Annotated in this window: 52 protein-coding genes (2 of these 52 cut by a window edge); 33 read left to right on the top strand and 19 right to left on the bottom strand. The window is 69.0% G+C overall.

What is annotated here, in order from left to right; genetic code table 11:
* A protein-coding gene (locus tag CBM2586_RS24275; RefSeq protein WP_240988022.1) for a LysR substrate-binding domain-containing protein crosses the window boundary here: on the bottom strand, positions 1–120 show its start. It extends 765 nt beyond the left edge of the window; 120 of the gene's 885 nt are visible here — the first part of the coding sequence; the start codon lies at positions 118–120; the stop codon falls past the left edge of the window.
* Between the two features lie 143 nt (positions 121–263).
* On the opposite strand from CBM2586_RS24275, the gene CBM2586_RS24270 reads away from it, so the two are divergent.
* From CBM2586_RS24270 to CBM2586_RS24260, 3 genes are all read left to right on the top strand, one after another.
* A complete protein-coding gene (locus CBM2586_RS24270) occupies positions 264–749 on the top strand; it encodes a (2Fe-2S)-binding protein (protein WP_115666420.1) in 486 nt (161 codons plus the stop codon).
* Complete coding sequence (locus CBM2586_RS24265) at positions 746–2,890, top strand: xanthine dehydrogenase family protein molybdopterin-binding subunit (RefSeq protein ID WP_115690318.1); 2,145 nt, start codon at positions 746–748, stop codon at positions 2,888–2,890. The genes CBM2586_RS24270 and CBM2586_RS24265 overlap by 4 nt, the downstream gene beginning before the upstream one ends.
* Before the next feature lie 169 nt (positions 2,891–3,059).
* Entirely contained in the window at positions 3,060–4,091 is a 1,032-nt protein-coding gene (locus CBM2586_RS24260; RefSeq protein WP_115690316.1) for a patatin-like phospholipase family protein, read from the top strand.
* Here the strand turns inward: CBM2586_RS24260 and CBM2586_RS24255 are convergent.
* The 3 genes from CBM2586_RS24255 to CBM2586_RS24245 form a co-directional block, all read right to left on the bottom strand.
* Positions 4,072–4,713, bottom strand: coding sequence for an HD domain-containing protein (locus CBM2586_RS24255; protein WP_115664198.1), 642 nt, complete (start codon positions 4,711–4,713; stop codon positions 4,072–4,074). The two genes, CBM2586_RS24260 and CBM2586_RS24255, sit on opposite strands and share 20 nt — an antisense overlap.
* A complete protein-coding gene (locus CBM2586_RS24250; protein ID WP_115690314.1) occupies positions 4,710–8,180 on the bottom strand; it encodes an adenylate/guanylate cyclase domain-containing protein in 3,471 nt (1,156 codons plus the stop codon). The genes CBM2586_RS24255 and CBM2586_RS24250 overlap by 4 nt, the downstream gene beginning before the upstream one ends.
* Before the next feature lie 164 nt (positions 8,181–8,344).
* The gene (locus CBM2586_RS24245; RefSeq protein ID WP_115664200.1) at positions 8,345–9,268 is read right to left on the bottom strand and encodes a LysR family transcriptional regulator; all 924 of its coding nucleotides are present in this window, start codon (positions 9,266–9,268) and stop codon (positions 8,345–8,347) included.
* 171 nt (positions 9,269–9,439) lie between these two features.
* Between CBM2586_RS24245 and dkgB the strand changes: the two genes are divergently transcribed.
* From dkgB to CBM2586_RS24230, 3 genes are all read left to right on the top strand, one after another.
* Positions 9,440–10,246: a 2,5-didehydrogluconate reductase DkgB gene (gene dkgB, locus CBM2586_RS24240; RefSeq protein ID WP_115690312.1), complete on the top strand. Its 807-nt coding sequence runs from the start codon at positions 9,440–9,442 to the stop codon at positions 10,244–10,246.
* A 90-nt stretch (positions 10,247–10,336) separates the two neighbouring features.
* Complete coding sequence (locus tag CBM2586_RS24235) at positions 10,337–11,452, top strand: alkene reductase (RefSeq protein WP_115690310.1); 1,116 nt, start codon at positions 10,337–10,339, stop codon at positions 11,450–11,452.
* A 321-nt stretch (positions 11,453–11,773) separates the two neighbouring features.
* Positions 11,774–12,163 carry a hypothetical protein gene (locus CBM2586_RS24230; RefSeq protein ID WP_145987446.1) on the top strand — a complete coding sequence of 130 codons (390 nt, stop codon included), beginning with the start codon at positions 11,774–11,776 and terminating at the stop codon, positions 12,161–12,163.
* A gap of 38 nt (positions 12,164–12,201) precedes the next feature.
* Here CBM2586_RS24230 and CBM2586_RS24225 read toward each other — a convergent pair whose 3' ends face one another.
* Positions 12,202–12,438, bottom strand: a complete 237-nt coding sequence (locus CBM2586_RS24225; protein ID WP_115664204.1) for a DUF2795 domain-containing protein — start codon at positions 12,436–12,438, stop codon at positions 12,202–12,204.
* A gap of 326 nt (positions 12,439–12,764) precedes the next feature.
* Here CBM2586_RS24225 and CBM2586_RS24220 point away from each other — a divergent pair, with 326 nt between their 5' ends.
* Positions 12,765–13,736: a Bug family tripartite tricarboxylate transporter substrate binding protein gene (locus CBM2586_RS24220; RefSeq protein WP_115690308.1), complete on the top strand. Its 972-nt coding sequence runs from the start codon at positions 12,765–12,767 to the stop codon at positions 13,734–13,736.
* A gap of 4 nt (positions 13,737–13,740) precedes the next feature.
* Here CBM2586_RS24220 and CBM2586_RS24215 read toward each other — a convergent pair whose 3' ends face one another.
* The 3 genes from CBM2586_RS24215 to CBM2586_RS24205 form a co-directional block, all read right to left on the bottom strand.
* A complete protein-coding gene (locus CBM2586_RS24215) occupies positions 13,741–14,637 on the bottom strand; it encodes a LysR substrate-binding domain-containing protein (protein WP_115691456.1) in 897 nt (298 codons plus the stop codon).
* A 115-nt stretch (positions 14,638–14,752) separates the two neighbouring features.
* Positions 14,753–15,991, bottom strand: a complete 1,239-nt coding sequence (locus tag CBM2586_RS24210; protein WP_115690306.1) for a metal-dependent hydrolase family protein — start codon at positions 15,989–15,991, stop codon at positions 14,753–14,755.
* Between the two features lies 1 nt (position 15,992).
* Complete coding sequence (locus tag CBM2586_RS24205; RefSeq protein ID WP_115664207.1) at positions 15,993–17,318, bottom strand: MFS transporter; 1,326 nt, start codon at positions 17,316–17,318, stop codon at positions 15,993–15,995.
* 450 nt (positions 17,319–17,768) lie between these two features.
* Between CBM2586_RS24205 and CBM2586_RS24200 the strand changes: the two genes are divergently transcribed.
* Complete coding sequence (locus CBM2586_RS24200) at positions 17,769–18,482, top strand: hypothetical protein (RefSeq protein WP_115664208.1); 714 nt, start codon at positions 17,769–17,771, stop codon at positions 18,480–18,482.
* A 72-nt stretch (positions 18,483–18,554) separates the two neighbouring features.
* On the opposite strand, the gene CBM2586_RS32450 is transcribed toward CBM2586_RS24200, so the two are convergent.
* Complete coding sequence (locus CBM2586_RS32450) at positions 18,555–19,484, bottom strand: hypothetical protein (RefSeq protein ID WP_277349552.1); 930 nt, start codon at positions 19,482–19,484, stop codon at positions 18,555–18,557.
* Between CBM2586_RS32450 and CBM2586_RS32690 the strand changes: the two genes are divergently transcribed.
* Positions 19,484–19,924: an HNH endonuclease gene (locus CBM2586_RS32690; protein ID WP_306418353.1), complete on the top strand. Its 441-nt coding sequence runs from the start codon at positions 19,484–19,486 to the stop codon at positions 19,922–19,924. The two genes, CBM2586_RS32450 and CBM2586_RS32690, sit on opposite strands and share 1 nt — an antisense overlap.
* A 151-nt stretch (positions 19,925–20,075) precedes the next feature.
* Here CBM2586_RS32690 and blaOXA read toward each other — a convergent pair whose 3' ends face one another.
* Positions 20,076–20,915 carry an OXA-1206 family carbapenem-hydrolyzing class D beta-lactamase gene (blaOXA, locus tag CBM2586_RS24185; protein WP_115664209.1) on the bottom strand — a complete coding sequence of 280 codons (840 nt, stop codon included), beginning with the start codon at positions 20,913–20,915 and terminating at the stop codon, positions 20,076–20,078.
* Between the two features lie 145 nt (positions 20,916–21,060).
* Between blaOXA and CBM2586_RS24180 the strand changes: the two genes are divergently transcribed.
* Entirely contained in the window at positions 21,061–22,701 is a 1,641-nt protein-coding gene (locus CBM2586_RS24180; RefSeq protein ID WP_115690302.1) for a hypothetical protein, read from the top strand.
* Between the two features lie 9 nt (positions 22,702–22,710).
* Here the strand turns inward: CBM2586_RS24180 and CBM2586_RS24175 are convergent, their stop codons facing one another.
* A complete protein-coding gene (locus CBM2586_RS24175; protein WP_115690300.1) occupies positions 22,711–23,508 on the bottom strand; it encodes an AraC family transcriptional regulator in 798 nt (265 codons plus the stop codon).
* 223 nt (positions 23,509–23,731) lie between these two features.
* Between CBM2586_RS24175 and ggt the strand changes: the two genes are divergently transcribed.
* On the top strand, positions 23,732–25,483 hold the full coding sequence (gene ggt / locus CBM2586_RS24170) for a gamma-glutamyltransferase (protein ID WP_431194956.1): 1,752 nt from the start codon (positions 23,732–23,734) through the stop codon (positions 25,481–25,483).
* Positions 25,484–25,543: 60 nt separating this feature from the next.
* On the opposite strand, the gene CBM2586_RS24165 is transcribed toward ggt, so the two are convergent.
* A complete protein-coding gene (locus tag CBM2586_RS24165; protein ID WP_115664212.1) occupies positions 25,544–25,858 on the bottom strand; it encodes a zf-TFIIB domain-containing protein in 315 nt (104 codons plus the stop codon).
* Positions 25,859–26,005: 147 nt separating this feature from the next.
* Between CBM2586_RS24165 and CBM2586_RS24160 the strand changes: the two genes are divergently transcribed.
* The gene (locus CBM2586_RS24160; RefSeq protein WP_115690298.1) at positions 26,006–26,581 is read left to right on the top strand and encodes a M23 family metallopeptidase; all 576 of its coding nucleotides are present in this window, start codon (positions 26,006–26,008) and stop codon (positions 26,579–26,581) included.
* 28 nt (positions 26,582–26,609) lie between these two features.
* On the opposite strand, the gene CBM2586_RS24155 is transcribed toward CBM2586_RS24160, so the two are convergent.
* The 3 genes from CBM2586_RS24155 to CBM2586_RS24145 form a co-directional block, all read right to left on the bottom strand.
* Complete coding sequence (locus tag CBM2586_RS24155) at positions 26,610–27,941, bottom strand: nucleobase:cation symporter-2 family protein (protein WP_115690296.1); 1,332 nt, start codon at positions 27,939–27,941, stop codon at positions 26,610–26,612.
* A gap of 272 nt (positions 27,942–28,213) precedes the next feature.
* Positions 28,214–28,744: a thioredoxin family protein gene (locus CBM2586_RS24150; RefSeq protein ID WP_115664215.1), complete on the bottom strand. Its 531-nt coding sequence runs from the start codon at positions 28,742–28,744 to the stop codon at positions 28,214–28,216.
* A gap of 3 nt (positions 28,745–28,747) precedes the next feature.
* The gene (locus CBM2586_RS24145) at positions 28,748–29,461 is read right to left on the bottom strand and encodes a cytochrome c biogenesis CcdA family protein (RefSeq protein ID WP_115664216.1); all 714 of its coding nucleotides are present in this window, start codon (positions 29,459–29,461) and stop codon (positions 28,748–28,750) included.
* Positions 29,462–29,697: 236 nt separating this feature from the next.
* On the opposite strand from CBM2586_RS24145, the gene CBM2586_RS24140 reads away from it, so the two are divergent.
* From CBM2586_RS24140 to CBM2586_RS24105, 8 genes are all read left to right on the top strand, one after another.
* Entirely contained in the window at positions 29,698–30,438 is a 741-nt protein-coding gene (locus CBM2586_RS24140) for a response regulator (protein ID WP_115664217.1), read from the top strand.
* Positions 30,435–31,745 (top strand): sensor histidine kinase, encoded by a 1,311-nt coding sequence (locus CBM2586_RS24135; RefSeq protein WP_115664218.1) that lies wholly within the window; start codon positions 30,435–30,437, stop codon positions 31,743–31,745. The genes CBM2586_RS24140 and CBM2586_RS24135 overlap by 4 nt, the downstream gene beginning before the upstream one ends.
* Positions 31,746–31,986: 241 nt before the next feature.
* Complete coding sequence (locus CBM2586_RS24130; protein WP_115690294.1) at positions 31,987–32,340, top strand: hypothetical protein; 354 nt, start codon at positions 31,987–31,989, stop codon at positions 32,338–32,340.
* Between the two features lie 108 nt (positions 32,341–32,448).
* Positions 32,449–33,666 carry a TolC family protein gene (locus CBM2586_RS24125; protein WP_172587116.1) on the top strand — a complete coding sequence of 406 codons (1,218 nt, stop codon included), beginning with the start codon at positions 32,449–32,451 and terminating at the stop codon, positions 33,664–33,666.
* The gene (locus CBM2586_RS24120) at positions 33,663–34,220 is read left to right on the top strand and encodes a hypothetical protein (RefSeq protein WP_115690290.1); all 558 of its coding nucleotides are present in this window, start codon (positions 33,663–33,665) and stop codon (positions 34,218–34,220) included. Before CBM2586_RS24125 ends, CBM2586_RS24120 begins: the two co-directional genes overlap by 4 nt.
* A gap of 8 nt (positions 34,221–34,228) precedes the next feature.
* Positions 34,229–35,353: an efflux RND transporter periplasmic adaptor subunit gene (locus CBM2586_RS24115; protein WP_115664222.1), complete on the top strand. Its 1,125-nt coding sequence runs from the start codon at positions 34,229–34,231 to the stop codon at positions 35,351–35,353.
* Positions 35,354–35,362: 9 nt separating this feature from the next.
* Complete coding sequence (locus CBM2586_RS24110; RefSeq protein ID WP_115690288.1) at positions 35,363–38,467, top strand: efflux RND transporter permease subunit; 3,105 nt, start codon at positions 35,363–35,365, stop codon at positions 38,465–38,467.
* Between the two features lie 52 nt (positions 38,468–38,519).
* The gene (locus tag CBM2586_RS24105) at positions 38,520–38,906 is read left to right on the top strand and encodes a hypothetical protein (RefSeq protein ID WP_115690286.1); all 387 of its coding nucleotides are present in this window, start codon (positions 38,520–38,522) and stop codon (positions 38,904–38,906) included.
* 123 nt (positions 38,907–39,029) lie between these two features.
* Here CBM2586_RS24105 and CBM2586_RS24100 read toward each other — a convergent pair whose 3' ends face one another.
* Positions 39,030–40,292 carry an MFS transporter gene (locus tag CBM2586_RS24100; protein ID WP_115664225.1) on the bottom strand — a complete coding sequence of 421 codons (1,263 nt, stop codon included), beginning with the start codon at positions 40,290–40,292 and terminating at the stop codon, positions 39,030–39,032.
* A 560-nt stretch (positions 40,293–40,852) separates the two neighbouring features.
* On the opposite strand from CBM2586_RS24100, the gene CBM2586_RS24095 reads away from it, so the two are divergent.
* Positions 40,853–41,119, top strand: a complete 267-nt coding sequence (locus CBM2586_RS24095) for a hypothetical protein (RefSeq protein WP_172583332.1) — start codon at positions 40,853–40,855, stop codon at positions 41,117–41,119.
* A gap of 108 nt (positions 41,120–41,227) precedes the next feature.
* Here CBM2586_RS24095 and CBM2586_RS24090 read toward each other — a convergent pair whose 3' ends face one another.
* Entirely contained in the window at positions 41,228–41,590 is a 363-nt protein-coding gene (locus CBM2586_RS24090) for an EF-hand domain-containing protein (protein ID WP_115690282.1), read from the bottom strand.
* Positions 41,591–41,896: 306 nt separating this feature from the next.
* Between CBM2586_RS24090 and CBM2586_RS24085 the strand changes: the two genes are divergently transcribed.
* The gene (locus tag CBM2586_RS24085; RefSeq protein WP_012354452.1) at positions 41,897–43,060 is read left to right on the top strand and encodes a porin; all 1,164 of its coding nucleotides are present in this window, start codon (positions 41,897–41,899) and stop codon (positions 43,058–43,060) included.
* A gap of 750 nt (positions 43,061–43,810) precedes the next feature.
* Positions 43,811–44,617, top strand: a complete 807-nt coding sequence (locus CBM2586_RS24080) for a lysozyme inhibitor LprI family protein (protein WP_240988021.1) — start codon at positions 43,811–43,813, stop codon at positions 44,615–44,617.
* A gap of 90 nt (positions 44,618–44,707) precedes the next feature.
* Here CBM2586_RS24080 and sctR read toward each other — a convergent pair whose 3' ends face one another.
* Positions 44,708–45,367: a type III secretion system export apparatus subunit SctR gene (sctR, locus tag CBM2586_RS24075; RefSeq protein ID WP_115664230.1), complete on the bottom strand. Its 660-nt coding sequence runs from the start codon at positions 45,365–45,367 to the stop codon at positions 44,708–44,710.
* Positions 45,368–45,410: 43 nt separating this feature from the next.
* Entirely contained in the window at positions 45,411–46,610 is a 1,200-nt protein-coding gene (gene sctQ / locus CBM2586_RS24070) for a type III secretion system cytoplasmic ring protein SctQ (RefSeq protein ID WP_115690276.1), read from the bottom strand.
* A gap of 203 nt (positions 46,611–46,813) precedes the next feature.
* Between sctQ and sctV the strand changes: the two genes are divergently transcribed.
* The 10 genes from sctV to CBM2586_RS24020 form a co-directional block, all read left to right on the top strand.
* Complete coding sequence (sctV, locus tag CBM2586_RS24065; RefSeq protein ID WP_115690274.1) at positions 46,814–48,985, top strand: type III secretion system export apparatus subunit SctV; 2,172 nt, start codon at positions 46,814–46,816, stop codon at positions 48,983–48,985.
* Position 48,986: 1 nt separating this feature from the next.
* A complete protein-coding gene (locus CBM2586_RS24060) occupies positions 48,987–49,253 on the top strand; it encodes an EscS/YscS/HrcS family type III secretion system export apparatus protein (protein WP_018007333.1) in 267 nt (88 codons plus the stop codon).
* A gap of 56 nt (positions 49,254–49,309) precedes the next feature.
* On the top strand, positions 49,310–51,076 hold the full coding sequence (sctC, locus tag CBM2586_RS24055; RefSeq protein WP_115690272.1) for a type III secretion system outer membrane ring subunit SctC: 1,767 nt from the start codon (positions 49,310–49,312) through the stop codon (positions 51,074–51,076).
* Positions 51,076–52,212, top strand: a complete 1,137-nt coding sequence (locus CBM2586_RS24050) for a type III secretion system protein SctD (RefSeq protein WP_115690270.1) — start codon at positions 51,076–51,078, stop codon at positions 52,210–52,212. Before sctC ends, CBM2586_RS24050 begins: the two co-directional genes overlap by 1 nt.
* A gap of 105 nt (positions 52,213–52,317) precedes the next feature.
* Positions 52,318–52,518 carry a hypothetical protein gene (locus tag CBM2586_RS24045; RefSeq protein ID WP_018007336.1) on the top strand — a complete coding sequence of 67 codons (201 nt, stop codon included), beginning with the start codon at positions 52,318–52,320 and terminating at the stop codon, positions 52,516–52,518.
* Positions 52,519–52,580: 62 nt separating this feature from the next.
* Complete coding sequence (locus tag CBM2586_RS24040) at positions 52,581–53,048, top strand: hypothetical protein (protein WP_115664235.1); 468 nt, start codon at positions 52,581–52,583, stop codon at positions 53,046–53,048.
* Positions 53,045–53,842, top strand: a complete 798-nt coding sequence (gene sctJ / locus CBM2586_RS24035; protein WP_115690268.1) for a type III secretion system inner membrane ring lipoprotein SctJ — start codon at positions 53,045–53,047, stop codon at positions 53,840–53,842. Before CBM2586_RS24040 ends, sctJ begins: the two co-directional genes overlap by 4 nt.
* Complete coding sequence (locus tag CBM2586_RS24030) at positions 53,839–54,693, top strand: type III secretion system protein SctK (protein ID WP_115691450.1); 855 nt, start codon at positions 53,839–53,841, stop codon at positions 54,691–54,693. The genes sctJ and CBM2586_RS24030 overlap by 4 nt, the downstream gene beginning before the upstream one ends.
* On the top strand, positions 54,675–55,283 hold the full coding sequence (sctL, locus tag CBM2586_RS24025) for a type III secretion system stator protein SctL (RefSeq protein WP_115664237.1): 609 nt from the start codon (positions 54,675–54,677) through the stop codon (positions 55,281–55,283). The genes CBM2586_RS24030 and sctL overlap by 19 nt, the downstream gene beginning before the upstream one ends.
* A gap of 17 nt (positions 55,284–55,300) precedes the next feature.
* A protein-coding gene (locus CBM2586_RS24020; protein ID WP_115690266.1) for a FliI/YscN family ATPase crosses the window boundary here: on the top strand, positions 55,301–55,708 show its start. It continues 975 nt past the right edge of the window; only the first 408 of its 1,383 coding nucleotides appear in the window; it begins with the start codon at positions 55,301–55,303; the stop codon falls past the right edge of the window.

The following is a 55,708-nucleotide window of genomic DNA, read 5'->3' as shown; positions in this document are numbered from 1 at the left end:
CTGAGACTCCAGCGCACGGATATGCCGGCTGATGGCGCCATGCGTCACGCACAGCGCATCGGCGGCGCGCGTCATGCTGCCCGTTCGCGCGGTGGCGGCAAAGGCCTGGAGCACTTGCATCGAGGGGAGCCTGCGGATCATGGCTGTGATCTTGCCTCACAGGTGATGGCAAAACAAGTCGATTGTCCCGCCATGCCGCCCGGCGGATACTGGGCCGCACCGAACCGGCCGCTGCGAAGCCGGTGCGCAACGAGGAGACCCCCATGAAGCTGAAATTAAAGATCAACGGCAAGCGCCACGCCGTCGAGGCCGAACGCGATATGCCCCTGCTGTGGGTGCTGCGCGATTACCTGGGCTATACCGGCACCAAGTTCGGCTGCGGTGCCGGCCTGTGCGGCGCCTGCACGGTGCATGTCGACGGCAAGGCGGCGCGCGCCTGCATCACGCCTGTCGGCAGCGTGGCGCGTGCCGACATCACTACCATCGAAGGATTGTCGGCCGACAATTCGCACCCGGTCCAGCGCGCGTGGATTGCCGAGCAAGTGCCGCAGTGCGGCTATTGCCAGTCGGGCATGATCATGGCCGCCTGCGCCTGGCTGAAGGACAACCCGTCGCCACGGCCGGAGGATATCCGCGCCGGCATCACCAACCTGTGCCGCTGCGGCACCTACCCGCGCGTCGAACGCGCCATCCTGCGCGCGGCCACCGCGCAGAACGCGGGCGACCCCAAGGGGAGGGCGTCATCGTGAGCCGTCTCCGCACAAGCCGCCGCCGTTTCCTGCAAGCCGCCGGCGCGATGCCCGCGGCGCTGGTGCTGGGCTTCCACCTGCCGCTGGCGAAGGCCGCCGAGGCCGGCGCCCCCGCGCGCGACCCGGACGACGTCAACGCCTGGCTGCGCATCGATGCCGATGGCAGCGTGACCATCATGGTCCCGTCGGCCGAGCTGGGGCAAGGCGTGACGACCTCCGCCCCCATGCTGGTCGCCGAAGAGCTCGAGTGCGACTGGCGCCAGGTGCACGCCGAGCTGGCGCCGACCGATCCGGTCTACAACAACCGCATGTTCAAGGTCCAGGCGACCGCCAGCAGCACCTCGGCACGCTGGTCGTTCGAGCCGCTGCGCCGCATCGGCGCCACCGCGCGCGAGATGCTGCGCGAGGCCGCCGCGCAAGGCTGGAGCGTGCCGGTGGGGCAGTGCCGCGCGGTGCAGGGCGTGGTGCGGCACGAGCCCAGCGGCCGCACGCTTGGGTATGGGGCGCTCGCCGCGCGCGCGGCCAGGCTGCCACGTCCGGCCAGCGTGGCGCTGAAGGATCCGCGCGACTGGAAGCTGCTGGGCCGCCCGACGGACCGGCTCGACATTCCGCTGAAGACGCGCGGCGCCGCGGTGTTCGGCGTCGACGTCAAGGTGCCGCGCATGCTGGTGGGCTCGGTGATGGCGTGCCCGGCCTTCGGCGGCACGCTGCGCCGGGTCGATGCGCGGCCGGCGCTGGCGCTGCGCGGCGTGCGGCGCGTGGTGCCCCTGGACGATGCCGTGGTGGTGCTGGCCGACAGCTACTGGACCGCGCGCAAGGGCCTGGCCGCGCTGCAGCCCGAGTGGCAGCTGCCGCGAGACAGCCTGGCTGGCGACGCGGCGCTGATGGCCGGCTACCGCGACGCCGCGCGCCGCGCCGCGGCGGTGGCGCTGCGTCACGGCGAGCCGGACGCGCACATGCAGGGCGCGCAGGCCTACACCGCCGAATACGAGGTGCCGTACCTGGCCCACGCCACCATGGAGCCGATGAACGCCAGCGCCGACGTGCGCGCCGACCGCGCCGAGATCTGGGGCCCGACCCAGGTCTGCGGCGAGATCGCGCAGCGGCTCTCGGGCGTGCTGGGGCTGCCTGCCGATCGCATCGCCGTGCACGGCACCTTCGTCGGCGGCGGCTTCGGCCGGCGCGAGGAGTTCGATGTCTTTGTCCAGGCCGCGCTGGCATCGAAGGCGGCGGGGCAGCCGGTCAAGCTGATCTGGTCGCGCGAGGAAGATATCCAGCACGATTTCTACCGTCCCGCGGCGGCGGCGCGCTTCAGCGCGGTGCTGGCCCCGGACGCGGCCGGCATCCGCGCGCTGGATGCGCGCCTGGCGTGCTCGTCGATCTATGTCCGCAATTTCCCGGACCGGGTCAAGGGCGGGGTCGACCCCAAATCGGTGGAAGGGGTGGTGGACCTGCCTTACGCGCTGCCCCACGTGGCGGTGCGCCATGCCATGGTCAATACCGCCGTGCCGGTGGGCTTCTGGCGCGGCGTGGGCTATACGCAGAACACCTTCTTCGCCGAGAGCTTCATCGACGAGCTGGCCCAGCACGTCAACACCGATCCGCTGCAGTTCCGGCTGCAGCTGCTGGCCGACCGTCCGCGTCCGGCGCGCTTGCTGCAGCGCCTGGCGCAGCACGTGGGCTGGGGCAGCGCGCCGGCGGGGCGCTGCCACGGCCTGGCGCTGTCGCAGGCGTGGGGCTCGCTGTGCGCGACGGTGGTGGAGCTGTCGGTGCAGGGCCAGCGCATCACGCTGCACCGCATCGTCAATGCCATCGACTGCGGCACCGTGATCAACCCCGCGACGGTCGAGCGCCAGCTGGAGGGCGCCAGCATCTGGGCCCTGAGCGCGGCCATGACGGGTGCCATCACCATCGCCGACGGGCGCGTGCAGCAATCCAATTTCCACGACTATGCGCTGTTGCGGCTGGCGCAGACGCCCCGCTTCGAGGCGGTGCTGGCGCCCAGCGGCGAGCGCATCGGCGGCGTGGGGGAATCGGCGGTGCCGACGCTGGCGCCGGCGCTGGCTAATGCGCTGTTCGCCGCGACCGGCCAGCGCCTGCGCTCTCTGCCGCTGGCGCGGCATGGGTTCGAACTGGCGTAGCGGGCACCGGACGCGTGCGCAAGTGATGCCGCTGCCACGAACGCGGAAGCCGCCATGACGCAGCCGCCGCGGCAGTGTGGGTCATGCCACGCACGCCGCCTTACGCTGCCGGCCCGGTTCTTCCTACACTGGAGCATGGCGCCTTGCCGCCGCCGAAGGGAAGACACCTATGCCGCCCGAGCCTGTCCAAGCCAAGCCCGTGGCGCTGGCCTTGCAAGGCGGCGGCATGCACGGCGCATTTACCTGGGGCGTGCTGGACCGCCTGCTGGAAGATGGCCGGCTGCTGATCGAGGGCGTCAGCGCCACCAGCGCCGGCGCCATGAACGGGACGGTGCTGGCCTATGGCCTGATGCAGGGCGGCAGCGAAGGCGCGCGCCAGGCGCTGCATGACTTCTGGCAGGCCATCGCGAACTCGGCGCAGCGCTTCAATCCGCTGCGCTGGCTGCCGTGGTTCAAGGGCAGCCATACGCTGGGGCTGAACCATTCTCCCTTGTATGCCATGGCCGACATCACGCTACGGCTGCTGTCGCCGTACCAGTTCAACCCGGGCAATGCCAACCCGCTGCGCGACGTGCTGCTCGGCCAGGTGGATTTCGCGGCGCTGCGCGCGTATTGCCCGATCCGGCTGTACCTGTGCGCGACCAATATCGAGACCAGCCGCATCCGCATCTTCGCGCAGGAAGAGCTGAGCGTCGACGCGGTGCTGGCCTCGGCCTGCGTGCCCACGCTGTTCCAGGCGGTCAGCATCGACGGGCAGCATTACTGGGACGGCGGCTATGTCGGCAACCCGGCGATCTTTCCGCTGATCTACCACTGCGAGACGCATGATGTGGTGATCGTCCACATCAACCCGATCGTGCGCCGCGGCGTGCCGACCACGGCGGCGGAGATCCTCAACCGGGTCAACGAGGTCAGCTTCAACTCCTCACTGATGCGCGAGATGCGCGCGATCGGCTTCGTCACCACGCTGATCCAGCAGGGCAAGATCGACCGCAACGAGATGAAGGAGATGTGGATCCATTCGATCCGTTCGGACGAGACCATGGCAGCGCTGGGGGTCTCGACCAAGTACAACGCCGACTGGACTTTCCTGTGCGCGCTGCGCGACCAGGGCCGGCAGGCCGCCACGCTCTGGCTCGAGCGCAACTATGACTGCGTGGGCCAGCGCTCCAGCATCGATATCACCGGCGAATTCCTGTAGGCGCCGGCTGGGCCAGCCGCCAGGCGAGATTGGCCCGCGCCTGTGCCTCGTAGCGCGACCGGAACAGGTCGGTGGCATAGATGCGGGGGCTGGCCAGCAGGCGCTGCAGGAAGGCGCGCTCGGCGGCGTCGTAGGCGGCATCGTCAAGGTCGGTGCGCTCGGCGCGCAGGCGCGCGCCGTTGTCCTGGAAGCGTGCACGGCTGTATCCCAGTGCGGCCAGGTCGATGTCGGCGGTGAAGCGCCCGGCCAGGCTGGCGGGCACGTCGGCGTGCGTGGTCTCCAGGATCAGGGTGGCGACGCGCGCGGCAGTGCCGACCGTGCCGGCCGACCAGTGCTGCAGCCACGCCGCACTACGCGCTTCGTTGTCGGCGGCACCCGGCACATAGATGACGTCATGGCACCACAGCGCCAGCTCCACGTCGGCGGGATCCGGTATCGCGCTGCGCGCCCAGTCGAGGTCCCGCAGGCAGCGGCGCACATGGTCCAGGGTGTGGTAATGCCGGGTCGGCTCGCCGTAGCAGCGCGCCAGGTCGGCATACGCGTCCGTCGCGCGGGTGCCGCCCGCCAGGGTCCAGAGCGCGACAAAGCGCTCTTGCAGCGGATTGGCCGGGGCGGTGGTCATGCGCGCGCCGGCCCCGGCTTGAGGGTCGCGTCGTTGGCAAGCTCGGCCAGCAGGGCGCGCGCCGCCTGCCAGTCGGCGCCGTCGGTGCCCTCGCTGAAGCTGCCGTGGACGCGCGCCAGCGCTTCGCGCGCGGCGTCGCCCTTGCCCTGGCGCTGCCATAGCCGGGCCAGGCTGAGCGCGGCCTGCAGTTCCAGCGGCCTGGCGCCCTGGTCGTGCGCGACCGCGAGCGCGCGCTGGAAGCAGGCCTCGGCTTCATGGCTGGCGGCGGCGCTGGCAGCGGGCGCGGCCAGCTGCAGCAGCAGGTCGCCGCGCAGCCGATAGACGGCGGCTTCATCGAGCCGTTCGCCGGTGTCTTCGATCATGGCCTGGGCGCGCGTCAGCACGTCCAGCCCGGCGGCGGGCTGGCCCGCCTGGCCGCAGGCCTCGGCCAGCATGGCCAGCAGGTTCGGCATGCCGAGTTCGCCGCCGGTGGCCTCATAGGCGGCCAGGCCGCGCCGCATCCGCGCCATGCCTTCTTCGTGGCTGCCCTGCGCGGACAGCGCCCAGCCCTGCAGCACGGTGCCCCAGGCCAGGTAGATCGGGAATCCCTGTTCGCACGAAATGGCAATGGCGGCTTCCGCATACTCCCTGGCCTGCGCGGGGTCGTGGCGCCAGCGGTACTGTTCCGCCGCGAACACCAGGCACAGCGCGAGGTTGTAGGCATCCGGGCGCGCGCGGGCCAGCGCCAGCGCCTCGCGGCTGCGCGCCAGGGCCTGGTCGGCAAAGCCCTGGTACCACAGGATCCAGGCCAGCGTGCTGGTGGCGTGGACCATCGGGTCGCGGCCGTAGCCGGTCAGGAAGTCGTAGGCGGAGGGCTCGGGGTGCGGCACGGCCAGCACGGCCTCCATATGCGCGTGCGCCTCTTCCAGCAGTCCCAGGCGGAACAGCGTGGCGCCCAGCGCGCGATGGCCTTCGGCCAGCTGCTTGGGCTTCTGCGACTCGGTGGCCAGCGCCAGCAGGCGCCGCGCCAGCGGCAGCGACACCTGGTATTGCGCGCGCAGCTGGTAGAACGCCCACATGCCAAGCTGTGCCGAGAACACATAGGGCGTCTGCCGGCCCTGCTCGCACAGCGACATCGCGCGCCGGTAATTGGCCTCCACCTCGGCCGAGGCCTGGCCGCGCGCCGCGATCAGCGCGGGCCCCAGCGTCAGCAGCAGCGTCAGCTCCTGGCGCGCGCGCTCGCTGCTGTCGGGCTGGCGCTTGAGCAGGGCAATGGCCTCGCTCAGGTGCCGGATCGCTTCCTCCTGCGCCGAGCGCTGCAGCGCCTGCTGGCCGGCGCAGTGCAGGTACTCGACCGCCTTCGGCACATTGCCGCTGTGGCTGTAGTGGTGGGCCAGCTCGCTGCAGTAGTCCTTGAGCCGGCCGTGGAACATCGCCTCGATCGCCTGCGCGGAGCTTTCGTGCAGCGCGCTGCGGCGCTCGGTCAGCAGCGAACTGCCGGCCACTTCCTGGGTCAGCGCGTGCTTGAAGGCGTACTCCACCTCGGGGAAGGCGGGGCGTTCGTAGATAAAGTCGGCGCTCTGCAGGTCCCGCAGCAGCGGATACAGCCGCGCTTGCGGCAGGCCGGTGACGCGCAGCACCAGCCCCAGCGGAAACTCCTTGCCGATCACGGCGAGAGTCTGCAGCAGCTCCTTCTGCGCCAGCGGCAGCCGGTCGATACGCGCGGCCAGCACGCCCTGCACGGTGGTCGGGATGTGCAGCAGCGCCGGCGCCTTCTCGATGCGGTAGCTGCCCGGCTGGCCCAGCAGCGCGCCTTCCTCGGCCAGGGTCTGGACCACTTCTTCCATGAAGAAGGGATTGCCTTCGGTCTTGTCGAGGATCAGCCGCTTCAGCGGCACCAGGCTGGGGTCGTCGCCGAGCAGGGCGGTCAGCAGTTCCTGCGCCTCGGCCTGTCCCAGCGGTTGCAGCCGCAGCTGCGAGTAATGCGCACCGGCGTCCCAGCGATGGCTGTACTCGGGCCGGTAATTCACCAGCAGCACGATGCGCGCGCCCGGCACGTGGTCGACCAGCATGTTGAGAAAGGCCTCGGTCTCGCCGTCCAGCCACTGCAGGTCCTCGAAAATGACTTCCAGCGGCTGGTTCTGGCTTTCGCGGACCAGCAGCCGAGCAATCGCGTCGAAGGTGCGCTGGCGCCGCAGCGCCGGGTCCATGGTCGGCAGCGGCGAGTCGGGCTCGACCACGCCGAGCAGGTAGAGCAGGTAGGGCAGGTGTTCTTCCAGCGAGCGGTCCAGCGTCAGCAGCCTTCCGGTCAGCTTTTCGCGACAGCTGCGGTCGCCATCGTGCGCCGTGATCTGGAAATAGTTCTTCAGCATCTCGATCAGCGGCAGGTAGGCAAAGGCCTTGCCGTGCGAGACCGAGAACGTCTCGAGCGCCAGGCAGCCTTGCTGCGACCTGACCTTGAATTCATGGAACAGCCGCGACTTGCCGACGCCGGCCTCGCCCACCACCGCGACGATGCGCCCGTGGCCGGCCTTGGCCTGCTCCAGCGCCGCGTTCAGGTGCGCGAGCTCGTCCTGGCGCCCGACAAAGCGCGCCAGGCCGCGGTGCGCCGCCACCTGCAGCCGCGTGCGCAATGCTCCCGGCCCGATTACCTCGTACACCGCCAGCGGTTCGCGCACGCCCTTGACACTGGTGGTGCCCAGTGCCGTGAACTCGAAATAGCCTTCGGTCAGCTTGTGGGTCGACTCGCTCACCAGGATCGACGCCGGCGTGGCGATGCCTTCCATGCGCGAGGCGATATGGATGGTGTGCCCGACCGGATCGTAGTCGGTGTGCAGGTCGTCCTTGCGGATCGAACGCACCACCACCTCGCCGGTATGGATGCCGATGCGGACCTGCAGCGGAATGCCTTGCTCCAGGCGCACACGGTCGCTGTGCCGGTGCATCGCATCCTGCATGCGCAGCGCGGCGTAGAGCGCGCGCAGGGCGTGGTCCTCGTGGGCGATGGGCGCGCCGAACAGCGCCAGGATGCCGTCGCCGAGGAACTTGGCGACGTAGCCCTCGTAGTGGTGCACCGCTTCCATCATCAGCGTCACCACGGGATCGATCAGCCGGCGCGCATCCTCCGGGTCCAGGTCCTGGGTCAGCGCGGTCGAGCCGGCCATGTCGGCAAACAGCGCGGTGATGGTCTTGCGCTCGCCGGCAGTCTCGCCGCGGGCCTCCATCGCCGCCTGCTCGGCCAGGATGCGCCCGGCAAGGTGCGGCGGGGTGTAGTGGACCGGCGCCGGACTGTCCGGGCGCGCCGCGGCGGGCGCGGGCGCAGCGGTGGCGGGCGGGTCGGGCAGGCCGACGCCGCAGACCCGGCAGAACCGCGCCGCCGCGGTGGCCTCGGCGCCGCATTGCGGGCACACGCGGGCCAGCCGCGCCCCGCACGCCTCACAGAAGTTGGCGCCCGCAATATTGCCGAAGCCGCATTGGCTGCAGCGCATTTCGCCTCCCGGCCGTCGTTGCCAGCTTGACGGTACCTGGATCTATTAGAGGCGGGATAAACCGAGGTGGCAAGGCGGCCGGCATGTGGCGGAGGCGGTGCCGGTCAGCGCCGAGCCGGCTCCGGGCGGGCCGGAGCCCAGGTTCGTGGTGCCCGGAACCATGGTCACGGCTGCGCCCACGCCGGCTGGCGCGAGCCACCCTTGCCGCCGATTGCCTCGACCAGATAGTCGACGAACGACGCGATGCGCGCGGAGATCGCGGTATTGCGGTAATAGACCGCATGGATCGGCTGGCGCACGTCCTGGGTCTGCCGGGCCAGCACCTGCACCAGCCGGCCGGCCTCGCGGTCGTGCGCGGTCATGAAGTCCGACAGGCACACGATCCCCGCGCCCTCCAGCGCAAGCTGCCTGAGCGTTTCGCCGCTCGACGACCACAGCGACGGCTCGACCCGGCAGGGCTCGCCGTCCGCACCCAGGATCGGCCACACGTTCAGCGATTCGGGCTGGTTGAAGCCCAGCAGCGCGTGCCTGCCGAGATCCTGTGCCTTGCGCGGCTGGCCGTGCGCGTCGAGGTAGGCCGGGCTGGCCAGCATGCGCACCCGGCTGTTGCCGACCAGCCGGCTGTGCAGCGTCGAATCCTTCAGGCGGCCGATGCGGATGGCCACGTCGGTGCGGCGCTCGAGCAGGTCGATGATGCCCTCGTTGCTGTTCAGTTCCAGCTCGACCTGCGGATAGCGCTCGCGGTAGCCGCGCACCAGCGGCACGATCACATGCAGCATGAACGGCGACGCGGCGTCGACGCGCAGGCGCCCGGACGGCTTCTCGCGCCGCGCCAGCATCTGTTCCTCGGCGCTCTCGACCGAGTCGATGATGGCGCGCGCGTCGTGCAGGAAGGCCTGGCCTTCCTCGGTCAGCTCGAGGCGGCGGGTGGTCCGGCGCAGCAGCGTGGTCTTGAGCTTCTCCTCGAGCCGGGCGAGGGTGCGGCTGGTCGCCGAGACGGTGAGGTCGAGCTGTTGCGCGGCGGCGGTGATCGAGCCGCTGTCGACCACGGTGGCGAAGGCCAGCAGTTCGTCGAGCGTGATTTTCATGGTTGCGCCGGAATCAACACAGCCTGGGTTATAGACGATGCGGCCGGGCCTGGCAATCCTTGATTTCAAATCAAATATTTTTGTCCAGTAAAGGCGTTTATCTCATCAGTATCCGCGTGCAGAATGCCGCATCGAACCAGCCTTCCCTGTCTTCTCCCAGGAGCAAAACCCATGAGCAAGATTCCCGCCTTCGGCCTCGGCACCTTCCGCCTGCAAGGCCAGGTTGTCATCGACTCGGTCCGCAACGGCCTGGAACTGGGCTACCGCGCCATCGACACCGCGCAGATCTACGGCAACGAAGCCGAGATCGGCGAGGCCGTCGCCGCTGCGGGCGTGCGCCGCGAAGACCTGTTCCTGACCACCAAGATCTGGGTCGACAACTACGCCCCGGACAAGCTCGTGCCGAGCCTCGAACAGAGCCTGGCCAGGCTGCGCACCGATTACGTCGACCTGACCCTGATCCACTGGCCGGCACCCGGCCATGGCGTGCCGCTGGAGACCTTCATGACCGCGCTGGCGCAGGCGCAGGAAAAGGGCCTGACGCGGCAGCTCGGCATCTCCAACTTCAATATCGCGCTGACCCGCCAGGCCATTGCCGCGATCGGGCAGGAGGCGATCGCGACCAACCAGATCGAGCTGAGCCCGTATCTGCAGAACCGCGAGCTGGTGGCGTTCCTGCAGCGGGAGGGCATCCACGTGACGTCGTACATGACGCTGGCTTACGGCAAGGTGCTCGGGGATCCGGTGATCGGCGCGATCGCGCAGCGGCACCAGGCTACGCCGGCCCAGGTCGTGCTGGCGTGGGCGCTGCAACTGGGGTACTCCGTCATTCCGTCGTCGACCCGGCGCGAGAACCTGGCCGGCAACCTGCTCGCGCAAACGCTGCGCCTGAGCGACGACGACATGGCGCGGATCGCCGCGCTGGAGCGCAATGGCCGCGAGGTCAGCCCGGACGGCCTGGCGCCGCAATGGGACTGAGCCGCCCGACGCGCCGACATTCGCGCCCCCCGACATTCCCGATGACCCGTGCGCGGCCCCGCCGGCCGCCGACCTGACAGGATCAGCACCATGAGCAAGGATCCGCTGTTTCAACCGCTGCAACTGGGTGGCCTGACGCTGCCGAACCGCATCGTCATGCCGCCGATGACGCGCTCGCGCGCCAGCCAGCCCGGCGACGAAGCCAACGACCTGATGGCCGCCTACTACGCGCAGCGCGCCGGCGCCGGCCTGATCGTCAGCGAGGGCACCTATATCGCCCCGCTCGGCAAGGGCTACGCCTGGACCCCGGGCATCCACACCCCGGCGCAGGTCGCCGGATGGCGCAAGGTGACCGGCGCGGTCCACGCCGCCGGGGGCCGCATCTTCGCCCAGCTCTGGCACGTCGGCCGGCTCAGCCACACCAGCCTGCTGGGCGGCCGGCAGCCGGTGTCTTCGTCGCCGCTCCAGGCGCAGGGCGTCAATGTCTTCATCGCGGGGGATGACGGCAGCACTCCGGGCTTCGTCCAGGCCTCGATCCCGCGCGCGCTGACGGTGGACGAAATCGGCGAGATCGTCGACCAGTACCGTGCCGCGGCCCGCAACGCGATCGCCGCGGGCTTCGACGGCGTCGAGCTGCACGGCGCCAACGGCTACCTGGTGAACCAGTTCATCGACTCGGGCGCCAACACGCGCACGGACCAATACGGCGGCTCGCTGGAAAACCGGCTGCGCTTCCTCGGCGAGGTCACGCAAGCCCTGATCGAAGGCAGCGGCGATGCCTCGCGCGTCGGCATCCGCCTGGCGCCGCTGACCACGCTCAACGGCTGCGTCGACGACAATCCCGAAACCACCTACCTTGGCGCGGCGGAACTGCTGGGCCGGCTCGGCGTCGGCTATCTCCATATCGCGGAAGCGGACTGGGACGACGCGCCGCTGATGCCGGTGGCATTCAAGCAACGGCTGCGCGAGGCATTCGCGGGGGTGCTGATCTATGCCGGCAAGTACACCGCGGCGCGTGCGCGCGAGGCCGTAGCCGCGGGCTGGGCCGACCTGGTCGCGTTCGGCCGTCCGTTCGTCGCCAATCCCGACCTGCCCGAGCGCCTGCGCGTCGGCGCGCCGCTGGCGCTGCACCAGCGCGATACGCTGTTCGGCGGCGGTGCGCAAGGCCTGACCGACTATCCGACCCTGGCGCAAGCCGCGGCCTGAGCGATTCACGAATGGACCGGATGGGACAGTGATGGGGGCGGCCGTGGTGGCCGTACTGCTTCAGAGGGATATGCTGCGTCCAGCATAGTTGGGCAATATCGACAACGTCCGGGTACATCGGCCCCGGACGTCCCGCCCGCCAGGCTTGCCCGGCGGGCGCTTTCATTTGACGGGCGGCAAAACGATATGAAGGCGCGAATCATTCGCGTTTGTTAGGGGGGCCGTGGGGCGCGCGAGGAGGAGGTAGCGCCAGTCCACGGCGGCGAGCTTTGCCCATGCGCTGCGGTGCGCGCACAGAACTATCAGAAGAGGAGTGAGACCGTGCCTGTCCATCAGTCGCCAGACCACAGCCTTGCGCCGGCATACCCGGATGTTCATCACCTGCCGCCTGGCTCCGGCCTTGGCGCGCCGCCACTCGACACTGAGCCGGGCCGCCCGCTGAGCGGACGGGAGAAGCTCGCGCTGGCGCTGTGCGCGCGCGCTTGCCGGCTCGTCGACGTGGGGCCGCCGTTCGGGGCCGAAACGATCGCGTGGCGGGGCAGCGCCTACGTCTATGTGTTCGGCTGGGACAGCGATGGCGGGCGCCGCCTGTTCGAGGTGTTCCGGGACAAGGACGAAACCCTGGAGCCGGTGCTGGCGTTCCAGTATCCCGTTCCGCTGCGAAAACTGTTCAAGCACGACCTGGATCCGCTGTACGGCGATCGACGCTGAAACGCGGGCGCGGGTGCTGGCATGCGCGGCGGTTGCGTCTACGTGGCGCGGTGCCGGGCAACGGCTTGCGCGACCTCGGCGGTATCCCGGTAGTTTTGTTCAGGTATGCCCAGCAGCGCGTCGACGATCGCGTCATCCGCATTGTTGTCGCGCGCGGTAGAGACCAGCGCGCCGCGCGTCGCGGGATAGTCCAGCCCGCGCAGTGCCTGCTCGAGAGCGGCCGGATCCCATCGATCCGTGCGCGGCTTTGCTTGCGGGTGCTTGTCATTGGCCATGGCTGATCTCCGGTAGATGACGCGGGGTGCGCGAGGCTCCCAATTCCGGAATCACCTGCGCGTTCCAGACCCCGGCGCCGGGCTCCGCGGTCTGATTCCCGACGTCGAAGCCTGATGGAAATGCAAGGCACATGCCATGGCCGACCCCGCCGCAACGGGTGGGCGGGGTCTTGCGCACATCACGCCACCATAAGCCCTGTCCGCACATACCCTGAATTGACGGTAAATTTTATGTGCGTAAAATTAAATTCATAAATATGAATAACGGCAGGTGCGGCCCCATGCCGTCACCGCTTCCGACCACCGCCATCCAGGAGACACCCCCGATGCAACCCAACCTCCGCCGCCGCCTGATGCTGTGCGCTGCCGTGCTGAGCGCGATGCCCGCGCTGGCCTGGAGCGACACCTATCCCAGCAAGCCGATCCGCATGGTGGTGCCGTTCGCCCCCGGCGGCGCTACTGACGTGGTGGCGCGGCTGATTGCGCAGAAGCTGGGCGAGGCGCTGAAGCAGTCGGTGGTGGTGGAGAACCGTCCCGGCGCCAACGGCATCATCGGCACCGACGTGGCGGCACGGGCCGCGCCTGACGGCTATACGCTGCTGCTCAATTCCGCCGGCGCGCAGACGCTCAGCCCGGTGTTGTACAAGGCCGGCTATGAGCCGCTGAAAAGCTTCGCGCCGATCTCGCAGATAAGCAATATCGGTTTCGTGATGGTGGTGCACCCCTCGGTGCCGGCCACGACCGTGCAGGAGTTCGTCGCGCTGGCCAAGGCCAAGTCCCGGCCGCTGAGCCTGTCGGCCGGCAGCAGCATGATCGAACTGATCGGCGCCACCTTCAAGAGTGCCGCGGGCACGCCCGACGTGGTCAGCGTGTCGTACCGCGGCACCGGCCCGCAGATGCAGGCGGTGGTGGCGGGCGAGGTCGACATGACCATCGACCCGTTCAACGGCATGGCGATGATCAAGGCCGGCAAGCTGCGCCCGCTGGCGGTGTTCGCCTCCAAACGCTCGCCCGCGCTGCCGGACGTGCCGACCATGCACGAAGCGGGTTTCGACGGCATGGCGTTCAATTCCTGGGCCGGCCTGCTGGCGCCGGCCGGAACGCCAAAGGAGATCGTCACGCGGCTGAACCAGGAGATGAACCGCATCCTGGCGCAGCCCGACATCCGGCAACGGCTGGCCGCGATCGACTACGAAGTGGTGGGCGGCACCCCCGAGCAGTTCGCCGCCACCATTGCCGAGGACGCGGCCAGGTGGGCGAAGATCGTCAAGGATACGAATTACAAGGCGGGTTCCTGAGCCTTCACGCCGCCGCCTGGCGCACCAGCCAGTTGCGGAACGCGCGCGCCGCGGCCGGTTCCATGCGGTCGCGCGGCCATACCGCGTAGTATCCGCCGCCGAGGCTGGCGCTGGCGTCGCAGGCGCGCACCAGCAGCCCGTCGCGCAGGCAGGCGTCGATCATGTGGCGCCAGCCCAGCGCGATGCCCTGGCCTTCCATGGCCAGCTGCAGCAGGATCGGATACTGGTTCGAGGTCAGCACGTGGCGCGGCGTGGCGTCGGGCAGCCCCTGGTGCGCCAGCCAGGTCTGCCACGACATCCATTGGCGCTGGCCGTCGTCGAGCATCAGCAGGGTCTCGCCGGCGAGGTCAGACGGGGCCAGCGTGCGCCCGCCGAGATAGCCGGGCGTGCAGACCGGGAACACTTCCTCGCCGTACAGCCGGCGCGCGGCCAGTCCGGGCGGCGGACCTTCGCGCAGGTAGTACAGGCCGATGTCGAACTCCGCCGGCGACAGCGCCGACAGGCTGTCGCTGACGGTCAGGCGCAGGTGGATCTCGGGGTGGGCGGCGCGGAACGACGCCAGCCGCGGCGTCAGCCACAGCACCGCGACGCCGCTCGAGCAGGCCACTGTCAGCGCGGTGTGGCTGCGTACCTTCATCACGTCTTCGGTGGCCTCGGCGCAGCCGACCAGCAGGCGCTGCACCACCTCGGCATAGCGTTGCCCGCTTACCGTCAGGCGCAGCGCGCGCGGTTCGCGGATAAACAGCTTGCGCCCCAGGAAGCGTTCCAGCTGCGCCACCTGCCGGCTGATGGCACTCTGCGTCAGGTGCAGTTCGGCCGCGGCGCGGGTAAAGCTGCCGTGCCGCATCGCGGCTTCGAAGGCGACCAGGTTGGGCAGGGGTGGGAGCGGGGAAATGCGCATGGGGGCGTCCGGGCCGGAGATGCCGCCATGATAGACCGCCGGCATGTGCCCGCGGGTGGGGCGGAAGGGGCGGGAGGGGCTTGCCACCCGGGGCATCCGGGTGGCGGCAGCCGGCTCAGCCGGCGCGGTGGTGGATGCGGCCTGCCTGCATCACCACGCTCAGGCGTTGGCCTTGTCCGGCGATCAGGCTGATGTCGGCGAGCGGGTTGCCGTCGACCAGCAGCAGGTCGGCCAGCGCGCCCGCACGCGTGGTGCCGAGTTCGCCTTCGCGCTGCAGGATGGCCGCGGCGATCGAGGTGGCCGAGCGGATCGCTTCCAGGTTGCCCAGCAGTTCGGCGCGGATGCGGAACTCGTCGGCCTGGTAATCGTGCATTTCGCCGAGCAGGTCCGAACCATAGCCCATCGGCACGCCGGCATCGGCATAGAGGCGCAGCGAGTCGCGGCCGGCCTGGCGCACGGTCTCGATCTTGGCCACCGATTCGGGCGGCAGGCCCAGGCGGGCGCCGTCGCGGGCGAGGGCATCGTAGGTGACCAGCGTGGGCACGACAAAGGCACCATGCTTGCGCATTTCATCCGCGGCGGCGCGGTCGACCAGGTTGCCGTGCTCGATGGTACGCACGCCGCAGCGTACCGCGCGCGTGATCGCGCGGCCGGTGTAGGCGTGGGCCATTACGTAGGTCTGCGCGGCCTCGGCCTCGGCCACGATCGCGCGGATCTCGTCCTCGCTGTACTGCGTGTTGCCGATCGGGTCGGTTGGCGAGGCCACGCCGCCCGACGCCATGATCTTGATCTGGGTCGCGCCCTTCTGGATTTCCTCGCGCACCGCCAGCCGCACCGCGTCCACGCCATCGGCCACGCGCGCGATGGCGCCGGCGCGGAAGGCGCACGAGCACGGCTCGAGCACATCGGAGCGCGGACGGAAGTCGCCATGGCCGCCGGTCTGCGACAGCGCCTTGCCCGAGGCAAAGATGCGCGGGCCCGGCACCAGCCCGGTGGCGACCGCCTGCGACAGGCCCCAGTCGGCGCCGCCGGCATCGCGCACGGTGGTAAAGCCGCGTTCCAGCATGCGCTGCATGATCGGCAGGGCGCGGATCGCGACCAGCACATTGGGCTGGACCGCGTTCAGGCCGAGGTTGGCCAGCGACGCCAGCACGTGCACATGGCAGTCGATCAGGCCAGGCATCACGGTCTTGCCGCGTGCGTCGATACGCCGGGCGTTGGGTGCATCGATGGCGGGCCCGACCGCGGCGATGCGCTCGCCTTCGACCAGCACGTCGTGGCCGCGCAGCAGCTCGCCCGTGCCGGGTTCGAGCACGTCGCCGCCGTGGAACAGGATCTGGGTGTTGTGGGACATGTCAGCGTTGTTGCAGATAAGAAGGTTCGCGCACGAAGCGGGTGCCGACCAGGCTGATGGCGGCGGCGATCATCACGTAGATGGCCGGCGCCATGCTGCTGCCGGTGGTGGCGATCAGCCAGGTGATGATGAACGAGGCAAAGCCGCCGAAGATCGTCACCGCGAAGTTGTAGGCCACCGACAGGCCGGTCGACAGCACGCGCGCCGGGAACAGCTCGGAGAAGGCGGCGAGGATCGGGCCGGTATAGGTGGCGATCAGGACCCCGAACACCAGCTGGAACACCAGCAGCGACGCCAGCCCCGGCACATGGTTGATGTACGCGAACATGGGCCACGCCAGCACCAGGATCAGCAGCGCCGAGCCGCTCAGCAGCACGCGCCGGCCGATGCGGTCCGCCAGCAGCCCCACCAGCGGCGCGAATACCATGATGGCGCCGCCGCCCGCCATGCCGGCGACGAAGCCGTCGGCCTGCGGCACCTTCAGCACCTTGACCGCATAGGTCGGCATGTAGAACAGCAGCACATAGGTGCACACCGTCCACAGGATTACCATCGAGAAGCTGGCGGTGGTTTCGCGCGGATAGGCCTGGAAGATTTCCTTCAGCGGCGAATCGGCGCGCTCGGCGGTGTCGCGGAAGGCCGGGGTCTCGTCAAGATGGTGGCGGATGTAATAGCCCACCGGGCCGATCACGATGCCAAGCAGGAACGGCAGGCGCCAGCCCCAGCTGTTGAGTGCCGCCTCGCTCAGCGAGCTGGTGACAAAGGTGCCGACCGCGGCGCCCAGCAGCACGGCCACGCCGATGCTGGCCTGGATCCAGCTGGAATAGTAGGCGCGCTGGCGCGCCGGCGCGTATTCGGTCAGGAAGGCGGTGGCGCCACCCATTTCGCCGCCGGCGGAAAAGCCTTGCATCAGCCGCGCCACCACGATCAGCAGCGGGGCCAGGATGCCGATCTGGTCATAGGTGGGGGCGATCCCGATCAGCGTGGTGCCGAGCGCCATCAGCAGGATGGTCAGCGACAGCGCCGCCTTGCGCCCGACGCGGTCGGCGTAGACACCCAGCACGATGCCGCCCACCGGGCGCATGAAAAAGCCCACGCCGAAGGTGGCCACGGCCAGCAGCAGCGAGCTGAGGTCGTTGCCGGTGGGGAAGAACAGCCGGGCGATGATGACCGCGAAGAAGCTGTACACGGTGAAATCAAACCACTCCAGGCCGTTGCCGATCACCGTGGCGATGATGGCGCGGCGGCGCTGGCTGGGCTGGATGGCGGGCGCCGCCTGGGTCGGCGGCGTGTAGGGCGCGCTCGTTGGCGCGGCACTGTTTGGCATTTGGCTTCCTCCTCTGTGGCAGCTGCCTGGGGCGGGGACCGGGCGCTGGCTTTTCGCACCGGCCCTGGCAGATGGTGCCGATGATGTTAGGAGAGGGTGGCCGGCGAGCGGTAGCGATATCTCCGCATGCAGCCATGCGCGCGGCGCATGGATCGGGTTGACCACGCCATGGGCCGGGATTACACTGCGCCCCGTTCTTCCCAACGGAGCTATCCGTGGACAGTTGTCCCAGTCCTTCTTGCGCAACGGGAGTTTCCCCGGCCGCGCCGGCGCGCTGAGACACTGCGGTGATTCGCTGCAGTGCCGCCGTCCGGCGCTGCCTTGCCCCATGCGGCCAGGCCCACGCCTGCGACCGCCGGTGCCCGACCTCCCTTGCTGCCTTTCGATGTCTTGTCATGGCTGGCGTGTATCGTCGCCGGCCAGATGGCTGTATTTGCTCAGGAGGTTGCCATGGTGTGGCACCAGTTCTTCGTACGCCTGGCCGCGCTGGCCCTCGTGGCCGCCACCTGCCGCACGGCGCTGGCGGCGCGGCCGCTCATCACGGACGATGCCCGCATCGTCGATCCCAAGGCCTGCCAGCTGGAATCGTGGATGCAGTTCCAGTCCGGCGGCAACGAGCTGTGGGCGTTGCCCGGCTGCAATCCCACCGGCAACCTGGAGCTGACGCTGGGCGGTTCGCTGCAGCGGGTCGATGGCGCCTGGGACGGCACCAACGTGCAGTTCCAGGCCAAGACACTGCTCAAGCCGCTGGCAACCAACGGCTACGGCGTCGCGCTGTCGGGCGGGGTGATCCACCATCCCGATGCCGAGCCCGACAAGGTGCTGGGCAACCTGTATGTCAACGTGCCGGTATCGATCTCGTTCGCCGACGACCGCTTCATCGCGCACCTGAACCTGGGCGCCAACCGCGACACCGGCAATCGCCAGACCCGCATGACCTGGGGCGCTGGCACCGAGACCCAGCTCCACCCGCGCGTGTTCCTGATCGCCGAGGCCTTCGGCCAGAACCGCGGCAAGCCGTCGTTTCAGGGCGGTTTTCGCTTCTGGGTGGTGCAGGACCGGGTCCAGGTCGACACCACCTACGGCAACGTGTTCGGCGGCGGTAGCGGCGCGCGCTTCTTTACGGTGGGCCTGCGGCTGCTGTCACCGGCGTTCCTGCCGTAGCGGATGGCTATTGGCTTTTGCTGCATGAACGCGGGGCGGCGAATGCTGTCCGCCGCCCCGCGGGCGTACCGCTTACTGTGGATACTGCGGTTGCTTCGACATCTGCGTGGCGAAGAACCCGCCCGTGCCGGTGCTGGCGCTCATGACCAGCGTGCGCACATAGCGCGTGTTGCTGTTCACGACGATTTCGCCGTTGGCCGGCATCAGCCGGATGGCGGCAAGGCCGTCATGCGGAATGCCGGTCGACAGCGCGCACCCGGTGGTGCCCGGTTGCGTCGACGCCTGGGCGAAGATCCTGACCGCGTACAGGTTCTTGGCCGATCCGGGGGTGGCCAGCGTCGCCGTACCCTGCAGCTCGCATACGCGCGTCCCCGCGGTGTAGGTACCCGCGACATGGCCCGCCGGGTCGATATGCATGGCAAAGCCGCTCTGCTTCCAGTCGCCGGCGATGGCGGCCTGGTCGACGGCCAGCGCGTTGGACGAATCGTAGATGCCCGCCAGTCCGTTGGTATCGGTGCTCGGCGGAACGACGAAGTTGCCGTCAAGGCGCTGGCCAGGGGTAATGGTGCCGCTGCCCGTGACTGGCCTGGCCAGCCCGGTTTCATACAGGGTGTCGGGGCCGAGTGTCCAGCTCGATCCGGAGAACTGGAACGTGCCTCGCAGGACGGCCAACAATCTCGGCTGGATGAACCTGCCGCTGGAATCGACCAGCGTGGTGGTCGTAAAGCTGACCCAGATTCCTTCGCTGCCGTTGCCCACCGCGGCGGTCGAGCCTGCTTGTGGGGCGCCAAGGCTGGGCAGCAGTTCGCCCTTCGGTTCTGGCGCCGGTGCCGGTTCGGGTGCCGGTTCGGGTACCGGTGCCGGTGCCGGTGCCGGTGCCGGCTGGTTGTCGGATGGCGGGGTTGGTGGCGCCGTGGTGCTCGTGCCGTCATCGCCGCCGCCGCAGGCGGCCAGCAAAGCGATGGCCGACAGCAGGGCTGCCGGCATGACCAGTTGTCTCATTGGATTTCACCTCTGGAAGGGGGACGGTCTTGGCCGTCCCGTTGCTCGGGTGCGGGCGGATTCCGCGACGCGCAGGGTTGGGCGACGCGGGAACCGCCGGCCGAGTCAAACTAGAGATCCAATGCTCAGCGGTAAATCAGCGCAATCCTAAAATCGGCTTTCTTGCTGAATTTGGACTCTCACGAAAACAGGCACTGCAGCTTCAATGGACGGCGGAGCATCTGCATGCTCGTGTCGATGACGGCCGTGATTCGAGCCGCAATATCGTCGCGGCTTGCCACTATTGCAATGCGCTGCGGCACCGCAGAAAGCCGGCGCGCGATCCAATCAATCACAAAGAGCATGTGCAGCGACTCATGCGGCGGAGAAGGTGGCACGCCGTATGGGTGTTTGATAACGCTAAGCTGGTCGCATTGATAAAGTGCAAGCCGGGAAAGTAAAGAAATTGACGGTGCCATGGCACCGTCAAATCAGTGAGCCGTTACTGCATTTGAGGTCGTGTAGTCATGGGCCTTTCAAGCTGAGCCTTTACCCATGGCCATCAGGCCAAGCGCACCGGTCCTTGAAACAGCAAGGGTCCTTCGCAGCATTTCACTCCGGCAACGCCCCCGCCTTGCGCAGCGCCGCCCGTGCAATCTCCATCCGCGCCTTGGCATGCTCCGCCCGCAGCAGGTCCAGATTGAGGGCGAACAGGTAAGCATCGTTGCCGCGCTCGACCCAGCCCACCAGCCAGCCCACCGCCGGCCTGGCCGAATCGGCCCAGCCGGTCTTGGCGTGGAGGGTGTAGTCGGCGGTGCGCTCCAGCACGGTGATGTCGTCCACGGCACTGAAGGTGGCGGGCGAGAACGGCAGGGTGCGCCGCACCAGGCCCTTCAGGAAATCGATCTGCTGGTAGGCGGTGATCTGCAGCCTGCCGTTCAGCCAGAAGCGGTCCACCGGCCCGGAGCTATCGGCATTGCCATAGTGCGAGGCGGTCAGGTAGCGCTGGTAGGCCGCGCTGCCGACCCGGCGCGCCAGCGCCTGGTAGGCCGGCACGCAGGAGTTGGGCAGGGCCACGCGCAGCGGCACGTCGGCGTTGCAGGCCTCGGGCAGCACGGCCTTGCCGCCGACCAGCCAGACCTTGCCGTCCCACGGCAGCTTGTCGTGGTCGACGTCGGCGACCGCGCCGGTCTCGAGGCCGATCAGGGAGTTCATGATCTTGAAGGTCGATGCCGGAGAATAAGGCGTGGCGGCGCGGGCCGGGTTGTAGGTCAGCATGCGCTCGCGCCGCAGGTCGTAGATCACCATGGTGCCGGTGGTATCGGCCTGGCGGAACAGTGCCGCGGCGTCGAGCGGCGCTTCCTTGGGCGCGGCCAGCGCGGGCAGGTGCGCGGCAAGCAGGCCAAGGCCGAAGGCCAGCGGTGTCAGCAGACGGGCAAGACGAGGGTTCATGGTTGTGCGTGGGAAGTTAAGGGAATGACAATCCGGGCCCGGACCGTGATGCGCAGCATAGGAGAGGGCCAGCGCAGCGCCAACCGCATGCCCTGTAACTTGCGTAACATGGCGGGCGTCGCCCCTGATGCCTGGTTCCAGAACGATGCCCGCTTCACCTGCCACTATCCATGTCGACGTGTCGAGTCCCTACCGGGTCGCGGGCCGGCCCGCGCGCTACCAGTCGGTCTGGCTGCTCGCGCGCGCCTGGCATGCGCATCGCAGCGGCGACGGCGTGGTCCCCGCCGCCGCGGTACGCAGCGCGTTTCCCACGGCGGCCAACCTGCGCATGCTGGTGTCGCGCGCGTTTGCAGACTTCGCAAGCTGGGGCGTCGTGATGGGGTGGGGCGCGGACCGCGCGCGCGATCCGGCCGCGGCCAACCCGGCGCAGCGCAGCCGCGGGCCGTTCTGGCTGACGGCAGCCAGCGCGCGCCGGCTGCGCTTTATCGCCAACGGACGCACGCTGGGCCCAGTTGCGCTGGCGCGCCATTTCGGCTTTCCTGCCGGCGCGCAGCCGATGCCGCCGGGGCAAGCGGATGCCACCGGTTACGTGATGCGCGACATGGCCTACTGGAGCGAGCTGACGCAGGCCATGCGCAGCGCGCAGGACGGCCATGCCGGCGCCCACGGCTTCGCCGTGGCCGAGTCCTTCGGCGCGGCGCGCCGGCTGGCCGGCGATGGCTTCCAGCGGGCCTTGTCGCTGCTCAAGGAAAGCCAGGCCTGGCGCCGAAGCGGGCGCCTGGACCAGAGCCGCGCCGCGCTGCGGCGTTTCGACAAGCTGGCGCATGCAGCGGATGCCGGCGCGGCCACGCCGGCGTTCCAGGCCATGGCGCAGGTGGTGCGCGCCTGGGAGCGCTATACGCGCGGCGACGGCGACGGCGCGCGCGCCGGGCTGGAGCACCTGCACGCCGATGCCGTGCTGCGCCTGGTGGTGCGCTACAACCCGCGCGTGCGTTTCGAGGTGCTGAACCTCGACGCGCTGTTGCTCAAGGCCGATGCCATGCGCCCCGCGCATGCGGGCGCGGCGACGGCGGCGGAGCGCGCGCTGGACGCGTTCTCGGGCGCGCTGCAGGCCGCCTACGAGGCTGATTCGGTCGATGCCGTGCAGCATGCCGCGGCCAATATCGGGCTGAGCCTGTGGCTGTTCTGGCGCCATGGGCTGATCGATGCCGGGCGCAGCCTGTCCGCCAGCGCCGTGCAGCGCCAGGCGATGCGCTGGCTGGGGCTGTCGGAATGGATCTGCGACCGCTTCGGGGTCGGCGGCGGCACGGCTTGGAATGCGATCTTCCTGCTGCGCATCGCGCGCGGCAGCTGCGGCCCCGATGCGCCGCCGCTGGACCGCCCGGCCAGCGCCAGCGACAGCCTGGCCGTGTTCCGCCGCCAGCGGCCGCTTTCCGTGGCCGACGCGGTCGAGGCGCTGCGGCCGTTCCATGCGCCGTTTGCGCCGGCCAGGGGCTTCGTGCGCTGGTCGGCGGTGGCTGCGTTCGCGCTGGAGGACCACGACGCCGGCCACGTCAGGCTGGCGCCGCTGCAACTGGCCAACCTGCTGCTGGAATCGGCCTGGTACCTGACCCATGAGCAGGGCGCCACCGCCGCCGCGTGTGCCGCGGTGGAGCGGCTTGCCCGGCAGCTTCCCGCGCTGCGGCCCGCGGAGCGGGCCTTCTTCGCGGCCGAGTTGCGCGCGCTGCCGCCGGCGTTGCGCGATGCCGCGGCGGAGGCGGCGCGGCGCCACCGCACGCGGGCCTGACCGCGCTCGCTAACCGCTGGCGGGAATGACGCGGTTGGCGCGCGACAGCTCTCCCGGCGTCATGTTGTAGAGCCGGCGGAAGGCCGCGATAAACGCCGACAGCGATTCATAGCCGCAATCCAGCGCGACCTCGGTGACGGCTTCGCCGCGCTCCAGCCGGGGCACCGCGTCGAGCAGTCGCAGCCGCTGGCGCCAGGCGCGGAAGGTCAACCCGGTTTCGCGCTGGAACAGCCGCGTCAGGGTCTTGCCCGAGACCGCCAGCCGCGCGCTCCACGCGGTCAGGCTGGTATCGCGGTCGGCTTGGCGCTGCAGGCCATTGCAGACCAGGCGCACGCGCGGGTCGGCCGGCAGCGGCAGCATGAATTCCACTTCGGGCGCGGCACCAAGCTGGTCGATCAGCACGCGTGCCAGGCGCCCGTCGGCGCCATCCTCATCGTATTCGGCCGGCAGGTGGCTGAAGGTGCGAATCAGCTCGCGCAGCAGCGGGCTGACCGTCAGCACCCGGCAACGGGCCCGCGCCGCCGCGCACACGCTGTGATCGAGGTAGAGGCTGCGGATGCGCGTGCCCGGCGCGCAGCGCACGCGGTGCGCCACGCCGGCCGGAATCCATACCGCCCACTGCGGTGGCGCGACAAAGCGCCCGCGGTCGGTCCACACCTCGAGCACGCCCTGCAGGGCATAGGCGAACTGGCACCAGGGGTGGCGGTGGCGGTAGCCCAGCACGCGGTTGGGCAAGGCTTCGATATGGCCATACAGCGGGCGGGGCAGCCGCGCGAGCGCGCGCAGGCCGGGGTCGTGTGCAGGCATGCGGGTCCGGTGGTGGTGGGTCTGCGGTGGCTGGCGATACGGGCAACGCCGCGGCGCATGTCCGATTGGCGACAGCGGACGCGACTTTGCCGTTAGCCAGATTGTCTGGCGCAGGCTAACTTGCGCTCGCCCCGCAAGACAATCCGGGCAATCCGCTCTACCGCTCGTGCCGGTTGCCTCCGCTCCGGCATGCAACTTCGCTGTGTTACCCAGGGAGCCTGCGATGCATCGCACAAGATTCTTCACCGCTCTGCGCCTGGCCGGCATGTGCTCGGCACTGACGCTGGCCGCCGCGCCGGCGTCGGCCGTCGACGAAGCCGGCAAGTACTGCGACACGCCTTCGGCCTGTCTCAACCCGATGGCCACCGGCGGCATGGTGACCTCATCCAACCGCCTGGCGACGCAGGCCGGGCTGCGCGCGCTGGAGCACGGCGGCAATGCGGTCGATGCCGCGATCGCGGTGGCGTCGACCATCGCGGTGGTGTACCCGCACATGAATTCCATCGGCGGCGACGCCTTCTGGCTGATCTACAACGCCCGCACGCGCGAGGTGCGCGCGCTCAATGCCAGCGGGCGCGCCGGCGAACACGCGACCATCGCGCTTTACCGGAACCATGGACTCGACCGGGTTCCCGCGCGCGGCTACCTGTCGGCCATCACGGTGCCCGGTACCGTCGCCGGCTGGGAAGCGGCGTACCAGTACGCGCGCCAGGGCATGGGGCGCAGCCTGCCATGGCCGGAGCTGATGGCCGATGCCATCCGGCATGCCGAGGGCGGATTCCCGGTGTCGGCGTCGCTGGCGTCGTGGAGCCGCGTCAATCTCGATCCGGCCGACACGGAATTCCGCGCCTTGCAGCGCTTCGACGGCTTTCGCCAGACCTTCCTGAAGCCGGACGGGTCGGCCTACCGGATGGGCGAAACGCTGCGCCAGCCCGACCTGGCGGGCACGCTGCGGCAGATTGCGTCGGGCGGCGCGGCCGCGTTCTACCAGGGCGAGATCGCGCGCAAGATCGTGGCCGACCTGCAGGCGCACGGCGGCGTGCTGACCCAGGCGGACTTCGCCCGCCACCGCGCCGACTGGGTCAAGCCGATCACGGTGAACTACCGCGGCTACCAGGCCGTCAACGTCCCGCCCAATACGCAAGGGTTTGCCTCGCTGGAGATCCTGAACATCCTTGACAAGCGCGACGTGCGCGCGCTGGGCGAGGGCACGGCCGATTACTACCACGTGCTGGTGGAAGCGACCAAGCAGGCGTTTGCCGATCGCGACCGCTACCTCGCCGACCCGGAGTTCGTGCAGATCCCGCTGGAACGGCTGCTGTCGTCGCGGCACGGGCAGGCGCAGTCGGGTCGCATCAGCATGCTGCGCGCCGGCGCGGACGTGAAGCCGATGGATCCGCACGGCGATACGGTGTGGTTCGGCACCGCTGACCAGGACGGCAACGTGGTGTCGATGATCCAGAGCGTCTATCACGACTTCGGCTCGGGCATCGTGCCCAGGGGCACCGGCGTGCTGCTGCAGAACCGCGGTGCGTTCTTTTCCCTCGATCCCGCGCACGTGAACCATCTGGCGCCGGGCAAGCGCACCTTCCATACGCTGAACCCGGCCCTGCTGCTGAAGGACGGCAAGCCGTTCCTGGTCTACGGCACCATGGGCGGCGAGGGGCAGCCGCAGACGCAGGCGGCGCTGGTGACACGCATCGTCGATTTCGGCATGTCGCCGCAGGACGCGGTCAATGCGCCGCGCCTGCTCTATGGGCGCAACTGGGGCGTGTCGTCGAACGACCTCAAGATCGAGGGCCGCGTGCCGGAAGCGGTGACCGCCGAACTGGCGCGGCGCGGGCATCCGGTGAAGCGGGTGCAGGCCTTTACCGACGCCATGGGCCACGCCGGCGCGATCCTGATCGACCCGGTCACCGGCGTGATGTATGGCGCGGCCGATCCGCGCGGCGACGGCCTGGCGGCCGGGCTGTAGCGGGCCACAAACGAGAAAAAGGGCGACCCGTGTCGCCCTTTTTCTCAAACGCTGGCCGGCTTAGTCGAACAGCTCGTGCCAGATGCTCTTCTTGCGATAGTGCTTCTGCTCGCGCTCGTAATAGCGGTCGCGGTCATGGTCGCCGTAGCCGCGCTGGTAGCCCTGCTGCCGCGGTGCGCTGTGCATCGGGGCCTGCTGCTGCGGGGGCTGCAGCGGGGCCTGCTGCGCCGGGGCTGCCGCCGCCGAACGCTCCAGGATCTTGTCGAGTTCGCCCCGGTCCAGCCAGACCCCCCGGCACTTGGGGCAGTAATCGATCTCGATGCCCTGGCGTTCGGACATCACGAGTTGGGTTTGCGGGCACACCGGACAGTCCATGGATTCTCCTGTTGCAATCAAAACGGTCCAGTTATGACCGGCCGCGGCGCCGATGGTTCGGCCAGCACGGCGGCAAGAAGGCTTGTATGGGTCACATAATGGGGGCCGTGGGCGGGAATTCGCATGCCAGGCTGCCGTCGAAGGCATATGGCCGCCTCGCGTCTCGTTCCTCCTTTGCTTGCGCTGGTGCGCCGGCTGGCATGGCTGGCGCTGTGGATCGGGCTGAGCTGCCTGGCCTGGCCATGGCTGCAGCCGCCGCTGGAGCGCGCAATCTATGCGGCCCGGCTGTCGGCCCGGCCCGCGCCGGCGGCGCTGCCGGTGCCGGTCGCCGGGGTTGGCCCAAGGGCGCTGCGCGACACCTGGCACGGCGCGCGTGCCGGCGGGCGCAAGCACGAGGGCATCGACATTTTCGCGCCGCGCGGCCGGGAAGTAGTGTCGGCCACCGAGGGCATCGTCACGCGCGTCGGCACCAACCAGCTGGGAGGAAACGTGGTGTGGGTGATGGGGCCGGGGCGCCAGATGCACTACTACGCCCATCTGGACCGGTATGCCGGCGTGCGCGCCGGCGACATCATCGCCGCCGGCACCGTGCTGGGGTATGTGGGCACCACCGGCAACGCGCGCGGCACGCCGCCGCACTTGCACTATGGCATCTACACGGCGGGCGGAGCGATCAATCCCTACCCGTTACTGACGCCCACCGTGGCCGCCGGCGCGCACTAGCGCAGCCGGCGTGATGGCGTGATGGCGTTCAGGCGGCCTCGCCCACCGTGCCGTGGCCGGCTTCGTCGGCCGCGGCTTCCTTGCCGCCGGGCAGCAGCAGGTTCAGGAACACCGCGGACAGCGAGCCCACGGTGATGCCGGAGCCGAACACCTCATGCACGAAGGCGGGCAGCTTCGCCAGCAGTTCCGGGCGGAAGGTCACGGCCAGGCCGCAGCCGATCGACACCGCCACGATCAGCGTATTGCGCTGCGTGAACCGCACCGTGCTGAGCATCTGGATGCCACCCGAGACGATCATCGCGAACATCATCAGGCCAGCGCCGCCGAGCACCGGCTGCGGGATCGTCACCACCAGCGCGCCCAGCACCGGGAACAGCCCGGCCAGCAGCAGCATCACGCCGGTCAGCGCCACCACATGGCGGCTGGCCACGCCGGTCAGCGACACCACGCCGACGTTCTGCGCGAAGGTCGACAGCGGCGGGCTGCACACCAGCGCCGCAAAGGCCGAGCCGAAGCCGTCGCACAGGATGCCGCGCGACAGGCATTTGCCCGACACCGGCCGCTGCGTGGCCGAGCCCAGCGCCATGAAGGTGCCGGTCGATTCGACGATGGTGACCAGGAAGGCGATCGACATGGCGACGATGCCGGAGATCGGGAACGACATGCCGAAGTGCAGCGGCTGCGGCACCGCGAACACCGGCGCCTGGCGGAACTGGGTGAAGTCGACCAGCCCCAGCGCCAGGCACAGCAGGTAGCCGCCGGCAATGCCGACCACGATGGCCGAGGCCGACAGCATGCCCTTGCCCCACTGCACCACCGCCACCACCAGCGCCAGCACCGCGACCGCGATCGCCAGGTTGCCCGGGGCGCCGTAGCGGCTGCTGCCCTGGCCGCCGGCGGCCCAGTCGATCGCCACCGGGATCAGCGACAGGCCGATCATGGTCACGACCACGCTGGTGACGGTATGCGGGAACAGCTTGCGGATCGCCGGCATGAAGAAGCTGCCCAGGATCATCACCAGCGAACCGGCCAGCGCCGAACCCAGGATGCCGGCCACGCCGTGCTCGACGCCCACGCTGATGGCCGCGCCGACGAAGGCGAAGCTGGTCCCCATCACGCACGGCATGCGGATGCCGACCGGGCCCACGCCCTTGCACTGGATGATGGTGACGATGCCCGAGCCCAGCAGCGCGGCATTGACCAGCGCCACCACCTGGTCGGAGGGCAGGCGCAGCGCGCCGCCGATCACCAGCGGCACCGCGATGATGCCGCCGAGCGCGGCCAGCAGGTGCTGGAGCGCGAGCAAGAATGTCGTCACCCGTGGGGGGCGGTCTTCCACCTGGAATAGCAAGGGCGCCATTCGAGTCTCCTGTCGTCTGCCCGGATGTTGCGGGCTGTCTTGTTCTTCTGGCGCCGGGCGGGGAACCCGGCGCCCTCGTGCACGCTCGCGGGCCAGGTGCGGCAACTCCGCGAGCGAGGCGGGCAGGACCTGAATCCCGCCTCAACAGGCGTGCAAGAATAACAGGGATCAGCGAGCCGTGATACAAAGATTGCATACAATTTGTATCAACTCCCCTGCGCTGGAAGATCAGGCGGATGCCGCGCAGGCCGCCCCCATGGCGGCTTTGCAGCTCAGCGGCGCTGCCCCAGCGCCTTCTGGATCGCCGCTTCGGTTTCGGCGTACTGGCCTTCACCGAAGTGCTTGTAGACCACGTTGCCGTTGGCATCGACCAGGTACAGCGCCGGCCAGTACTGGTTGCGCCAGGCGTTCCAGGTCGCATAGGCGTTGTCCTGCGCCACGGGGTAGCGGATATCGAAACGCTTGAGCGCGGCCTGGACGTTGCCGGTAGAGCGCTCGAACGCATACTCCGGCGTGTGCACGCCCACCACCACCAGTCCCTGGTCGCGGTATTTGTCGTACCACTTGCGCACATGGGGCAGGGTGTTGATGCAGTTGATGCAGCTGTAGGTCCAGAAGTCGACCAGCACCACCTTGCCGCGCAGTCCTGCGACGGTCAGCGGTTCGGAGTTCAGCCATTGGCCGATGCCGGTGAATTCGGGTGCCTTGCCATAATCGGCGGGCGCGGCGGCGGCGGACTGGATGGCGAGCGGGGCGGCGGCAAGGACGGCGGCGGCGAACAGGGTGCGAAGGATGCGGGGCATGGTTCAGGCTCCAGGTTGGGTTGCGGGGAAAAGCGAGGTCAGCCAGGCGACGGCGACGGTGTCGTACTGGAAGTACATGGCGATGGCGGTGGCCACCACCAGTACGCCGAAGGCTTGCTGCAGCCGTGGCGTATGGCGTGCCAGCCGGCGTACATGGGTGGTGGCGAACTGGCCGCCGTAGGCGATGCCCAGCATCGGCACGGCGGCGCCGGCGGCAAACAGGGCCAGCAGGCCGGCGGCGCGATGCAGGTCCTGCGCCTTGGCCACCAGCGCCAGGATCGAGGCCAGCACCGGGCCCGCGCAGGGCGTCCATACCGCGCCCAGCGTCATGCCCAGCACAAAGCCGCCGGCCAGGCCGTTGCCGGCGCGGCTGCCGGCGCCGGCGGCGCGGTCGGTGAGCGCGGCGAACGGCGCGGCGAACGGTGCCGTCAGGCGGGCAAAGCCGGCCGGCCACAGCCGCGCCAGCCCGGCGGCGAACAGGATGGCGATGGCCACGTTGCGGATCACGCCCGGGGCGTCGCTGAAGGCGCTGGTGAGCGCGCCGAAGACGATGCCCAGCGCGGAAAAGGCGGAGACGAAACCCAGCGCGATCGCCAGCGGGCGCAGCCGGCTGGTTTCGCCCAGCGAAGCGCCGAGCAGCATGGGCAGCACGGGCAGCACGCACGGCGACGCAATCGTCAGCACGCCGGCGGCAAAGGCAAGGTAGGCATCGATCATGGCGGTGGACTCCGGGATTGGCGATGGGTGCATTGCACCGCTCCGGCGTATCGGCGTTGTTTCCGCATCCGGCCCGCTGTGCAATATTTCTTGTCCGGACCCGGCCCGGATACACAGCGATACAAAGAGCGCCGCCAGCGCCGCATAATGGCGACACCAAGCCAGGCGACGGCCATCCTTGCCGGCGCCGGCCGCCCCCTTTGTCTTCTTCACTTTCTTCGATTCCGGGACCCGCCATGACCCCGCAGGACCATATCCTTATCGTCGACGACGACCGCGAAATCCGCGAACTGGTTGCCGCCTACCTCGAGCGCAGCGGCATGCGCGTGTCCCTGGCCGCCAACGGGCGCGAGATGCGCGCCGTGCTGGACAAGGGCTCGGTCGACCTGGTGGTGCTGGACCTGATGCTGCCCGGCGAAGACGGCCTGGCGCTGTGCCGCGACCTGCGCGCGGGCGAGCGGCGCAACCTGCCGGTGCTGATGCTGACCGCGCGCAACGAAGAGGCCGACCGCATTCTGGGGCTGGAGATGGGCGCCGACGACTACCTGGTCAAGCCCTTTGCCGCGCGCGAACTGCTGGCGCGGATCCGCTCGGTGCTGCGGCGCACGCGCATGCTGCCGCCCAACCTGCAGGTCACCGAGGCCGCCAGCGTGCTGGCGTTCGGGCCCTGGCGGCTCGACACCAATGCGCGCCACCTGCTCGACGAGCAGGACGTGATCGTCGCGCTCAGCGGCGCGGAATACCGCCTGCTGCGTGTCTTCGTCGACCATCCGCAGCGGGTGCTGACGCGCGACCAGCTGCTCAACCTGACCCAGGGCCGCGACGCCGAACTGTTCGAGCGCTCGATCGACCTGCTGGTGAGCCGCCTGCGCCAGCGCCTGCGCGACGACGCGCGCGAGCCGCGCTACATCAAGACCGTGCGCAACGGCGGCTATGTCTTCAGCGCCACCGTCGAAATCCGCGAGGAGCGCGCATGAACGGGCGCGCGCGCAAGGGACTGGCATGGCCGCGCACGCTGTTCGCGCGGCTGATGGTGATCCTGCTGGTCGGGCTGGTGCTGGCGCAGAGCCTGTCGTACAGCCTGGTGATGATGGAGCGCAAGAGTGCGGCCGACCGGCTCATGCTGGGCAACCTGGAGCGCGACGTGGCCAGCTCGGTGGCGATGCTCGACATGCTGCCGGCGGAGCAGCGCGCGCCCTGGCTGGAGCGGGTGCGGCGCGAGAACTACAGCTACCGCCTCGACGCCGGCACGCCGGGAGAGCCGCCGCGCGCCGAGCTGGCGCGCAAGGCCGTCGACACCATTGCCGAGGCGCTGCAGGGACGCTATCCGGTCTCGGCCAGCAGCCAGCCCGGCGGCGGCTTCCAGGTCCACCTGCGGCTGCATGACGGCAGCCCGCTGACGATCGACGTGCAGCCCAGGCGTGCGCTGGTGTCGCCGTGGCTGCTGGCGATGCTGGCGGCGCAGCTGGCGCTGCTGGCGGCGTGTGCCTGGCTGGCGGTGCGCGTGGTCACGCGCCCGCTCAGCCAGCTGGCCAGCGCCGCCGAGAACCTGGGGCCCGACCTGAAGGCGCAGCGCGTGCCCGAGACCGGGCCGACCGAGGTGGCCCATGCCGCCGCCGCCTTCAACGCCATGCAGGCACGCATTGCCGGCTACCTGGATGAGCGCATGCAGATCCTGGCGGCGATCTCGCACGACCTGCAGACGCCGATCACGCGCATGCGCCTGCGCGTGGACCTGATGGAGGCGTCCGCCACGCAAGAGAAGCTCTACCACGACCTGCGCGAGATGGAGCACCTGGTGCGCGAGGGCGTGGCCTATGCACGCACCCTGCAGGGCGGCACCGAGACCCCGGCCCGTATCGATCCCGATGCGCTGCTCGACAGCCTCGCCGGCGACTATCTCGACGCCGGCCATGCCATCGCCATCGAAGGCCAGGCCGGCGCGCCGCTGCTGACGCGTCCGCAGGCGCTGCGGCGCATCCTGACCAACCTGATCGACAACGCGCTGAAGTTCGGCGCCGAGGTCACGCTGGCGGTGGCACGGCAGGACGATGGCTGGCTGCAGATCGCCGTGCAGGACCGCGGTCCAGGCATTCCGGAGGCGGAACTGGAGCGCGTGATGCAGCCCTACTACCGGCTCGAGACCTCGCGCAACCGCGGCACCGGCGGCACCGGCCTGGGCCTGGCGATTGCGCAGCAACTGGCGCAGGCACTCGGCGGCACGCTGCAGCTTGCCAACCGCGAAGGCGGCGGCCTGCAGGCCACGCTGCGCCTGCCAGCCTGACAGCCTGTTTTCTTTCCACTCCCGCTTGCATTCGGTACAGCGGGAGCGGGGCGGGGAGAGCGCCGCCTGGTGGCGGCTTGTCGACCCATGTCGGACATCGGGCACCGGCGGACGAACGGCCGCTGGACATCCACAACGGGACATCGGCGCACCTGGCCGGCCGCTCGCCTTGCGACATTCAGTTACACGGTGTCCCGTCAGTCTTCGCGCTACCTGATACCGGTCAGGTAGAATCCAGCCCATGTCGCGCGTGATTGCCATCCTCCTGATGCTGATCCTGCCGCTGCAGGCCCTGGCCGCGGCGCAGCGGCAGCTGGCGCATGCGGCCGGCTTCCCGCCAGACCATATGGCGGCACACGCTGACCATGTCCCGCATCACCACGATGACGACGGCGAGATCGCCTTTGACGATTCCCCAGCGTCGGCGTCGCACCAGCTCGACTTCGACTACGGCGCCCACTTCCAGGCGCCCCTGCCCGCGAGCCTGCTGCCGCCGCTGTCGCGGCAGACCCAGCCCGAGCCGTTGTTTCTAGGCGGCCGCATGCCCGACCCCCTGGACAGTCCACCCTTGCGCCCGCCGCACGCGCCCGCCTGACGGCGGGGCTCCGACATTCTGATTGCCTATCGTGGCGCCATCGCCTGAATGGCTTGCGCCACGCCCCGCCGCATTGCCTGTGTGATCGCGATTTGCGTTGGGGATTCCATGCAGAAGTCTTTCATTTCCATTGTTGCGTCCGCGCTGCTGATGCCAGCGGCCCATGGCCAGACGGCGCCGGCGGACCTGCACGCACTGTTCAATATCGCGTGGGAGCGGTCCGTGGCTTTTCAGGCGACAGAGGGTCGCCGTGCCGAGGCGTCCGCGAGCCGGGTCCAGGCGGACGCGCTGATCGCCGGGCCACCCACGCTCGGGCTGCTGCACCGTGACGACCGCTGGACCGAAAGGCGAGGCCTGCGCGAGAGCGAAGTCCAGCTTGGCGTGCCGGTGTGGATGCCGGGCCAGCGCGCGGCACGCGGCGACCTGGCTGACGCGCAAGCGGCCGAAGCCGAAGCCGGCGCCGCGCTGGCGCGGCTGAACGTTGCCGCGGAGGTGCGCGAGCGTGTCTGGCAGCTCGTGGCGGTGGAAGCGGAGCGAGATGTGCTGCGGCGACGAGCGGAGGTCGCCGCTTCCCTGCGCGACGATGTGCGGCGGCGGATCACGGCCGGCGATCTTGCCCGTACCGACCTGCTGCTGGCGCAACAGGACTATCTGGCGGCACAAGGCTTGCTGGCAGACAGCGAGGCCCGGCTGGTGGACGCCAGGGCGCGGCTGTTGCAAGCGACCGGCGTATCGACGCTGCCGCCGCGGTATGGCGAAGCGGCAGCGTCCGTGGGCGCTCCGGCCGCCAGCGCGCCGACCCATCCGCGCTTGGAAGCAGCCCAGCGAGCCGTGCTGCGCAGCGAGCGCCAGGTTGGCTACTTGCGCAAATCGCGCCGCGATCCGCCGGAAGTTGGTGTGCTGTACCGCAACGACCGGGCCGGCGGCGGCATGCCCAGCGACCAGACCATCGGCCTCTTCGTCAAAATCCCATTCGCAACCGACGCGCGCAATCTGCCGCGCGAGACCGCCGCGCAGACTGAACTGATGACAGCCCGGGCCGAGCTCGATCGCACTGAACGCATCGTCCGCGCCGAGATCGACGCGGCACAGGCGGCGCTGTCGCTCGCCGGGCAGCAGCTCAAGCTCACGGAAGAGCGCAGCGCCACGCTGTCCGAACGGGCGGCACTGCTGCGCAAGACCTTCAATGCCGGTGAAATCGGCTTGCCTGAAGTGCTGCGCGCACAGAACCAGGCCCTTGAAGCCGAAGCCGACCTGGCGCGCCAGCGCGCCCGGCGCGGCATCGCCACTGCCAACCTGAACCAGGCTCTCGGAGTCCTGCCATGATCCGCCAGCTCTTTTTTACCCTGCTCTGGTCGCTTGCCTGCGCCGCGCATGCCGCTCCGGGCGCCCACGGCCCCAATGGCGAACACCTCGATGCGCCCACCAGCACCGGCGCCGCGGCGCATGCCCAGCCCGGCATCGAAGCCACTACGGAGGCGTTCGAACTGGTTGGCACGCTGGCCGCGGATGAGCTGTCGGTGATGATCGACCGCTACGCCACCAACGAGCCGGTGCTGAACGGCACGCTGGAGGTCGAGTTCAACGGCATCCAGGCGCAAGGCAAGCTGCACGCTGACTTCGGCGACTACTCCTTTACCGACGAAAAGCTCCTCAAGGCGCTGCACCAGCCCGGCAACCATGCGCTCGTATTTACGCTGGTCGCCGGCAACGAGTCAGACCTGATCGAGGGCACCCTGAACGTTGCCGCGGACCAGCACGCCGATGGCCTCGGGGCCTTCTGGCCAGCGCGCTGGCCGTGGGTCGTCCTTCTGCTGGCGGTTGTCCTGGCTGTCGCAGCCTGGCGCGTAAAGCGCCGTAATACCCATAAGAAGAACTGAGGCCCGACATGCCGAAGACAAAGCGCTTTGCAACGATCGCGATCGCGCTGGCGGCCTGCGCAACCATGCCGGCACTGGCCGGGCCCGGTGCACACGGCCCCGGTGGCGAACACCTTGATGCACCGGCGGCGGTGTCCGGCAGCGGTGGCCTGTCCCGGCTGCCGGACGGCAGTGTCCAGGTGCCCAAGCTCGCACAACGGCGCATGGGCATACGGACTGCGATGCCGCAGGAAGCCTTGCACCCGGTGACCGTGGAGCTGAATGCCGTGGTGGCGATCGACCCCAATGCGGGCGGGCGGCTGCAGGCGGGACACCCGGGCTGGATCGAGCCGCCTCCCGGTGGCTTTCCGGTGCTCGGGCAGCGTGTCACCAAAGGCCAGGTGCTGGCCGTGCTACGGCACAAGAGCGAGCCCTTCGATATCGGCAACCAGCAGGCGCAGCTGGCCAACCTGAGCGCCAGCCTGAACCTGGCGCGGCAACGGCTGCGACGGTTGGAATCGCTGCAGGACAGCATCCCGCGCAAGGAAATCGAAGCCGCCCGCGCCGAGGTCCAGAGCCTTTCCGGCCAGCGCGAGGCAGTGGGCAAGAGCCTGCACCTGACCGACACGCTGACCGCGCCGGCCAGTGGCGTCATCGCCAGCGCCAATGTGCTGGCCGGCCAGGTAGTCGCTGCTGGCGACGTGCTGTACGAAGTGGTCGACCCGGCGCGGATGCTGATCGAGGCCAACACCGCGGATGCCTCGCTGGCCAATCGCATCCGGGCTGGTACCCTCGGGCGATCGGACGGTGGCAAGCTGGATTTCATCGGTGCCGGGCGCAGCCTGAGGAATGGCGCCGTGCCGTTGACGTTCCGTCTGACTGGCAATGCGGTGCCGCTTGCCGTCGGGCAGCCCGTAACGGTGGTCGCTACGCTCACGGATACGGTCAAGGGCATCGCGTTGCCCAGCGAGGCCCTGGTTCGCAACGCCAGCAACCTGCCGGTGGTGTGGATCAAGTCCGGCACGCAGCGCTTTATCGCCCAGCCGGTGGAGGCGCGCGTGCTCGATGCGCGCACCGTGGTCGTGGTCAAGGGCCTGTCGCCCGAGAACCGGGTGGTAGTGTCCGGAGCGGCGCTGATCAACCAGATCCGCTGAGGGGCGCGCATGTTCAACTGGATTGTCCGCGCCAGCCTCGGCAATCGGCTGCTGGTCCTCGCCGTCGCCGTCATCCTGATGGTGTACGGCGCCTTCACCGCGTGGCGCACGCCGGTGGATGTCTTCCCGGACCTCAACAAGCCGCTGGTGACCGTGATCACCGAAGCCGGGGGCATGGCGCCGCAGGAAGTCGAGCTGCTGGTGTCCTTTCCGATCGAGACCGCACTGAACGGCATGCCCGGCGTCACGCGGGTGCGCTCGGTATCGGGCGTGGGCCTGTCGATTGTCTATGCCGAGTTCGACTGGGGCAGCGATATCTATCGCAACCGCCAGCTGGTGTCGGAGCGGCTGGCGCTGGTGAAAGAGCAGTTGCCCGGCGGGCTGACGCCCATTCTCGGGCCGGTGTCGTCGATCATGGGCGAGATCATGCTGATCGCCTTGCCGATCGATCCGGCCAGAGCCAGCCCGATGCAGGCGCGGGAATATGCCGACTTCGTGCTGCGCCCGCGCTTGCTGTCGGTGGCCGGCGTGTCGCAGGTCATCCCGATCGGCGGCGAGGTGCGCCAGCTTCGGGTCGAACCGGACACCCCCAGGATGGCGCAGTTTGGTGTGGCACTGGCCCAGGTGGAGGACGCGTTGCGCGACTTCGCGGCCAATACCAGCGGCGGCTTCATCGACCTGAATGGGCGCGAGTACCTGATCCGCAATCTCGGGCGCACCAACCGGCTCGACGACTTGAAGGGTCTGGCCGTTGCCTACAAGGAGGGCATGCCGGTGCTGCTCGAGCAGGTGGCCGGCGTACGCTATGCCCCCGCGCTCAAGCGCGGTGACGCTGGCTTCAATGGCAGGCCGGCCGTGATCGTCAGCGTGCAGAAGCAACCCGCGGCCGACACGGTACGCCTGACACGTGACCTGGAAGCGGCGCTGGGCGAACTGAAGCAGGGCTTGCCGGCGGGCTTGTCCGCGCCACAGGTGCTGTTCCGGCAGGCGGACTTCATCGAGGCCTCGATCGGTAACGTCGTCGAAGCGCTGCGCGACGGCGCCATCATGGTGACCGTGATCCTGTTCGCCTTCCTGCTGAGCGCGCGCACCACCGCGATCTCGCTGGTGGCAATCCCACTGTCGCTGGCCGTCACCGCACTGGCCTTTCACCTGCTGGGACAGTCGATCAATGTGATGACGCTGGGCGGCCTGGCGATTGCCATCGGCGAACTGGTCGACGACGCGGTGGTCGACGTCGAAAACATCCTGCGCCGGCTCAGGCAGCGCGCCGGCAAGGAGAACCCGCCTTCGGCCCTGGAGGTGATCTGGCGTGCGTCGGTGGAAGTCCGCTCCGGCATCGTCTATGCCACGCTGGTGGTGGTGCTGGTGTTCGTGCCGCTGTTTGCGCTGCCGGGTATCGAAGGGCGCCTGTTCGCGCCGCTGGGTATCGCCTACATCGTGTCGATCCTGGCCTCGATGCTGGTGTCGATGACGGTGACGCCAGTGCTGTCGTACTACCTGCTGCCGCGGATGAAGCGGCTGGAGCATCCGGACAGCCCGCTGGTAGCGTGGCTCAAGCGGGTCGATACCAGGATCCTGGCATGGTCATTCCCGCGTGCGAAGCCGGTGCTTGCCGCGGCTGCCATTGCCGTCGCGCTGGCGGCTGCCACGGTGCCATTCATGCCGCGCGCCTTCCTGCCGGCCTTCAACGAAGGCTCGCTGGTGATGTCGTTGATGTTCAATCCGGGCACCGCGCTGGTGGAGGCCAACCGCATGGGCGCGCTGGCGGAAAGCCTGATCCGGCAGGTGCCGGAGGTCACGCAAGTCGGGCGGCGCACCGGCCGCGCCGAACTGGACGAACATGCCGAAGGCGTGCATTCCTCCGAACTCGACGTCGACCTGAAGCGCTCCGACCGCAGCCGCGAACAAGTGATGGCTGCGATTCGCGCCCAGCTCGCCAGTCTGCCGGCGTCCGTCGCGATCGGCCAGCCGATTTCACACCGGCTGGATCACCTGCTGTCCGGCGTGCGGGCACAGATCGCGCTGAAGATCCATGGCGATGACCTGGATACGCTGCGCGGCCTCGCGGAAAACGTGCGCGGGGAGCTGGCCGCCATTCCCGGGCTCGTCGACATCACGGTCGAAAGGCAGGTGCTGATTCCACAAGTCAATGTGCGGCTCGACTACCGCAAGGCCGCGCAATATGGCATTCCGGCAGGCGAGGCACTGAAGGCGTTGCAGACCTTGTCAGACGGCACGCGGGTGACGCAGCTGATCGAGGGCGTGCGCCGCTACGACCTGGTGGTGCGCCTGCCCGATGCTGGCCGTACGCCGCAGGACCTGGCCCGGGTCATGCTGGATTCGCCGCGTGGCGCGGTGCCGTTGTCGGCGATCGCCACGGTCGAGGATGGCGACGGCCCGAATCAGATCGGGCGCGAGAACGGCCGCCGGCGCATCGTGGTCTATGCCAATACCGATGGCTCGGACATGTCGAAGATCATCGGCGATGTGCGTGGCGCGGTCGCGCGCGCCCGCCTGCCCGGCGGCTACTTCGCCAGCATCGAGGGACAGTTCCAGGCGCAAGAGCAGGCGACGCGATTGATCGTGCTGCTGTCACTGGTGTCGCTTTCGCTGATCTACCTGGTGCTGTACTCACGCTATCGTTCCGCGACGCTCGCGCTGATCATCATGGCCAACATCCCGCTGGCATTGATCGGCAGCGTGATCGCGATGTGGCTCGGCGGCCTGACCCTGTCGGTGGCGTCCATGGTCGGCTTCATCACGCTGGCCGGTATTGCCACGCGCAACGGCATCCTGAAAATCAGCCACTACATCAACCTGTGCCGGCTGGAGGGGGAGGCCTTCGGCATCCCGATGATCGTGCGCGGGTCGCTGGAGCGGCTGACCCCAGTGCTGATGACCGCGCTGGTTGCGGCGTTCGCACTGACGCCGCTGCTGGTGTCGGCCGACGCGCCCGGCAAGGAAATCCTGCACCCGGTGGCGGTGGTGATCTTCGGCGGGCTGGTCAGCTCGACCATCCTGGATTCCGTGCTGACACCCCTGGCATTCTGGTTGTTCGGGCGCCGGCCGCTGGAGCGGATCCTGGCGCAGCCGCCGGGCGACGCGTACTGATGACGGGCTTTGGCAGCGACGCCCGCAAGTCGCTGCAGCAACGGAGTATTCGATGAAGAAGCAGATCTCAGCCATGTTGTTTGCCGGCAGCCTCGCACTGTCCGGCCTCTCCGGTCTGGCCATGGCCCACGGCGCCAAGCCCGCCCAGTACGGCGGCATCGTGCAGGCCGCCAGCGGCCTGCAGTTCGAACTGGTCAACAAGGATGGCGCGGTCACCATTTATGTCGACGACCATGACCGGAAGCTGCCGGTGGCCGGTGCCAGCGGCAAGCTGACGGTGCTGACCGGAGCGCAGAAGACGGAAACGGCGCTGAACCCGGGGACGGACAATGCGCTGGTGGCGGCCGACAAGCTGCAGCTCAAGGCCGGTTCCAAGCTGGTCGCGACGATCAGGTTTGCCGACGGCAAGACCGTGACGGCACGGTTTGTGGCGAAGTGAGTGCCGCGCTGGCTCTTCTGGGGCCCGATCTGAAGCCGGGGGCAAAACTTGCGTTGCAACCGGGCCCGCTCGCCTGCGCGGCGTCGACAGGTAGATTGCAGTCCCGCAGCGGGCCCGGAGCAGTCAGCCGAGTGGCTTGACCCGGCGGAATGCGTGCAGCATCGCAAGGTCGTATGCGATCTTCAGCAGGCCGCAGGCGACCAGCGGCGTGCTGGCGTAGCCGTGCGCCATCAACGCGGCGGCGAGCGCAGGGCTGAGCGCCGCCGCAAGGCTGCGCGGCACTGCGGTCAGGCTCGCGGCCGCCGCCCGTTCAGGCGGGGTGACAACAGCCATCACATAAGCCGTCCTGGTAGGCACATCCATCTGCGACAGCGCGCTGCGGGCCAGCAGCAAGGCCAGGCTCAGCGTCAAGGTGGGCGCAACGGCTGCGGCGATCAGGCAAAGGCTGGACGGGATATGCGTAAACACCATCGTGTTAAGCAGCCCGATCCGTCGCGCCAGCGGCACCGCGGCGAGCTGCGAGAACGTCGTGAGTATTCCTGCCACGAAGAAGAACTGGCCGGTCGCGGCAGCGCTCAGGCTGAAACGCTGCATCAGCCACAGCGACAGCAGCGAGTTGACGACGAGTCCACCTGCGAACGCGTCCACGCTGAACAGCATGGCCAGGCGCAATACGATCGGACGGGACGGCCCCAGAGGCGTTGCCGCCGCGCTCGCGGACTGATGTGGTTGCGTGGCAGCCACGCGCGCATAGAGACGCCATAGCAACAGCCCTGCGATCCCGTAGAGAACGAACATCAGACGCATCGCATCGAGCGAGGAGAGCCGGGATTGCCCGGCCAGCCATGCTGGAATTGCCGCTGCCAGTGCCCCCAATGCGGACGAGAATGCGCCGGTCAGGCCGTAGCGGGCGAACAGCGCCGTGCGGGTGTCAGGCGACGCGGATTCCGCCAGCCGCGCGTGTTCCAGCGGCAGAAAGACACTGACGTCGCCGGAGCCAGGATTAAGCGTGCCGACGAAGGCGATCACCAGGAGGGGCCACAGTGTAGAGACGCCCGCAAAGCCGAGGCCGGTCGCAAACATCAGGGCCGCCGCCAGCATCAGCAAGCGCCGTTGCGGGTACCGGTGCCCGAAGATCCCGACCAGGATCGTGGCGAAGGCAGATCCGATCAGGGTCGCGCTGCTGATGAGCCCGACTGACAGCGAGTCGAAGCCGAGCGCCAGCAGGTAGGCGGGCAACAGCACGGCAATATAGCCGTCACAGATGCCACGCAGCGCACGGCCGGCAAGCAGCGGCACGGCGTCGGGGTGAACGCCGGATGGCAGCGCGATGCGTGCGAGCCAGTTACTGCCAGCCTTCGCAGTGTGGTCATTTTGAGCAGCCATGACATCCCTGATTCTTGTCCGATGGCACTGGCCGGTTACCGGGAGGGCGCTTGCCTGCTTCAAGCTCGGTGGTCCATGTGGGATCAGTGCCGCACCAGCGGGCAAGCGGCAAGACCGGTCAGCGCGACACCAGCGATGATGACCGGCTCGGGCAGCTTCTGGAACTTTAGCAGCACAGTGCCAGCAGGATGGTTGGCATATCGGCTATCGACCGAGCACCGCGCAGCGTTGGGGACCGTGACGGCCTTCGGCGATGGCCGGAAGGTGGTCGGGGACGTGACCAAGCTCACGGCTTGTTGTGGAATCGTCCGCTGCTTTGGTGAGAGGCGCAGCCGACGCATGCAGCCGGCCGGGAAACTAGCCATGTGCTGACTGAAGCGCACAGCCGCCCGGGGCGAGCAGCAAACACCGGTTGGCACCAGATGTGGAAAAGGTAGCGCTCTGGGTCCAGCCGGCATACAGTTGTGGAGGCGGCGATGTCACAATCGTAGCCGCCATGCGTTCGCACCAGCTAGGCAGTGGGGTTGAAGGCACCAGGCTGATCCATGAGGGGAGGAGCTATGTCCCATTCCTATGTTCTGCATCCGATATCGCTAATTGCGACATTGGTAATTGGCAGCGTCACGTTTGCCAGCGCCGCATGGGCGACAGAGCAAGCGCAGCAACGCCGAGCCGGCCGCGACGTTCGCCAGGAAACGCGTCAGGACGCCAGGCAGACGAAGCAAGACTGTCGTGCCACCGACCAGCAAAGCAATGCGAATTGCCGGCAGGATAAACGTCAGACCAAGCAACAGGGCCGCGAGACAGCACGGGATATCAAGTACTAGACGCAACGGCACCCGCCGAGGGCGGACAGGGAAAGATGCGGGCGGGAGCTACGGCTCGGATGCGCCCGCTTCGTCCACTTATAAGGCTGCAAGGAATCTGCAGCGCTTTCAGTTCCAGATCGGATCTTCCTTCTGCATCTGGTCCTTGGTCTTCTTCATCCAGTAGGAACCGATCTGGCGCTCGGTGACATAGCCCTGCTTTTTTACGTCGATCTTGTCGAAATTTTCGTAGACCTTTGGCATTCCCGCCTGGGCTTCGTCGCGAGTCAGCTTGCCGTTATGATTGGAATCGGCTGCCTTGAAGCGCTCGGCAATCAGCGCCTTGGCCTGGGCCGTAGTCGGAGGCGCTGCAGGAACATCGGATGGCGCCGCCCCCGGTGGGGACGCTGGGGCCGTCTGGGCGGCCGCACCTAGCGAAGCCAGTGCCATCAGGACTGCGAAACCAAATGCGGGCAATTTGCATACGGACATGTCGCTCTCCTCGATACGTTATGTGTGTTTGGGCTCAGACACGGAAACGACTTCTGGTCAAGCTCCTGTGAGCCATGGCTCACCAGCATTCTAGGCGCTCCGCACGGAGCGCGCTGCACTGGCGACTGTTGCAACCGGCCGACACTGTTTTCCGTTTCTAGCGTTTCAGGTCATCAGATGTTGGCGTAGGACGAATTGCGCTCCTATGCTCGAACAGGTTGCCTGGCAGCCTGCTGCAGGGCCAGCCATCCAGCGCATGAAGTCGTGGTTGAACCACCAAGAAAAAAGAAAGAGAGGAGAGCGGGCATGGCACTGAAAAGAATGGCCTTGATGTCATTGCTGGGATGGCCACTGGCAACCGTTGCGCAGTCAAGCGTCACGCTGTACGGCGTGATCGACGCCAACGTGGAATACGTCAACCACGCCGGCGTCGTGCCGACGGCCGCCAATGGTTTTAATCCGGGACCGGCCAACGATGCCTACCGTCTGACTTCGGGAGGGCTATCCGGCTCCCGCTGGGGCCTGCGCGGCAACGAAGACCTGGGTGGCGGCATCAAGGCTCTCTTCGTGCTGGAAAGCGGCTTCGGCATCGACAACGGCTTGTCGCAGCAAAGCGGCCGTCTGTTCGGACGCCAGGCATACGTGGGCGTCCAAAGCAGCCGTCTTGGCATGGTCAGCCTTGGCCGGCAATACACCTCGATGTTCGAGGCCCTGGCCAACTTCTCTCCGACCGCCTATGCCACGCAGTATGAGCCGGTCGTCATGCAATCTGGCCCCAATTACCGCGCCGACAACACCGTCAAGTACACCGGGAAGTTCGGGGGACTGACGGCGCTGGCGCACTGGTCCTTCGGCGTCGGGGTGGCCTTGCCCGCCTCGGTGGGATTCCCCATTCCGATCGGCGGCAATGGCGAAGTCCCGGGGCAGTTCCGGCGCGACACCGCCTATGGCGGGGCGCTGGCTTACACGTTCGGCCCGTTCGCCGCGACCGCGGGCTATGACCAGTGGAATCCCACCATCGGCACCGGCACCGGCACCATCAAGAAAGCCGCGGTAGGCGCCAGCTATGCCTTCGGCCCGGCCAAGATCATGGGCGGCTACCGTTGGGGCCAGAACAGGAATGCGGCCGATGCCCTGATCCAGCGCGATGACTTCTACTGGGTCGGCGCCAACTACCAGGTCACGCCGGCGCTGGCACTCACGCTCGAGTACAACTACGACGATCTCAAGAACCTTTACGGCAATACAAGCGTGGCCAATCCGTGGCAGATCTCCTTCGTGGCCGACTACTCGCTGTCCAAGCGTACCGATGTCTACGTGACCACTGCCTATGCCAAGAACGCCGGCTTGATGCTTGACTCGCTCGCGACCGTCTTTGCCAACAGTCTGTCGCTTGGTAACAGCTATGTGCTGGGCAACGGGCAGAGCAATATGTTCGGCGTCGCCTTGGGTATCCGGCACAAATTCTGAGCCGACCCGCAATCGTCGCCTAGTTCCTGCACGCATTGCGTCGCAGCCTTCTGGAGGGCCACGTGTTAATCCGAAGCACAATCGTCTCTGCCTGCGTGGTGACCATGCTGGTTTCCGCATGCTCGACCACGCCGATAGCCGCAAGTCAGGCGGCGCAAGCACCTTCCGAGCGGCTTAGCGGATTGCAAACGCCGCCACCCGGCGAGTTTGCAACGCTGGTCGTGACCCGGGACCAAGGGTTCTACGGCAGCGCTTGCGATACCGTCCTGTCAGTCGATGGGAAGGAAGTTGGCCGACTCAGATCCGGTGAGGTGGCGCGGTTCTACGCCAAACCGGGGGCGATCATTCTTGGCGCCCAGACTTCGGCCATGTGTCTCGGTGGCTTGAAGGAGAGGGAGGTAAGGCTCGCTCCAGCCGCGACGGTCCGTTACCGGATTTCCATCGATTCGAGTGGCGGCCTGGATTTGTCCCCGACCGCATTCTGACTGCAAGGTCTTCACCTCCGGCGGACTCCCGACCCGTTGGCGCCGTTCGAGCTTCCCCGCCGCAACGGCGCCGGTCCGGTCAATGGTGCTCCCCGCAGATGTCCTATCCCGCAAGTTGGAAGCCAGCTCCTTTAGTTCTGGGCAGTCATGCCTGCGCAGCACCGAGCGCCCCGCAGCCAGGCCCGCGGTGGCGCGGAGCCTGGGACCACGGCTGCTGTTCTGGGTTGTTTTCACTGTGCTCATGTTCCCCGGCGTGGTGCTGGCGATGGACTTCACGATCTACCACCAGCCGCAGATCAATCTGAAAATGGTAATCGGGGAGGGGACGATCCGGGACGGAGATGCAAGGAAGTTCCTCGCGGTCGCCGGAACCGCCGACCGCGATGAAGAAGGACTTGTCATCCTTGTTCTGAATAGTCCGGGCGGAAATGTGGAGGCCGCGTTCCGGCTAGTCGACGCCATGGATAAGGTTCGCGTCTATACAACCGTTCCAGACAACGCCAGGTGCGCGTCAGCCTGTGCCTCGATCCTGTTCGCTTCAGGGGAGCGCCGAAGTGTCGTCGGTACCGGTCTGCTCGGCTTTCACAGTTGCTACCGGCGCGGCGGTGGCGACATCTACGCGGCGGACTCGCTGTGCAACGAAATCATCGCCGCAAATGCCATGCAAAGGGGCATCAGCCACGCAGCCATCAATCGCTTCGTCAAGCGCTATGGTGCACGTGACATGGCATGGGTCGGGCGCAACGTCGCATGCAAGTCATTGGAGGGTCTGTGCCGGCCAGGCCTGCTCGAAACGCAAGACGATTCCAGGGCTGCCCTCATGTACAGTCTTGCATGCAGCAAGCTCATCACCGTTCCGGCGCGGCTGATTTGCGGGGATACAGAGCTTGCGCGGGTCGATCAGACATTGGCAGGCATCTACGACCAGAAGCTGAACGCGTCGGCGGACAAGCGGCGCTTACGGGAGGATCAGCGTGCATGGCTGCGCAATTCCCGCAACAAGTGTAGCGACAAGGCTTGCCTGCTGCGAAGCTATGATCTGCGCATCAACGAACTCAGGCTGATGCGATAGGGTGCCCGGAACCTGCCCACGGCCGATGCGGAGATGGCGGGCTGCCACCCTCCGGTGGCGAACGTCGCACCGGCGCAAGGGAAGCCGCCCTCAGCGGTACGACAGCACCAGCCCCTGGATCAGCTGCGTCCATCCCTCCAGCATCACGAACAGCAGCAGCTTGAACGGTACCGAGATCGTGGTCGGCGCCACCATCGACATGCCCAGCGCCAGCAGGATGGCGGCGACGATCAGGTCGACCACCACGAATACCAGGTAGACCACGAAGCCGATCTGGAACGCCCGCGTCAGCTCCGACAGCGTGAAGCTGGGGATCAGCACCATCATGTCGTCGGACTTGAGGTCGTCGGCGCGGCCCTCGGGCCAGATGCGCTTGGCGGACTGGACGAAGAAGCTGCGGTTGCGCTCCTCGGTGTGCTTGACCAGGAAGGCCTTGAGCGGACCGCTGACCGCGTCGTAGACGGTGACTACGTCGTTGACGTTGAAAGCGGCGTTGGCGTCGGCGCGGCGCTTGATGGCGTCGAAGGCGTCGGTGCCGATCGGCGCCATGATGTAGGCGGTCAGGATGATGGCGATGCCGTTCAGGACCATGTTCGGCGGCACCTGCTGCAGGCCCAGGGCGGCGCGCAGCAGGCCGAACACGATCACCAGCTTGGTATAGCTGGTCACCATCAGCGCGACGAAGGGTGCAATGCCGAACGTCAGGATGATGGTCAGGATCAGGACCGGATTGTAGAGTCCGCTGTTCATCGCATCCCCCGGGCCGCAACGGGATAGGGCTGCCTGCCGGGGCTCATGCGTCGCCGCCGGCAAAGGTGGTGATGCGCACGCCCAGCCGGTTGCCGACCGCGATCAGGGTGCCGGTGCCGATGCGGTTGCCGTTGGCGACGATGCGCACCTCGCTCTGCTTGAGCGGCTGCGGCAACTCGAACACATAGCCCGGGGCCACCGCGCGCAGCTCGGCCAGCGGTACCGCCACGTCGCCCACTTCAAAGCGCAGCGTCACCTCGAGCTGATCCAGCCGCGACAGCGGCGGCTGTGCCGCGTCGGGGTGGGGGATGGGCTGGGCCTGCCGTGCGGGGTCTTGCTCTTCCATATGCGCTCCGTTTGAAACGTCCGTGCGGTTGGGCCCGTCGGCGCCGGCCTGCACCACCAGTCGCCGGCCTTCGGCCAGCGCGGTCCAGGCCGGGCCGTGGCGCCCGGTGGTACAGCGCACCACCAGCGCGCCGCCCTGCGCCTGCCAGTCGTCGATGCCGACGATGTCGCCGGCCCCGATGCCATGCATCTCGCCCAGCGCCAGGCGCGTGGTGCCGATACGCACCGCGATCGGCACCGGCAGGCGCTCCAGCCACGCCGGTGCCCGCGCGGGCGTCCCCGCGGGCAGCGCCGCAAGGCGTTCGGGCTGGTCCAGCTGCAGCGTGCCGCGCAGCCGCGCCGGCGGGGCGTCGCGCCACAGTTCGAAGCCGAAGGCGTGGGCCGAAGCCAGGGCCTGCGCACGACCGCCGTCAGGGTGCCAGTCGAACGCGTCGGGCACGGCTTGGCCCAGTGCCGCCACCGCTTCGGCCAGCGCGTCTGCCATCAGCGCGTGGCGCAGCAATGCGGGCAGCGCTTCGGCGGCGCCGGGCGCCCCCAGCAGCACGCGTTCGCTGGCCACATCCCAGCGCAGCACGCCGTGGCTGCTGCCAAAGGTGAAGGCATAGCCGGCCGCGGGCCGCGCCGTGATCGCCGGGTCGGCGGGTACGAAACGCAGTTGCCAGTCCTGCCCGCCGGCGCGCACCGGCACGGCGGCCGCGCGGCAGGCCAGCCAGCCGGACAGCCGCGCGGCATCGGGCTCCATATGCGGCAGCGCCGGCGTGGCGTCGAGCCCCGCCGTGGCCAGCCGTGGCGCCGCCGCGGCGCTGTGCACCAGCACGCGCGCGGCGCTGCCGGGCGCAGCCGCGGCGGGCGCCTGGGCGGACGGATCGCGGCCAGGGCGAGGCAGGACGGAGGACATGTTGGGCGGCTCGGTTGCTCGAGACGCAACGATAAGCAGCGGGGTGCAGCCACGTCCACTACGAGGCCTTGTAGGCCGCCGCCGGCAGCCGCCCGGGACGGGCCGTGCAGGCCGGATGTGCGGCCCGCGCTACGAATCCTCGGTACTGGTCGCTGTGCCGGGCCGGCCATACACTGCGCCCACTGATCCCACCGGCAAGGACGATGGCGAAACTCCCGGCAAACCTTCCAGCGTTCCCGCGCGGCCTTGGCCCGGGCGCGCCGGGGCTGCAGCAGATGGCCGCGGCGGCGTCGCGCCAGTCAGACCTGGCGCTGACGCTGCTGCTGTTTGCCGTGATCGCGCTGTTCGTGCTGCCGCTGCCGACCTTCCTGCTGGACCTGCTGCTGACGATCAACCTGGGCATGAGCCTGACGCTGCTGATCGTCGCTACCTATATCCCGTCGGCGCTGTCGCTGTCGACGTTCCCGTCGCTGCTGCTGTTCACCACGCTGTTCCGGCTGTCGCTGAACATCGCCTCGACCAAGCTGATCCTGCTGCATGCCGACGCGGGCCACATCATCGATACCTTCGGCAAGCTGATCGTCGGCAACAACGTGGTGGTCGGCGGCGTGGTGTTCCTGATCATCGCCATCGTGCAGTTCATCGTCATCGCCAAGGGCTCGGAGCGCGTCGCCGAGGTGGGGGCGCGCTTTGCGCTGGATGCGATGCCGGGCAAGCAGATGAGCATCGACGCCGATGTGCGCGCCGGCACCATCACCGCCGGCCAGGCGCAGGAGCGCCGCCGCGCGCTGGAGCAGGAATGCCAGCTGCACGGCGCCATGGACGGCGCGATGAAGTTCGTCAAGGGCGATGCCATCGCCGGCGTGGTGATCGCGCTGGTCAATATCCTGGCGGGCATCACCATCGGCACGCTGATGAAGGACATGAGCATCGGCGAGGCGCTGCAGCGCTATGCGATCCTGACCATCGGCGACGGCATGGTGTCGCAGATCCCGTCGCTGCTGGTCTCGATCGCGGCCGGGGTGGTGATCACGCGGGTCTCGTCCGATGAAGACCGCACCCGCTCGCTGAACCTGGGCAACGTCATCGGCAAGCAGATCCTGGCCCAGCCCAGGGCGCTGGTGGTGTCGGGCCTGGCCATTGCCGTGTTCCTGGTGGTGCCGGGCTTTCCGAAATGGACCTTCGGGCTGATGGCGCTGGTGGTGGCCGGCGGCGGCTACCTGCTGCTGCGCCGCGCGCAGCGCAGCACCGGCACCGTCACCTGGATCGAGATGGCCGACGCGGCGGAGGGCGCGGCGGCGGGCACCCGGGCCGCGGTGGCGCCGGCGCTTGCGCTGGAACTGGACGAGGGGCTGCGCGGGCGCATCGATCTGCGGCTGTTCGAGCAACGCATGACCACCGCCAAGGAAGAGGTCGAGGCCGAGCTCGGCATGGTGTTCCCGCGGCTGCGCATCCAGCACCGCGCGCTGGCCGGGCGCGACGCGTATGCCATCCGCGTGCAGGACGTGGTGGCTTCCGGCGGCGTGCTGCGCCCCGGCAAGCGGCTGCTGGAGCCGGGCGCGCGGGCGCGCGTGGACCAGGGCCTGGCCGAGGCGGGCGCGCCGTTCGGGCCGTTCCAGGAAGTGGTGTGGGTGCCGGCCGGGCCTGGCGCCGCCGGGGCCGGCAACGCCGACGGCGTGCGCACGCTGTCGTGCGAGGAGGTGCTGGCGGTGCACGTGGGCGCGGTGATCAAGCAGCATGCGGCGCCGCTGCTGGGCATCCAGGACGTGCAGGCGATGATCCACGTGATCCAGGCCGAGGCGCCGGACCTGGTGATGGAACTGGCGCGGGTGGTGCCGCTGCAGCGCATCACCGACGTGCTGCGCCGGCTGCTGCAGGAGGGCGTGCCGATCCGCAACCTGCGCACCATCTTCGAGAGCCTGGTCACCTGGGCGCCCAAGGAAACCGATGCGATCGCGCTGACCGAGCTGGTGCGCGTGGACCTGGGCCGCCTGATCACCAGCCGCCACGTCGGCGCCAACCGGTCGCTGGACGCGGTGCTGTTCGAGCCCGCGCTGGAAGCGCGCGTGCAGGGCGCGATCGAGAAGGCGGCGCGCGGCAACCTGCTGCTGCTCAGCCACGAGGTCACGCGCGATATCCGCGAGCAGCTGCGCGTGCTGCTGGAAAAGGCCGCCGAGAAGGCAGGCGCGGCAGGCGCGGTTGGTGGATCGGGCGCCGCGCGCGTGGTGGTGGTGGTCAGCGTCGACGTGCGCCGCTATATCAAGCGGCTGATCGAGCCGGTCGCGCCGCGCATCCCGGTGCTGTCGTACCAGGAGGTCGATGAAGACGTGACGCTGGTGCCGGTGGGCTGGATCCAGAACCCGGCCGGAGAGTGAGATGGGCGCCGACACCATCCTCGACATCACGCGCCAGGCGCTGCTGGTGGTGCTGTGGGTCACGCTGCCGGTGGTGCTGATCGGCACGCTGGTGGCGCTGGTGGTGGCGGTGCTGCAGGCGGTGACGCAGATCCAGGACCAGAGCATCGGCACCTCGGCGCGGCTGATCGCGGTGCTGGTATCGCTGGTGCTGCTGGGCGGCTGGCTCGGCGGCGAGGTGATGCGCTTCGCGCAGCGCGCGCTGCAGACCATGCTGACTTTTCTTTGAAGAAGCGCAAGCGATGCGCAGGCAAGCACGCAGGAACAACGGACAAGCAAACTGACATGATGCTGGGGCACCACGGGGAACACCGATCGACTGGCCGCGCCACGCGCGCACCGGCATGGCGCCAGGGCACGCCGGGGCAGCCATGGCGCGCCGCCGCGGCGCTGCTGTGCCTGGCGGGGGCGCTGCTGTGCGGTACGCAGGGGGCGCGCGCGGCGGACCTGCGCTGGCCCAGCAAGCCGTTCCAGGCCTCGGCCAGCGACAAGCGCCTGGCCGATTTCCTGCGCGAGCTGACCGCCTCGCAGGGCACCACCGCGGTGATCGACCCCAAGGTCGAAGGCACCATCAGCGGCAAGTTCAACGAATCCGCACAGCACGTGCTCAAGAGCGTGTGCTCGATGTTCGGGCTGACCTACTATTACGACGGCTCGCTGCTGTATATCGACGTCGCCAGCGAGGCGCGCAGCGAGGTGCTGCCGATCGCGCGCGGCTCCGGCGCGCGCCTGCGCGATTCGCTGGAGCGGATGCAGGTGCCGGACTCGCGCTACCCGATCACCATCAACGATGCCGAGGGCACGCTGATGGTGTCGGGGCCCAAGCGCTACGTCGAGACCGTGCGCGCGGCGGTGCGCGCGGTGGACGACCGCTCGATCGCCGACGAACGCGCCGAGATCCAGCTGTTCCCGCTCAAGTACTCGTGGGCCTCGGACTTCCGCATCAACCGCGCCGGCAAGGAGATGACCGTGCCCGGCGTGGTCACGGTGCTGCGCAACCTGTACGGACGCAACCGCACGCTCGCCAATGGCACCGGTCCCAGCCTGGGCACCAGCCGCGGCGCCACGCGCCAGGCCAAGCTGCGCATGGGCGAGGGCGGCGGGGGCGGCATGGGCATCCCCGGCGCCGACCCGTCGCAGATGCTCGACGCGATCGGCGGCGGCACCGGCCTGGGCCTGCAGAACAACTGGGGCAGTGGCCAGTTGCCGCAGTTCCAGGCCGATACCCGCCTCAATGCGGTGATCGTGCGCGACACCCCGGACAAGATGGCGCAGTACCGGCGCCTGATCGAATCGCTCGACGTCAAGCCGCGCCTGGTGGAGATCGAAGTCACCATCATGGACATCAGCCAGGCCGACCTGGACAGCCTGGGGGTCGACTGGCGCCTGCATACGCCCCATGTCGACCTGCAGCTCGGCGGCGGCAACGGCAACGCCGGCCTGAGCTTCGGCAATCTCGCCAACGAGGCCGGCACCACCGCGGCGACGATCGGCAGCGGGCTGCAGTTCACCGGCGCCATCGGCAGCGACGTGACCCGCTACCTGCTGACGCGCGTCAAGGCGCTGGCCGAGCGCGGGCAGGCCAACTTCGTGGCGCGGCCCAAGGTGCTGACGCTGGACAATACCGAGGCCGCGCTGGAGAACCTGCAGGAATTCTACGTGCGCGTCGACGGCTTCCAGGACGCGGGCCTGTTCAACGTCACCGCTGGCACGGCGGTGCGCGTGACGCCGCTGGTGGTCGACGAGCAGCAGAACCGCGCGGTGATGCTGACCATCGACATCGCCGACGGCAACCTCTCCGGCGAGACCGTCGACCGCATTCCGGTGGTGCGGCGCCGCTCCATCACCACGCAGGCGATGGTCGAAGAGGGCAAGAGCCTGCTGATCGCCGGCTACACCACCGAGGAAAAGATCAACGCCTCGTCCGGCGTGCCGCTGCTGCAGGACGTGCCGATCATCGGCAGCCTGTTCAAGTACCAGGAGAAGCGCCAGAACAACATGGAACGCTTCTACCTGCTGACGCCGCGCCTGGTGATTCCGGGGATGAGCTGATGGCCGACCTGCGCGATTCTCCCGCTTCCGGCTGGACGCTGCGCTTTCTCGGCGGCGACGTCTATGGCCGCCAGGTCACGCTGCGGCGCGGCGCCAACGTGCTCGGCACCGCGGCGGACGTGGACATCAGCGTGCCCGGCGCCGCGGTGCAGCCGCGCCACCTGGTGCTGAACGTGGGCGAGCTGGCGGTCTCGGCCGAGCGCGTCGGCGAGGCCGCGGTCAACGTCAACGGCCGCGCCACCACGCAGCGCGCGTTCGCGCTGGCGGGCGGCGACATCCTCACCATCGGCGCGCTCGACGTGGAGTTGCTGCGCGCGCAGCCCGGCATGTCAGAGGCCACCGACACGCTCTTTGCCTGGGCCGAGTCCGGCCGGCGCGCCGCGCGCGATGCCGACGCGCAGCAGCAAGGCGGGCGCCGGCCCGGGCGCGCGCTGCTGGCGGCGCTGGGCGTAGCCGGCGTGGTCGCGCTGGTCGGCGCCGGCTGGCTCGGCGCCACCTATGCCGGCGGCGGGCTGGCGCCGCGCACGCAGCAGGCGGACCCCGCCGCGGTGCGCAAGACCGTGGCGGCGTATCCGGAGCTGGAGGTGGTGTCGCTGCCCAACGGCACGGTCACGGTCAAGGGCTTCGTCAATTCGCGCGTGGACCGGCAGCGCATCGTGCAGGCGCTGGCGCCGTTCGGCCGCGGCGTGCAGCAGCAGGTGCGCTCAGCCGACGACCTGATCGAGCATATCCAGCGCTATCTCGACGAGCCCGGCGTGGGCATCGCCTACCAGGGCCAGGGCCGGGTGCTGCTGAGCGGCACCGCCGACCCGGTGCACGGGCGCGACAAGGTGCGGCGCGTGATCGAGGACCTGCACCCGGGGGTGCTGGTGTCCGACAAGATCGATTACCGCGAGACCGCCGAGAGCCGGCGCCGCGAGGTGCGCGATGGCCACATGGAGAACTGGCAGGGCGTGTTTCCCGCGCGGGTGGTCAGCATTACCGAGGACGGCAACGGCACGCGCTCGGTGCAGCTGGCCAACGGCGCGCGCTATTTCGAAGGAGCGGTGCTGAAGAACGGCGCCGAGATCGAACGGATCGACGCGGACGGCGTGGTGCTCAAGGACAGCCCGGTGCCGCCGCAGGCACGGCGATGACGGCGCACGCGCGCGCCGTGCCACAGGATTTGCGCCCGCGGGCGCAGATGCCGCTTGCCCCCGGAGGGCAGGTGTTTGACGCCAACCTACCTGAAGGAGATTGTCATGGCTGAAGTCGACCTCAATGCCAAGATGCAGGAAATCCAGCAGAAAGCGCAGGAGTTCTCGGTGAACATCCTGGGCCTGCAGGACACGCTGACGCGCCAGAACGCGGTGGTCAGCAGCGAGATGGCCCACAACACGCAGAAGGCCAACCTGGTGCAGGGTGCGATGCAGGACGTCAAGCAGACCTCGCGCACCAACTGACGGCAGGCCCTGCCACGCGCCCCGGCCTGCCCGGGGCGCCCAAACGCTTTGCAAGGAGAGCCATGATGGACCCGACCGCCGCCATTGCCGCCGCCACCGCCGCCGGCGCCGCGCCCGACAGCGCCACCGTCGCCGCGCACCAGTCGCCGGCCGCGGCCCCCGCCGCGCAGCCCGACCCGGCCGAGGCGCAGCAGTTCGCGCAGATGGTCCAGCAGGGCCGCGCCGCCGACGGCTCGCGCACCGCGCACGTAAGCCAGGCGGCAGACCCCACTTCGACCACGCTCGGCAACGCCATCCGCGCCAGCTATGTCTCGGCCGGCGAGGAATCGGCGCGCCAGGCGGCGCGCCTGCAGGAGCTGCGCGACGGCATGTTCGCGTCGATCTACGAGGGCAGCACCAGCGAGGTGGTGTACCAGGCCATGATGCTGCAGACCCAGTCGCTGGAGCTGTTCTCGTCGATCCACGTGACCTCCAGCATCGGCAGCGCTGGCACCAACCTGTTCAACAGCCTGCTGAAGAACCAGCAATGATGTCTACGCCACCGCTGTGCCGGCGCCTTGCGCGCGCGGCCCGGCTGGCGCCGGCGCTGATCGCGCTGGCGCTGGCCGCGTGCAAGGTCGACCTGTACGCGTCGCTGAACGAACCCGAGGCCAACCAGGTGCTGGCCGCGCTGACCGCCGAGGGCATCGATGCGGAGAAGGCGCGCGCCGACACCAGCGGCGGCGCGGGCGAGGGCCAGTGGCGCGTGCGCGTCGAGGAATCGCAACTGCCCGCCGCGCTCGAGGTCCTGCGCAGCGAAGGCCTGCCGGGCGAACGCTTTGCCTCCCTCGGACAGGTGTTCCAGAAGCAGGGGCTGGTGGCGACCCCGACCGAGGAGCGCATGCGCTACATCTTCGCGCTGTCGCAGGAGCTGTCCGAGACGCTGCGCAATATCGACGGCGTGGTGACCGCGCGCGTGCATGTGGTGATCCCCGCCACCGATCCGCTCTCGGACAAGATCCGGCCGTCGTCGGCGGCGGTGTTCATCAAGCACCGCGCCGATACCGACCTGCGCCTGCTGGTGCCGACCGTCAAGGACATGGTGGCGCACAGCATCGAAGGCGTGACCCACGACAACGTCTCGCTGTCGCTGGTCGAGGCGCGCCCGTTCGCGCCGCAGGCGGGCGCGGCGCGGCCGGCGGCGGGCTTTGCCGTCGGCCGCTTCGCCGCGATCGCGGTCGGCGTGGCGGTGGCGATTGCGCTGGCGGTGGCTGCGGTGGTGACGTGGCAGCGCGGCGTGCTGCGCTGGCCGCAGCGGCGCCGCGCGGCGCGGAGTGCAAATTGACGCCGCTATCCACCGCTACCGCCGCCGAGGCCGTGCCCGGCGCCTTCCTGCCCGGCGCGCTGGCCGCCGCACTGGCGCCGGCGCCGCCGGCGCTGCCGGAACCCGCACTGGCGCGCGCGGTGGCGGACTTCATGCAGCGGCCGCTGGCGCAGCTGCATCCCAGCTGGCTGCCGGCTGACTGGCCGCTGGCGTGGCGCCGCGCGGAGCGCTTCGGGCCCGCTGCCGCCGACGTGCTGGCGCGGCCGCTGGGCCTGGCCGGCGCGGACGCTGCCCGTGACGCCGTGATCCGCCGCCTGCTCGAGGCGCCGCCCTCGCTGGCGCGGCTGGTGCTGGTGGCGCGCAACGACCTGCGCCTGCTGGCGTGGTGGCTGGGGCTGGCGGTGCACCAGGCCGGCTTTGCCAGCGAGCGGCGCATGCTGCCGGCGCAGCTGGCCGACAGCCTCGCGCCGCTGCCCGGTGCCTTGGCCGCGCCGCTGCTCGGCAGCGCGCCGCGTGCGATGCGCCGGGCCGTGCGCCGGCTCGACCGCCACGCCGTGGCCTTTATCCTGAAGCGCGTGCCGGCGCTGCCGGCGCTGCCGATGAACCTGGCGCCGCTGCGCGCGCACCCGCCCGGCGCCGGCCGGCTGATGGCCGAGCGCGGCTATCGGCTCCTGTGCGGGCTGCTCGCCGCCGAGGCGCCGCACGCGGAGCACGCCGCGGCGCTGCTGCAGGCGCTGCGGCGCAAGTTTCCCCGGCGCCTGGCGTCCCTGGCGCCGGCACCGCTGACCCCCGCGCAGGCCGCGCAGTTGCGCGAACTGTTGCTGCTCAACCTGATCCCCGAACGGTTCCCGGCATGGCACTGGCTTTTCTGATCACCAGCGAAAACCTGCAGCTGCTGTCCGAGCGCAAGGTGCTCAAGGAGGCCGAGTATGCCGCCTTGCTCGACGCCGCCGCGGTAATCGAGTCGGCGCGCAACGAGGCCATGCGGATCCGCACCGAAGCCCAGCGCGAGGCCGAGGAGCGGCGCCAGCACGGCTATCGCGAGGGCTGGGCCCGCGCCCACGCCGACCACGCCGCCGCGCAGGTCAGCAGCGCCGCCGAGGCCGAGCGCCAGCTGGGCGCGATGCGCCGCACCATGGCCGGGATCGTGATGAAGGCGGTGCAGCAGATTGCCGGCGAGCTCGATCCCGACATCATCCTGGAGGTGGCGCTGCAGCGCGTCGAGGCGCTGGTGCGGGCCGAGCCCTTCATCACCATCCAGATCCCGCTGGGGCGCGAGCAGGCCGTGCGCAGCCTGCTCGACCGGCTCGCCGAGACCCAGGAGTGGCCGCGCCGTGCCAACGTGGTGGTGGAGCCGGGCCTGGAGCCCGACGCCTGCCGCATCCAGACCCCGTCGGGGACCATGGAGGTGGGCTTGCAGGCCCAGCTCGAAGCCTTTGCGCGCCGCCTGCGGGCGGGCTGATTCCCCCGCCGATACCCATGTCGACCGAACTCCCCGCCACCGATATCGAAGCCGCGCTGCAGCACGCGGCCGCCGACCTGGAACGCGCGTTCGAGCATTTCACGCCGGTGGCAATGCGCGGGCGCGTCAGCAAGGCGGTGGGGATGCTGATCAACGCCACCGGCATCCAGGCCCATGTGGGCGAGCTGTGCCAGCTGGTCACGCCCGGCGAGCCGCCGCTGCTGGCCGAGGTGGTCGGTTTCGTGCAGCAGACCGCGCTGCTCACGCCGCTGGGGCGCACCACCGGCGTGTCGGCGCTGACCGAGGTGATTCCGTCCGCGCATGGCCATCAGTGCCCCGCCGGTGCCGCGCTGCTGGGCCGCGTGCTCGACGCGCTGGGCGAGCCCATCGACGGCAAGGGCGCGCTCGACGGCGTGGCGCGGGTG

The organism is Cupriavidus taiwanensis, from assembly GCF_900250115.1.
In the GTDB taxonomy this organism is placed as follows: domain Bacteria; phylum Pseudomonadota; class Gammaproteobacteria; order Burkholderiales; family Burkholderiaceae; genus Cupriavidus; species Cupriavidus taiwanensis_B.
Note: the sequence above shows the minus strand (reverse complement) of the source record. Positions and strands in the feature narration are given on the sequence as shown.

Excerpts from the sequence above, each read along its gene's own strand:
- CBM2586_RS24050 (WP_115690270.1), top strand. The coding sequence starts at position 51,076 with ATGGCCGACCTGCGCGATTCTCCCGCTTCCGGCTGGACGCTGCGCTTT.
- CBM2586_RS24080 (WP_240988021.1), top strand. The coding sequence starts at position 43,811 with ATGGACTTCACGATCTACCACCAGCCGCAGATCAATCTGAAAATGGTA.
- CBM2586_RS24235 (WP_115690310.1), top strand. The coding sequence starts at position 10,337 with ATGAGCAAGGATCCGCTGTTTCAACCGCTGCAACTGGGTGGCCTGACG.
- CBM2586_RS24120 (WP_115690290.1), top strand. The coding sequence starts at position 33,663 with ATGATCCGCCAGCTCTTTTTTACCCTGCTCTGGTCGCTTGCCTGCGCC.
- ggt (WP_431194956.1), top strand. The coding sequence starts at position 23,732 with ATGCATCGCACAAGATTCTTCACCGCTCTGCGCCTGGCCGGCATGTGC.
- CBM2586_RS24105 (WP_115690286.1), top strand. The coding sequence starts at position 38,520 with ATGAAGAAGCAGATCTCAGCCATGTTGTTTGCCGGCAGCCTCGCACTG.
- CBM2586_RS24145 (WP_115664216.1), bottom strand. The coding sequence starts at position 29,461 with ATGATCGATGCCTACCTTGCCTTTGCCGCCGGCGTGCTGACGATTGCG.
- CBM2586_RS24095 (WP_172583332.1), top strand. The coding sequence starts at position 40,853 with ATGTCCCATTCCTATGTTCTGCATCCGATATCGCTAATTGCGACATTG.
- sctL (WP_115664237.1), top strand. The coding sequence starts at position 54,675 with ATGGCACTGGCTTTTCTGATCACCAGCGAAAACCTGCAGCTGCTGTCC.
- CBM2586_RS24130 (WP_115690294.1), top strand. The coding sequence starts at position 31,987 with ATGTCGCGCGTGATTGCCATCCTCCTGATGCTGATCCTGCCGCTGCAG.
- CBM2586_RS24165 (WP_115664212.1), bottom strand. The coding sequence starts at position 25,858 with ATGGACTGTCCGGTGTGCCCGCAAACCCAACTCGTGATGTCCGAACGC.
- dkgB (WP_115690312.1), top strand. The coding sequence starts at position 9,440 with ATGAGCAAGATTCCCGCCTTCGGCCTCGGCACCTTCCGCCTGCAAGGC.
- CBM2586_RS24160 (WP_115690298.1), top strand. The coding sequence starts at position 26,006 with ATGGCCGCCTCGCGTCTCGTTCCTCCTTTGCTTGCGCTGGTGCGCCGG.
- CBM2586_RS24255 (WP_115664198.1), bottom strand. The coding sequence starts at position 4,713 with ATGACCACCGCCCCGGCCAATCCGCTGCAAGAGCGCTTTGTCGCGCTC.
- CBM2586_RS24115 (WP_115664222.1), top strand. The coding sequence starts at position 34,229 with ATGCCGAAGACAAAGCGCTTTGCAACGATCGCGATCGCGCTGGCGGCC.
- CBM2586_RS24060 (WP_018007333.1), top strand. The coding sequence starts at position 48,987 with ATGGGCGCCGACACCATCCTCGACATCACGCGCCAGGCGCTGCTGGTG.
- CBM2586_RS24140 (WP_115664217.1), top strand. The coding sequence starts at position 29,698 with ATGACCCCGCAGGACCATATCCTTATCGTCGACGACGACCGCGAAATC.
- CBM2586_RS24150 (WP_115664215.1), bottom strand. The coding sequence starts at position 28,744 with ATGCCCCGCATCCTTCGCACCCTGTTCGCCGCCGCCGTCCTTGCCGCC.
- sctQ (WP_115690276.1), bottom strand. The coding sequence starts at position 46,610 with ATGTCCTCCGTCCTGCCTCGCCCTGGCCGCGATCCGTCCGCCCAGGCG.
- CBM2586_RS24175 (WP_115690300.1), bottom strand. The coding sequence starts at position 23,508 with ATGCCTGCACACGACCCCGGCCTGCGCGCGCTCGCGCGGCTGCCCCGC.
- sctV (WP_115690274.1), top strand. The coding sequence starts at position 46,814 with ATGGCGAAACTCCCGGCAAACCTTCCAGCGTTCCCGCGCGGCCTTGGC.
- CBM2586_RS24210 (WP_115690306.1), bottom strand. The coding sequence starts at position 15,991 with ATGTCCCACAACACCCAGATCCTGTTCCACGGCGGCGACGTGCTCGAA.
- CBM2586_RS24135 (WP_115664218.1), top strand. The coding sequence starts at position 30,435 with ATGAACGGGCGCGCGCGCAAGGGACTGGCATGGCCGCGCACGCTGTTC.
- CBM2586_RS24260 (WP_115690316.1), top strand. The coding sequence starts at position 3,060 with ATGCCGCCCGAGCCTGTCCAAGCCAAGCCCGTGGCGCTGGCCTTGCAA.
- blaOXA (WP_115664209.1), bottom strand. The coding sequence starts at position 20,915 with ATGAACCCTCGTCTTGCCCGTCTGCTGACACCGCTGGCCTTCGGCCTT.
- CBM2586_RS24040 (WP_115664235.1), top strand. The coding sequence starts at position 52,581 with ATGATGGACCCGACCGCCGCCATTGCCGCCGCCACCGCCGCCGGCGCC.
- CBM2586_RS24100 (WP_115664225.1), bottom strand. The coding sequence starts at position 40,292 with ATGGCTGCTCAAAATGACCACACTGCGAAGGCTGGCAGTAACTGGCTC.
- CBM2586_RS24085 (WP_012354452.1), top strand. The coding sequence starts at position 41,897 with ATGGCACTGAAAAGAATGGCCTTGATGTCATTGCTGGGATGGCCACTG.
- CBM2586_RS24245 (WP_115664200.1), bottom strand. The coding sequence starts at position 9,268 with ATGAAAATCACGCTCGACGAACTGCTGGCCTTCGCCACCGTGGTCGAC.
- CBM2586_RS24090 (WP_115690282.1), bottom strand. The coding sequence starts at position 41,590 with ATGTCCGTATGCAAATTGCCCGCATTTGGTTTCGCAGTCCTGATGGCA.
- CBM2586_RS24250 (WP_115690314.1), bottom strand. The coding sequence starts at position 8,180 with ATGCGCTGCAGCCAATGCGGCTTCGGCAATATTGCGGGCGCCAACTTC.
- CBM2586_RS24155 (WP_115690296.1), bottom strand. The coding sequence starts at position 27,941 with ATGGCGCCCTTGCTATTCCAGGTGGAAGACCGCCCCCCACGGGTGACG.
- CBM2586_RS32450 (WP_277349552.1), bottom strand. The coding sequence starts at position 19,484 with ATGAGACAACTGGTCATGCCGGCAGCCCTGCTGTCGGCCATCGCTTTG.
- CBM2586_RS24225 (WP_115664204.1), bottom strand. The coding sequence starts at position 12,438 with ATGGCCAATGACAAGCACCCGCAAGCAAAGCCGCGCACGGATCGATGG.
- CBM2586_RS24045 (WP_018007336.1), top strand. The coding sequence starts at position 52,318 with ATGGCTGAAGTCGACCTCAATGCCAAGATGCAGGAAATCCAGCAGAAA.
- CBM2586_RS24220 (WP_115690308.1), top strand. The coding sequence starts at position 12,765 with ATGCAACCCAACCTCCGCCGCCGCCTGATGCTGTGCGCTGCCGTGCTG.
- sctC (WP_115690272.1), top strand. The coding sequence starts at position 49,310 with ATGATGCTGGGGCACCACGGGGAACACCGATCGACTGGCCGCGCCACG.
- CBM2586_RS24215 (WP_115691456.1), bottom strand. The coding sequence starts at position 14,637 with ATGCGCATTTCCCCGCTCCCACCCCTGCCCAACCTGGTCGCCTTCGAA.
- CBM2586_RS24125 (WP_172587116.1), top strand. The coding sequence starts at position 32,449 with ATGCAGAAGTCTTTCATTTCCATTGTTGCGTCCGCGCTGCTGATGCCA.
- sctJ (WP_115690268.1), top strand. The coding sequence starts at position 53,045 with ATGATGTCTACGCCACCGCTGTGCCGGCGCCTTGCGCGCGCGGCCCGG.
- CBM2586_RS24180 (WP_115690302.1), top strand. The coding sequence starts at position 21,061 with ATGCCCGCTTCACCTGCCACTATCCATGTCGACGTGTCGAGTCCCTAC.
- CBM2586_RS24200 (WP_115664208.1), top strand. The coding sequence starts at position 17,769 with ATGGTGTGGCACCAGTTCTTCGTACGCCTGGCCGCGCTGGCCCTCGTG.
- sctR (WP_115664230.1), bottom strand. The coding sequence starts at position 45,367 with ATGAACAGCGGACTCTACAATCCGGTCCTGATCCTGACCATCATCCTG.
- CBM2586_RS24205 (WP_115664207.1), bottom strand. The coding sequence starts at position 17,318 with ATGCCAAACAGTGCCGCGCCAACGAGCGCGCCCTACACGCCGCCGACC.
- CBM2586_RS24110 (WP_115690288.1), top strand. The coding sequence starts at position 35,363 with ATGTTCAACTGGATTGTCCGCGCCAGCCTCGGCAATCGGCTGCTGGTC.
- CBM2586_RS24270 (WP_115666420.1), top strand. The coding sequence starts at position 264 with ATGAAGCTGAAATTAAAGATCAACGGCAAGCGCCACGCCGTCGAGGCC.